Below are 57,671 nucleotides of genomic sequence, written 5' to 3' on the forward strand. Positions count from 1 at the left end.
TTGCACCTTCAATAGCGCCAGCAAGGGAAAGCGCCGCTATCCCGCACGCCCCTGCCCCTCAATCACGTAAACAACCGCCGCCTCCAAACTCTTCTGGCAATTCAAATACCGACCGCTTCCACGCTCGGTCCACCATTTCTTTCTCTTCGGGCCAAGCTCGTTCAGCCTCCGCGCAGTCCACGCCTTGAGTTGCTGCAGAACCACCTTGGGCGGCGTGGTTGCGGAAACGACGACATGCAAATTGATTGCTTCGGCAATTTACTGCATGCAACTCCCAGCCTCGATGGCTACAGTGTGCCCGAATCGTCTCCTCGACAAGTTTTCGTTGGCGATTATCAAGCAGAGTCGTCGCTTCAGACATGTTCGCACCGGCGTACCGCTCTCGAACTTCGTCGGGCAATTGATCCCCCTGATTGCGCCGAACCCAACCTCGCTTGTCGCCTGGCAGCCATGTGCCGAAGACGGTCCAAGTTAGCAAATAGCCCACAGGATCTGGCTGCGGGGGCTGGTTTGAATCATCGAACGCCATGATCGAAGCGTTGATTGAATGAGAGTTTGCGACCTCCTTGTCGGCAGATGCCGCATTGCCTCGCTGGCGCTTTTTTGAGGTTGCACAATTTCGAACCAACAGAACACTAGCCCGCAGCGCCAGCGAGGGAATGCGGTTCGCCACTTCAATCCGTGTTCGGATCGCCAACCGCTTTCCCTTGCTGGCGCAACGGGCTAGTGTTCCATCCTCCAATGATGTTCGAACGCCAAGCGATTCCCGCTTAGCGCGGCGGTCGGCGAAGCGACCATGCCGCGCAAAGGTTGATTTCTCGACTTCAGTCACGCATCGAGCGAATGACCGATTCTTCTGAGAAGCTGCGCTCGGCCGTCCGTCCCAAATCGTCCAGCGAACGACGCTGACCGACATTGTTCCAGGCGTTCACGTCAGAAAGCTCCGGCATAATGTCGTTGAGCTGATTGACGAGCGTTTCGGCCATGATGCGAATGCTGGGCTCTTTGGCGCGTTCGAGGATCGCTTTTGCGCTCTTCATGACGCGAACCAATTGAGCTCGCTCGCGAATCGGAGCCGATAGATCGCACTCCGGCTCATCCAGCAAGTCTTGCACAGGAACGTCCAGCGCCTGACTCCAACGATAAAGTTGGCTCAGAAGCAAATCAGACGTTTCCTCTTCTTCGTCGCGGACTTGCGATGAAGTAATTCCAAGTCGCCGAGCCGCCGTGCGGAGCGATACGCCCTGTTCCTTTCGCACCTCTCGGATTCGATGCAGCGGCCGGGAAGGCTGTGCGCGAATGCGTGGAGATACAAAGGCTAACGAACCGCGAGTCAGTTCGAAGGGAACCGTTGCCATAATCTGTCCTCCCTAAGTTCCGGTAGACGCCGAAATGGGAGCGAAAGCAAAGAAGCAAGTTCCTCACCGCGCAGCAACGCCATACCGAACAAGCCGGTATGCAAAAAAATTGCCCATGAGATTGGAAATCGAACTCTGTTCCGCTAACCCGCCGCGCACGCAAATCAACTGTCCTGAGTTGACTGTGATCGCGTATCTCGACGCCTAAATTTCTCTGGGATCGCTCAGGTTTGATGAGACTTGAAGAGCGGCCCCAGAAAGTGATGGGATCGCCTGAGAAACCTTCCAGGCACGAAATAAATCCGAAAGTGCCTCTTTTAGAAAGATATGGACCTGGATGTCCCTCTTGGCGACTTTGAATTCTAGCGGAATCGGATCACGATTTCAAGGATTATTAATGAGCTATTTCCAAATAGATGCCACAAGTTGACACCTAGCGCTGCGGATCTTGCTGTTAGTTTTTTTGCTGGAATTATTCGCCAAGCGCGAAGTTGCTCACTTTACGCAGAAAATTCGGCCGCGGCATCAGGTCGGGCGAATGCGCCGGACGCTCCTTCTTGACGTCCGAGCCCCATTTCATCAGTCGTTCCAGCAAATCCTGATCCAGCCCAAGTCCAGACTTCGCAGGCATTTGCGGCGCCGGCGCGACAGGCCGCGCGGCGTTCTCTTGATGCATTCGCCACATTGCCAGCAGGTCGGATTCGACCACTGGCTTGCGGGCGTCATGGATCAACACAACTTCGCCTTCGGCATGGCGACTGCCGGTATCGACCGCCGCAGCGATTCCGGTGCAGCGAGCGTGCCGATGCAATTTCACTTGCGGAAAGCGGCATGAAAGCTCTTGAGCCGCTTCTTCGGTGTGGTCAGTCGACCCATCATCGATGATGACGACTTCAAATCGATCGGTCATTTCAGGGAGGACGTCGAGCAGACGTTCAACGTCGCGCGCCAGCCACTGCTGGGCGTTATGAACCGGCATGATTAGGCTCAGCGACTTATCCAACGTCTCACCTCTTTCAATCGTGTCGTCATTGCCCCGGGAATCTTTCCCAGGACGGTCAGCTTTCGGGGGCACTGTTAGGCAATAGCGGAGTGATAGCACCCGCATTGGAAAAGATCGGCGGAAGGCTGAACCTTTTTCAATCTCCCCGTTTCAAGTGTGCTTAAGCCGTTCGTACGGTAAAGTTGGGTCGTGACAATTGCGTATGGCAATTGCCCCTGCGGCCTCGTGCCGCCGACTTGACCAACACCGTCGCTGACCAGCAAACTGGGTTGGTCCCTTCACTTTTTCTGAAAGACGCAGCGGCCATGCCGATCGACTTGCCCCGAGAACCCGATTTCGCCAAAGCAGGCGGTTTGGTCCCTGCCATCGCCCAAGACGCAGACAACGGCGATGTACTGATGATGGCCTGGATGAATGCAGAAGCATTCGCCGAGACGCTCGCAACCAATCGAGCGGTTTACTTCAGCCGCAGTCGCGGCAAACTATGGCGCAAAGGAGAAGAAAGCGGTCACGTGCAGACCGTCGTGGGCATCTTTGTCGACTGCGACGCCGACACCGTGCTGCTGAAAGTGCGACAAGCAGGCGCCGCATGTCACGAAGGATACCGAAGCTGCTTCTTCCGCCAGATCACGACCACCGACACGCAGGTGGTGGGAGAGCGCCTGGTCGATCCCGCCGAGGCCTACCGGAAAAAACCGTAAATTGATCCCTGTTTCCCCAACTCCACACGACCCGAATTTGTATCGTCCAAATCAACAATTTTGCCGAGCAATCCTCATTTTTTCGCTAGGCCGAAGAATCTCCCCCCTATATATTGGGCGGCAGTTGCAGGGGTATTACATCTTTTGAATTTGGGGGGAGACGCTCAATGCTCGCGATAATCATGATGTTCGTGTTGGGGGTGTGCGGGATTATTAGCATCGGTTGTTTCATCATGGTGATCATCAAGATGTTCCAGAACGATGAAGCGACGCTGGGGATCATCTGTCTCGTGACCATCTTTTGTGCGATCGGCGGATTAATCACATTTGTCATGGGCTGGGTAAAAGCAGACAAGCTGCAGGCCCGTCAGATCATGGGAATTTGGACAGGTGCGATCGTTGTCGGCATGATCGCCAGTTTTCTGGCGCAATAGCGACTCCCCAACAACTTTCCGATTCACGAAAAGGACCGCACGAACTTGCGGTCCTTTTTTCTTTCTATCCACGGCGAGACTGGGCCCAACCAAGGGCTCGCAGAAGAGAAACCAATATCATTTCTAAGGCCCGGCGATCGGCAGCCAACGACCATTGTTCAGATGCCAAGACTGGCCGTCGTCTTCATCAAACAGAATCGCGGCGCAGCGACCTTGGTTGGTCTGCGTCATCTTAACCCGGTAGGCGCCGGTGCGATCTTCCAGATTGTTGGAGGGTTCGATCTTTACCCAGGCGCCTTCCTGCATTTGGGTGCTTTCGCCGGTGACCAGGTTGTAGCGAATCGCGTCCCATCGACCGTTGCCGAGTGAGCACATTTCGATGTCAAAGGTCCCTTGGGGCTGCTTGGGCTTTTCTTTGCCGTTCTTGGCGACGGCAATCGCGGTTGCGCTAATACAACAAAACAAAACGAGCGGGAGAATCATTTTTTGCATGAGGAGTCCTCGTGACGGAGAGATTTGAACCATAAACCGGGGCACAACGCATGATCAGGGAGACGATAGATCCGTGCAAGTTGTTTTTTGCCGCGACAAGAGCCAGATCGAAACGGGGTAACGTCGCTTTTTGCCGCTCCGTCACCGGGGTCTCGTCACTTCTGTCAGATTGGCAGACCAGCGGTAAAATTCGGTCGGCGTCCAAGTGCCCAGCTGCGAAATCATCGGTGATATAAGGACTTACAACACGAGCCAGTCGGTTGGCACAGCGGTTGCTATTAAGGGGTTCCATCTTGAAATTCCGCAAGATTGGCAGCCGGTGCGCTCCTGGCCCCCGGCATCGGCATACCCCTATGTTCCTCAAACCAGGATCATTCTCGGAGGAAATCGACGAATGGCGACCGCGACCAAAAAGAAAACTGCTTCCAAGCCCCGTCTTCAACCCCTTGGCGACCGAGTGGTCGTGAAGCGTGACGAAAGCGAAGAAACGACCGCCGGCGGCATCGTTCTGCCGGGCGCTGCTCAAGACAAGCCTTCGCGCGGCGTTGTCGTCAGCGTCGGAAATGGCCGTTTGCTGGACGACGGCAATCGTTCGCCGCTGCAGGTCGCTCCTGGCGATCGCGTCATCTTCGGCCGCTACGCCGGCAGCGACACGTTTAAGCTCGGCGATGAAGAAGTCATCCTGATCCGCGAAGACGACATTCAAGCGGTATTGCTTGACTAACTTGTCGCTCGCACGGATCCCCAACCGAACAAGCTAAATCCTTACAGGAGAAAACTTTCATGGCGAAAATGATTGCGTTTGACCAGGAAGCTCGCGAAGCGATTCGCCGCGGCGTTTCCAAATTGGCCAAAGCGGTAAAGACGACTTTGGGACCGAAGGGTCGCAACGTCATTCTGCAAAAAAGCTTCGGCAGCCCGACCGTCACCAAGGACGGCGTCACCGTCGCCAAAGAGATCGAGCTGGAAGACGTCTATGAAAACATGGGCGCCGCGATGGTTCGCGAAGTCGCCAGCAAGACCAGCGACGTCGCCGGCGACGGCACCACCACGGCGACCCTGATGGCCGAAGCGATCTTCAACGAAGGTCTGCGTGCGGTCGTCTCGGGCGTCAACCCGATTCACATGAAGGCGGGCATCGAAAAGGCGGTCGCCGACATCACCGCCAAGTTGACCGGAATGTCGATTCCGATCAAGAAGAAAGAAGAGATGGCGAACGTCGGCTGCATCGCGGCCAACAACGATCGCGAAATCGGTCAGCTGCTTGCTGACGCGATGGAAAAGGTCGGCAAAGACGGCGTCATCACCGTCGACGAAGGCAAAAGCCTGGCGACCGAAGTCGAATGGGTCGAAGGCATGCAGTTCGATCGCGGGTATCTCTCGCCTTACTTCGTCAGCGAACCGGCGACGATGCAATGCGTGCTGGAAGACTGCTACGTGTTGGTCTTCGAAAAGAAGATCACCAACATCAAGGACCTGGTTCCGGTCCTCGAAGCGGTCGTTCAACAAAGCAAGCCGCTGTTGATCATCGCCGAAGACATCGAAGGCGAAGCCCTAGCGACGTTGGTCATCAACCGACTCCGCGGCACCTTCAAGTGCTGTGCGGTCAAAGCTCCGGGCTACGGCGATCGTCGCAAAGCGATGATGGAAGATATCGCCATTTTGACCGGCGGCACCGCGATCTTTGAAAGCTTGGGCATCAAGTTGGAAAGCCTTGGGCTGGCCGAACTGGGTCGCGCCAAGAAGGTCATCGTCGACAAAGACAACACGACGATCATCGAAGGCGCTGGATCGACCCAGCACATCAAGGATCGCATCACGCAGATTCGTCGCGAAATCGACAAGTCGACCAGCGATTACGATAAAGAAAAGCTGGAAGAACGCTTGGCCAAGCTGGCCGGCGGCGTGGCCAAGGTCAACGTCGGCGCCGCGACCGAAAGCGAAATGAAAGAGAAGAAGGCTCGCGTCGAAGACGCGCTGCACGCAACTCGCGCTGCGGCGGCCGAAGGCATCTTGCCGGGCGGCGGCGTCGCCCTGCTTCGCGCTTCTTCCGAAGTGAAGCCGAAAGACCTGAGCCACGACGAAGAGATCGGCTACAACATCGTGATCCGCGCTTGCCGCGCTCCGATCACGACGATCTCGAACAACGCCGGCAAAGACGGCAGCATCGTCTGCGAAAAGGTTCTCGAAGGCAAAGGTAACTTTGGTTACAACGCTTTGACCGACGTCTACGAAGACCTGGTCAAGTCGGGCGTCATCGATCCGGCTCGCGTCACCAAGACTGCCTTGGGCAACGCGGCCAGCGTCGCAACCTTGTTGCTGACCAGCGACGCGTTGATCGCCGAAAAGCCGAAGAAGGACGCCAAAGGCGGACACGGCGGCGATCACGACATGTATTAATCGTTTCGGCGAAGCCAAGACTTTTCACGAGTCAAGCTTTGCCGCAACTGCGAAACGAAAAAGGGCCGCACGAAAGTGCGGCCCTTTTTTTGTGGAAAAACAAGAGAAATACGCAGGCGCCGCTCTCTGCGGCGCCGCTGCTGATTTCTCGTGCAATCGGCCCGAAACATGGTAGTTTCTTTGCGCAGACAAGGGGTTAGTTCGCCGGCGAATTGGAAATTGCGACACGGCATGCGGCTTGCTATTGAGGGGCGTGATTGAACTCAACCCCTCACGCATCCCGAGACGCTTATGCCATCCTCTGCTCGCCGCAACGGTTTTACGCTGGTTGAACTGCTGGTCGTTATCGCGATCATCGGCGTTTTGATCGCCCTCTTGCTGCCGGCGGTGCAACAAGCGCGCGAAGCGGCCCGCCGTATGTCCTGCTCGAATAACATCAAGCAGGTCGGCTTGGGAATGCACAACTATCATGCGACCTACGGGACGCTGCCGTGCGGTTTCCTCACCGAGGCGTCGATCACCGTGCACAAACGACTCTGCTGGTTTCAAGTGATCTTGCCTTACATCGAACAGCAGCCGCTGTACGATCTGTACTTCGCCAATCAAACGGATCAGGTCCATTCCATTCCGGAATCGACCGGCATTCAGCAAGTCGTCGTTAAAGATTTGATCTGTCCGTCCGAAGCGAATGCGGACGCGCGCGGTGGAAACGCGAAGAACTTTAGCTTCCAGGGAAACTACATCGGCTGCACCGGCGATGATCAGATGCATCGCTCCAATCCATTGGACGGCGTCTTCTATCCCAATTCTGGCACGGGATTTCGGGACCTGATCGACGGCTCATCCAACACGATGCTGATGAGCGAAGGGGTCAAGCGTCCCGGCAATGCGATCGCGTGGGGAGAGATCGGCGGCTATTGGGGAGGCGCACTCTGGGGCGCCTATGGCTATACGACGCTCGAATCCCCCAACACGACGGTTTCGGATCGCAACTATTCATGCAAGACGACCGACTTCGCCAAAGCGCCCTGCATCGCGACCAGCACGTCCAATGCGTTGCAAAACTTCGCGCGCAGCTACCATCCCGGCGGCGTCATGGTGGGTATGAGCGACGGATCGACACGCTTCGTTCCCGATACGATCAATCTGCAAACGTGGAAGAACCTCAGCACGCGCGCCGGCGGCGAAGTGATTGGCGAATATTGAGCGAAATTGGACATTGTCATTTACGATATCACGAGTTATCTTGAAGAATCGAAGAATACGAAACAATGCGTTCCACAATACGATACGCCATTATTAGCCTGTTGATCGCCTCCTTGGTCACGATGGGCTGCGGCCCAACCGGCCCGCCAAAGTACTTGGTAAAAGGGGGAGTGACGTTTAATGGCGAGCCGATTGAATCGGGCTATATCTGGTTCCGTGACAAATCTGGCGAAGTAGGCAGCGTGGAAGCGCGTATTAAAGATGGCGCCTACCAACTTGAATCGTTGCCGGGCGAAAAATTGGTCGAGATTTCGATGTTCAAAGAAGTGCCGCTTCCCGGCGGTAAGCCGAATGCGGAAGGCGACACCACCATGTTGGTGGAAGCGCTCCCCGAACGATACAACGTCCAGTCAATCTTAGAAGTCAACGTGGAATCCAACTTAGAAGCGCAAGACTTTGCGCTAACGACGAAGCCGTAATCGAGACGCTCCCATCTCTCAGTCAACCTCCACTCTGCTGGGAATGTTCGCCCCTCACGAGAACGACACGAAATCGATCACCTGCCCCGCCGGATTGCTGCATCACCAAGCGGCTAATTTCCCATTCGGGGGAACTTTACGACACAGACCGCAGTAATTCACGCTCGAAAGAGAGCAAATATCGCAATCTCAGTCAGCAGGATCCCCACGGCATATCGATTGCGATTGCCTGCATTACGAACTTGTCTTCCCCCCTTTTTTCTTGCCGGAGAACTTTCTTGAACCTGACGAAATCTCGATATGCATTCACACTTGTCGAACTTCTTGTCGTGATCGCCATCATCGGCGTATTGATCGCGCTGTTATTGCCTGCAGTTCAGCAAGCCCGTGAAGCGGCGCGGCGCATGTCCTGCTCTAACAATATGAAGCAGCTCGGCTTGGCGATGCACAACTATCACGATACCTTTGGATCGTTTCCGTTCGGCTTCATCGGCGACCCTCCCGAAATGGCGACGCATCGTCGCATTTGCTGGATGCAGACGATCCTGCCGTTCATTGAACAAAATGCTTTGTCCGATGCGTTTAAAGCGGATACCGAAGTCTACACCCAGAACGTGCCGGATTCGATTCAGGAAGTTGTGATCGAAGGCTTGCTTTGTCCTTCAGAAGCCAATCGTGACGCTACCGGCGGCAATTCGGTGGCCGGCTTCCAAGGGAACTACGTCGTCAATACCGGCGACGACCAAATGCATCGCTACGACCCGCTGGACGGTTTGTTCTTTAGCAAATCAAGTCTCGGATTTCGTGATACGGTCGACGGAACTTCCAACACGTTGCTCTACGGCGAAACGATCAAGCGACCCGGGACCGGCGCTTGGGGCGCAAGCGGCGGTTATTGGGGTGGCGGCGCGTGGGGATCGCATGGCTTTACGACGCTCGAATCGCCCAACACCACCGTCGCGGACCGTAACTACTCTTGCAAAACGACGACCTTCAAGAAAGCGCCATGCACGGCGACCGGCGTTTCGCATGAATTGCAAAACTTCTCGCGCAGTTATCACCCCGGCGGAGTCATGGTCACCCTGGCCGACGGTTCGACCCGCTTTATCGCGGAAACGGTCAATCTTTCGACTTGGCAGGCGCTCAGCACTCGCGCTGGCGGCGAAGTGCTAGGAGAGTACTAGTCTCGACCGCGAAGGCCTTCGACTCTCGCTCGGCGTTAGGCTCTTTAATTTGCAGAAAGGAACCGTGCTGCTCATGCTACGTTTATCCCTACTCGTCGCAATTTTCGCGACGCCGATCCTAACCGGTTGCGGCGCCAGCGGACCGACCTACCATACCGTCGCCGGAAGGGTGACTCTCGATGGCCAGCCGATCGCAGCGGGAAGAATCTTGCTGCGTGATCCGACGCGCCAAGTCGGCAGCGTCGAAGCTGCTATCGTCGACGGACGCTTCGAGGTGAAAGCGTTGCCTGGCCCTAAGCGTGTCGAAATCTCCGCCCAAAAGGAAGTTCCACTGCCCGGTGGAAAAACCAATATTGAAGGGGATTCCACGAGATTCGTAGAAGCTGTTCCAACCCGCTACAACAAAAGCTCAACGCTTGAGTTGATCGTCGCGGAGGATCTTGAAAACCAGGACTTCGAGTTGAAGTCCCAGCCGTAACTTTGCCGCCAGTGCGAGACGTTAGCTACAAAGCCGCCTTCTTGATAAAAGTTGGCGGCTTTTTCTTTGCGCGCGGGGTTCGTATTCGTCGTGTTGCGACGCCTCCGAATTCGCAGCTGCCGCTCTTCTAACGTCGATCACGCCGCATGGCTCCCCCTCCAGCGAACGACAACCGATGAGGCGACGTGCAACAGTAGCTGCCCATTTGCGATGCAGTGGAACTTCGGCTTTCCGCACTTGCTAAAAAAAAATGGAGTTGGATTGCGGAATCTGGTCACTTCTTCGCGAACATGAATTTCCACTCTTTCGGCACACTTGTTGCGTTCATTGTCAAATCACCACGTCCCATTTTATTCCAATTGTTTTCAGGGAACCGCGATGTCTCAAGTATCTCGCAGAAATGGCTTTACTCTGGTGGAACTGTTGGTGGTGATCGCCATCATCGGCGTTTTGATCGCACTGTTGCTGCCGGCTGTACAACAAGCCCGCGAAGCGGCGCGGCGGATGAGCTGCTCGAACAATCTGAAACAGATCGGCCTGGGTCTACACAACTATCACGACACGCATGGCTCGCTGCCGCCGATGATCATCCAGCCAGAGACCGACAATGCGCCGGCTTGGGGTTGGAGCGCCCTGATGTTGCCGATGCTGGAACTTGGCAATGAACATGATGCGTTGCAAGTCGGCCCATTGACGCTCACGCAGTCAGCCGCCACGACCGCTGGAGCGGAGGTTCTCGGCAAACCGTTGAATGCGTTTCTCTGCGCTTCCGATGCGGCGACAACCGATGTGACGGACAAGAAAATCAGCAATGTGTTCTTGGGCCGCTCCAGTTATCCCGGCGTCAACGGTCGCGGACCGCGCGCTTACTATGAGGATCTCTTTGTACAAGTTCTTTGCCAGGGAGTCTTCAACTCGCGAAAAAAGGGATATCGCTTTGGTGAAATCGTCGATGGACTCTCCAATACGACGGTCGTCGGTGAGCGAAGTTATTCTGTCCGAGGAACCCCGGATGTGACCATTACGAATTGGGCCGGAACGAGCGCCTCGGCGACGGATGACGCTGGTTACAAAGGCGCGATGGAAGTCTCAGCGACGGCCGGCTATCCCATCAATGAGCCTGGTCCAAACTGGCAGTTCAAGCATTGGTTCCGCAGCATGCATCCAGGCGGCGGTCAATTCACCTTCGCGGATGGGAGCGTTCACTTCCTGAGCGATACGATCGATATGGCGACGTATGGATATCTGGCTGATCGACAAGATGGGCAAGTTTTGAGTCAATACTAGACTCGATTGCTTCTCCCCATCCAACTAGCTACTTGATGGAGTAACAACGAAATGGCCTATCGTGCAGTTGCACTAATCTGCGCCGTCACTCTGCTCGGTTGCTTTAGTAACAAGCCAGATCTTGAGTTTGGCGAAGTGCGGGGAACGGTCACCTTAAACGGCAAGGCGCTTCCCTACGCTACCGTTCGCTTTCAACCCGAAATCGGGCGACCTTCCTATGGCCGAACCGACGAAGCAGGCTCCTACACGTTGCTGTTCAGAGGGGAACCTTGGGGCGCCCTGGTCGGAAACAATACCGTCGCCATTACGACAGAGGATCAGATCGAAGATCCAACGACCGGCAAATTCAAATTCATTCGCGAATATCTGCCAAAGAAGTACCACGCCCAGACAACTCTCAACGCTCAAGTAGAGCCGGGACAAAACAGGTTTGATTTCGCCTTGGTCGATCCCAAAAAACGAAAGTAAACAGAATTGGAAACTTGCAGGCGTCGCCCGTTGGGTCGACGCTTTTTTTTATGCGCCGAACAACTTTGCCGATCATCGATTTCGCGAGGGACAGAAGCTTTTCTTTTCGGCTTCTATGGCTTGACTCGCCGAACCGCGCGCAAAGCAACCGTCTGCTGCCTTACGAATAGGCAAGCGGCGGCCAAAAGCGGCTCAACGTGGGGCCGAGTTGTACGTCTCCGACTCGAACTAGGCTTTTCGTCGCGCGCGGCGATTTCGGCGCAATGCTTGCACTTAGAGCATGTCAACTTCGGTGATTTGAACGCTTCGCCAGATGCGGAAATCATCACCAGAGGTTCCGCGCAAATCAACGGCTCTTCGCGACTCCCTCCTCCGTACCGCACACCTGATTACAACTTATCTATTCGCGTGGCCGTCGTAGTCTCCCTACGGCGGCCATGTTTTGTTCCAGGCCGACTCTTGGCCCTCGAATCGTCATAACCGCTACGACGCTCGTTGTGGGTTTCGCCTTTCCGCATCCCTGCTGCGCTTCACCGCTGCTTGCGAAGCGACTTCTAAGTTACGTCCTACCTTCTGAATAGCGACGTCACCGCAGGTCTGACGGTCGCTCCCTTAGAGACGGTGCAGTTTATTGGCACTATTTACGTATCGAATAACATGCCTCACGCCGGAGGCTGTTTGTTCGGGAGCAGATCTTCACTCGATAATGACAGATGCATATGGATTCCTCAATTTCTGGGTTCACCTGCGCATCGGTAGGCTTACCGCCATCGATGCAGCGAGAGAGCGAGGCCGCAACCAAAAATGACGTTGCGCCTAATCCGTCAGGCGAATTGCAATTCGGTGATCGTGATCTGCGTCAAAAACGCATTATTTCGGTCGATGACGAACCGATCAATTTGGCCCTCGCCGAGGCTTACCTGCGCAACGAAGGATTTGAACGACTCGAGTTTTACTCGGATCCGCAAACGGCGTTAGAAGTCGTATGCGCCGATCCGCCAGATCTGATCCTGCTTGATCTGATGATGCCGGAGTTGGATGGTCTGCAATTCCTGCAAAAAATCAGCGATTCCCAAAAACAATTGTTGGCCCCCGTGATTTTGCTAACGGCCTCGCCCGACGCATCCCATCGCCGCGACGCTTTGGAGCTGGGCGCCACGGATTTTCTGCAAAAGCCGATCCTAATCGAGGAATTGATTCCTCGGATTCGCAACGTCCTTAGCGCCGAACATTTGAAGCGTTGGTTACGCGATCAAAACCAACAACTCGAGCATCTTGTCCAATTGCGGACGCGCGAACTGGAACGGACGCAAGGCTTGATCATCGCTTGTCTGGCTCGCGCAGCCGAGTTCCGCGACGAATTGACCGGCAATCATAATCTGCGTGTCGCCCGCTACGCCGGCTTGATCGCTCGCAATGTCGGCCTGCCGTCCGAAATGGTCCGGATGATTCAGGCTGCGGCGCCGTTGCACGACATCGGTAAAGTCGCCGTCCCCGATTCGATCTTGCACAAACCTGGAAAGTTGACCGCCGAGGAACGACAACTGATGCAGCGTCATACCGAATGGGGACGCTCGATTGTCGAACCCGAAAAAAAGTGGGGTTTCGTCATCGCCGATCTCACCACGGGTGAAGCCGGCCAAGCGAACGCCGACCTATTGCGAGTTGCGTCTCGGATCGCGCTGAGTCATCACGAGCGCTGGGATGGCGCCGGCTATCCCGACGGCAAGGCCGGAGCCGACATTCCGGTCGAAGCGCGAGTCGTCGCCGTCGCCGACGTGTTTGACGCCTTGTCCAGCAAACGACCTTACAAAGAGCCGATACCCCCGCTCGAATGCGTCGCAATGATCCGCGAACAAAGGGGGAAACAGTTCGATCCCGAAATGGTCGATGCGTTTGTGGAAGCGCTTCCCGAAGTACTGTGGATCGCCGATCTTTTGCGAGACAGCGTCAAGTGAGCGAGCCGCCCGAGGTAAAATCGTCTCCTTGGAAATGGACTGTCTCGGCGATCGTCGTCGGATGGGGAGTCGCGCTTTGCGCGGTCTGGTGGAGCATGACCGCCTATTCTTACCAGATCGACGGCACGGCTCTGCCGATCGTAGCCTGGCCGAGCGACGCGAATTTGTCCATCGCCGCTGACCGGCCGACGGTACTCCTATTTTTACATCCCCGCTGCCCTTGCTCGGCGGCGTCGCTGACAGAGTTGGAGCAAGCGATTTTGGAGACGCCTGCCGCGCGAAAGCCGCGCGTGTTGGTCATCGCCGCCGTTCCGACGCAGTACGACGCTCAGTGGACAGAGACCCGCAATGTCGTACGTGGAGAGCAACTCCCTCACGCCAGCGTGGTGATCGACGCCGGCGGACTCGAATCGCACAAGTTCGGCGTCGTTTCGAGCGGACACGTGATGGCCTTCGCGCCGTCCGGCGAGCTTCTCTTCTCCGGCGGCGTGACTCAGTCACGTGGCCATGCCGGAAACAATACGGGGCGAGCCTCCCTCATACGTGCGTTAACCGGTGTTGCGTTCTCAACAGCGGAGATCCCCGTATTCGGCTGCCGGCTTTGCTTGCCGGATCCTAGTTCGCTGGACGGATCCGGCGCAACGGCGCCGCTCGATCGCAACCAAGTCACCTTTCCCTAGGTAGTTCAATGCCACTGGAAGTCCTTCGCAACACGGAGACCTCGACTGCATTCGAAGCGGCGGTCCGTCGACGCTTCGAGCTTCAGATGACCAAGATTTATTGCAACACGGACCATCTGTTCGCTTACTTGATGCCGTTTCAATGGATTGTCGGCATCTTGTTTACGATCTTCGTCTCTCCCTTGGCTTGGTCCGGAGAATCGAGCTACATCCATCCGCACGTCTGGTTCGCGATCCTAGGGGGAGGCGTTTGCTGCCTGATTCCGTTCGCGTTGGCCGTGTATCGTCCCGGCAAGCTCAGCACGCGAATGGTGATCGCGTGCAGCCAAATGTTCTTCGTTTCGCTGCTAATCCATCTCTCTGGCGGCCGCATTGAGACGCATTTTTACATCTTTGGATCGCTTGCGTTTTTAGCCGCCTATCGCGACATCCGCGTCTTGATTCCCGCGACCTTAATCGTCGCAGCCGATCATCTGATTCGTGGTCTACTCTGGCCAGAAAGTATCTTCGGCATCGCCGCCGCCGACAACTGGCGTTGGCTTGAGCATTCGGCATGGGTGTTATTTGAAGACGTTTTCCTGATTCTCACCATCCGGCAAAGTCTGGCCGAAGTGCACGCTTTGGCGATGAAGACGACCGAAGGCGAGTTGGCTGTAGAACGACTCGCGATCGCCAAACGTCTCGCGGAGCATAACGAAGCCCAGTTTCGCGCGACCTTTGAATACGCCGCGGTTGGAGTCGCTCATATTGGCTTCGACGGCTATTGGCTGCGCACCAACAAAAAAATCTGTGAGATGTTGGACTACAGCGAACAAGAGTTGCAACGTCTGACCTTTGCCGATGTGACCTGCCCAGAAGACAAAGAGATCGACGATCGTCATCTACAAGACTTTCTCAACGGCGAAATCGAGGAAGCTTGCTTTGAGAAACGTTACGTCAACCGGAACGGAGAGATCATCTGGGCTCGTTTGACGATCTCCGTCATTCGCGATGACGCCTACTTTATCGTCGTGATCGAAGATATTCGCGAAGAGCGACAGGCGCGCGAAGACCTGGAGAAGTCCAACCGCGAAATTCACAAACTCTCGCTCGTCGCGGCCAAAGCTCGACAATCCGTCATCATCGCCGATAAGTTCGGTCGCATCGAATGGGTCAATGACGCATTCACGCAGTTGACCGGGTACGCGCTGCCCGAAATCATCGGTCAAAAACCGGGAACGCTGCTCCAAGGTCCCGAGACCGATCCGAGCACTGCGGCCTATATCGGTGAACGCTTGCGATCGCGTGAACGGGTTAGCGTCGAAATCGTCAACTATTCAAAGAGTAGTGAGAAATACTGGATCGCGCTCGAAATTGAACCGGTGTTCGACGAACAACATCGTTTGATTCAGTTCATCGCGACGCAAACCAACGTGACCCACCGCAAGAAACATGAAGCGGAACTGCGTCGCGCCAAAGAGACGGCGGAAGCGGCCAACGCCGCGAAAAGTGAATTTTTGGCAAACATGAGCCACGAAATCCGCACTCCGCTCAACGGGCTGCTCGGCTTTACCGATCTGTTACTGCGCGGTGCGGCGAATGATCCGCAAAAGCGAGACGAATACCTGCAGATCATTCGCACCAGCGGCCGCAACTTGCTGGATGTGATCAACGATTTGCTCGATTTGTCCAAGATCGAGGCCGGCAAGCTCGAAACCGAATCGCTCCCCTGCGATCCCCAAGCGGTTGTCGCCGAAGTCGTTTCGATTTTGCGCGTCAAAGCGGACGAGAAAGCATTACGACTCACCTGTGATTGGTCCGGCGAAGTTCCGCCGCAAATCGTCACCGATTCGGTTCGCCTCCGGCAACTGTTGACCAATCTGATCGGCAATGCGATCAAGTTTACGCAGTTTGGTTCCGTGTCGATCGACGCCGGTTGGCACGCTCCCCTGCAGCAACTGACGTTCGTCATTCGCGACACCGGCATCGGCATTCCCGAAGAGAAGCTCGACCTTATTTTCGACCCGTTTACTCAAGCGGACGCCACGACGACGCGCCGATTTGGCGGAACCGGACTTGGCTTGGCGATCTGCCGCCGCATCGCGCGCCTGCTTGGGGGCGACGTTTCTGTGGAAAGCGAAATAGGCGCCGGGTCCACGTTTACGGTGACGATCGCCGCTCCGCTGTATGACGCGCCTCCCACGCTCGATGGTAAGCAGGCTGGCGAAATCACCGCCAGAAAAAAGGCGCCGCCGAATGGTTCGCTGCAGTTTGCTGGAGTTCGCGTTCTGGTCGCGGAAGATGGACCGATCAACCGCTTGTTGGTCGAAAACATGCTTGCGCCGCTCGGCTTCGAGCTGACCTTTGTTGAGGATGGGCAGATGGCGCTCCAGCGCTTCGAGGAAAGCCGATTTGACGTCATTCTCATGGACATGCAGATGCCGGTGCTCGACGGATACGCCGCCAGCGAACGTTTACGCGCCACCGGTTGCGAAGTTCCGATCATTGCAATGACCGCGCATGCGATGGCTTCGGATCGTCGCAAATGTCTGGATTCCGGTTGCAATGACTATATCAGCAAGCCGGTAATGCTGGAGCAGATGTTGGCGATCATCGAAAGCAATTTGCCCGCCGCTGCGGCGCTGGACCAACCGCTGCTTTCACCGACCATCGAGCCGCCGTCGGAAAACGCCGCTCCCTCGCCGACTAGCGATCTGCCGCTCGTCTCCGACGTGCTGCCTTCCCTGGCGACGCTCGCGCCGGTCGTGGATCGATTTGTGATGACGCTGCCGGACTCCCTCTCCGAAATTTTAGAAGCGGCCGAAAACGCCGACTGGGCGAAGGTCGAAATTCTGGCGCATCGCCTGCGAGGCGCCAGCGGAGGCTGCGGCTTCCATTCGCTCTACGAAATCGCGAGTACGATGGAAGAATCGGCGCGCTCTCAAAAACAGACGCCGAGCCCTGATCGCGGCCAAGCAATTTTGACCGATCATGGGCGCCTTTTCAAAATGTTGCCGCGTCTGGAAGATTCGACCGGCAATCGGCCGCACGCGGCGAACCCCAGCATCTAAAGCGGCGTCCGAAAAATTAAGGCCGTATTTGGGCCTGCTAGCGGTGAAAACGGCCCGGCGAGCAGCGTGCGCCGCCGACTCGCTCTAGGAGGCGTCGCGTCCGACCTTTATACTGCCACTCTGCGGCGCCATCGGCTTTCAGACGTCCTTTGTTTCGACGCCGGCCGGTAACGCCAGACGCGTGTTCTTCTAGAATGACAGGTCCATGCTCGAGGTTCATCTTCCTGACGGCAACGTAAAGTCTTACGACATCGCAATCACTCCCATGGACGTCGCCGCCGACATTGGCGCTGGCCTCGCGAAGGCCACGCTGGCGGCCCAAATCGACGGACAGACCGTCGGCTTTGACGCTCCGCTGCCGACCGAGGGCTCGGTCAATCTGCGGCTGCTGACCAACAAAGACAAAGAAGCGCTCGGCGTGATGCGGCATAGCTGCGCTCATATCATGGCCCGCGCGGTCATGCGTCTGTTTGACGGCGTGCAGCTCGCCTTCGGCCCGACGATTGAAGGGGGTTTCTACTACGACTTTGATCTCGAGCACAAGCTGACCGCAGAGGACTTCCCTGCGATTGAAGCCGAGATGAAGAAGATCATCAAAGAGAACGAGCCGTTCGAGCGCATCGAAGAGTCGCGTGAAGGCGCGTTAGCGGTCGTCAAAGATATCGACCAGCATTACAAGATCGAACATATCGAAACCGGCTTGTCCGGCCACGAGACCCTGTCGTTTTATCGCCAGGGAGAGTTTATCGATCTCTGTCGCGGACCGCACGTTCCCCGTCCCAAGTCGATCGGCGCTTACAAGCTCCTCTCGGTCGCCGGCGCCTACTGGAAGGGAAGCTCCGACAACAAGCAACTCCAGCGCGTCTATGCGACTGCGTTCTTCAACAAAGACGACCTGGCCGCTCATCTCGAGAAACTGGAAGAAGCGAAGCGCCGCGATCATCGCACTTTGGGCAAACAGCTCGAGCTGTTCGCGATCAATCCGCTGGTCGGACAAGGGCTGATCTTGTGGCTCCCCAAGGGCGCCGTCGTGCGACAACAATTGACCGACTTCGTCTCGGAACAATTGAAGAAGCACGAATACGAATCGGTGTTTACCCCCAACATCGGCAAGGTCGATCTCTACAAGACCTCAGGGCACTATCCATATTACAAAGATAGCCAGTTCCCGCCGATTCACGTGTCGGATGACGAAGAATATCTTCTCAAGCCGATGAACTGTCCGCACCACATCATGATCTACAAGAACCGGCCCCGCAGTTATCGCGAGTTGCCGGTCCGCTTGTCAGAATTCGGCACCGTCTATCGCTACGAGCAATCGGGCGAACTGAACGGCATGACGCGCGTCCGCGGGTTCTGCCAGGACGACGCCCATATCTTTTGTATGGAGGAGCAGGTCGAAGAAGAGTTCCGCAAGTGCATCGAGATGACCCAGTATGTGCTGAACAGCCTGGGGCTGACCGATTATCGCGTGCGACTTGGTTTCCGCGACCCCGATAACGGCAAGTATGTCGGCAATTCCAAAGTTTGGGATCGGGCCGAACAGTCGCTGGTCTCAGTTTGCAAAAACATGGGCATCGACGCCGTCGCCGAAGCCGGCGAAGCCGCCTTCTATGGTCCCAAGGCCGACTTTGTCGTCAACGATTGTCTTGGTCGCGAATGGCAACTCGGCACCGTGCAGTTGGACTACAACTTGCCCAGCACCGAACGATTTGCGCTAGAGTATGTCGGCGCCGACAATCAGATGCATCGCCCGGTGATGATTCACCGAGCTCCCTTCGGCTCGCTCGAACGCTTTATGGGCGTGCTGATCGAGCATTTTGCGGGCGCATTTCCGCTGTGGCTTGCGCCTGAGCAAGTTCGCGTGCTGGTCGTCAGTCAGAAGTTTGAAGAGTACGCTCGCAAAGTCGAAGCCGAACTCAAGCAGGCGGGCTTCCGCGTCAAAGGGGACTATCGACCTGAAAAAATCGGCTCCAAAATTCGCGACGCCCAACTTGAATTGATTCCGTACATGTTCGTCATCGGCGGTCGCGAAATGGAGACCGAATCGGTCGCCGTCCGTGATCGCATCGACGGCGACCTAGGATCGATGAAAGTCGCCGAAGCGATCGATAAGCTGAAGCAGGAAGTCGCCGAGCGCAAAGTTCGCCAGGTTTTCACCGGCTCGGCCGGACTCGGAACCGCCGCGACCGGTACGAAGGACGAGTACTAACCGCTCGCTCCGCGCCAGTCATTTAGCACGAAAACGCCGACCATTAGGTCGGCGTTTTTTTGTTCGCTGGAAAGTCTCCTCTCCTCGTGCGTCGGTCGCGACCATCGCCGATTAACCCATAGCAACAACCGGTGCGCGAAGCACGCTCTACAACATTCGCGACCACTCCAATAGCGACCGAACTTGCCGCCAAATCGCCGTTTGGGCGACGATTTTTTGCGACATCGCCGCCAAGCGACCTAGGGTTGCCGAGGCGGAATAACCGTCACCGGCGCACTGTCCCCATTGCAGTTCGCTCCCACGAATAGTAACTAAGCGTTGAGGCCGTACGACGGTCCAAGAAAGAGGATTTGCAAACCATGCTGAATCGAATCAACTTCCGCCGTTTGACCGTCGCCGTATTGGCCGTCGCGTCGCTCGGCGTCATTGCGCATCAAGTCGCCGCCTGCACTCGAGCGGTCTACTTTGGCAAAGACGGCATGGTCGTCACCGGCCGAACGATGGATTGGAAAGAAGATCTCAAAAGCAACATGTGGATCTTCCCGAGCGGCATGGATCGAGATGGGGGGCTAGGCCCGGCGTCATTCCAGTGGAAGTCGAAATATGGCAGCGTCGTCTTATCGGCCTACGAAGCGGCGACTTGCGACGGCATGAACGAGCATGGCCTGGTCGTCAATGCGCTCTACTTGGCCGAAAGCGACTATGAAACGCCGGGGGATACGCGTCCCAGCATGTCGATCGGCGCCTGGTCGCAGTACGTGTTGGATAGTTTTTCCAACGTCGATGAAGCGGTCATGGAATTGCAGAAGGATGCATTTCGCGTCGTCGCGCCGACGTTGCCCAATGGCGCCGCCGCCACGATTCATTTTTCGATTTCTGACCCCTCCGGCGATTCTGCGATTTGCGAATATCTGGGAGGAAAGCTGGTGATTCACCATGCTCGCGAATTCCAAGTCATGACCAATTCGCCCACCTTCGATCACCAGATCGCCCTGAATGAATATTGGCGACAAATCGGCGGCAGCATCATGTTGCCGGGCACCAATCGGGCCGCGGATCGATTTGTGCGGGCCTCGTACTATATCGATGCTTGCGATCAAACGGCCGACGCGCGTGAAGCGGACGCCGCCGTTTCGAGCGTCATGTGCAACGTGAGCGTTCCGCGCGGCATTAGCACGCCGGATCAGCCCAACATCGCTTCGACGATTTGGCGTAGCGTTGCGAACCAAAAGGATCGGGTCTACTACTTTGAGCATACGTTCAGCCCCGGCGCCGTCTGGGTCGAACTCAGCCAAATCGACTTCTCGCCGCGTTCTGGCGTTCGCAAACTGACCCTGGTCGGCGAATATAACTTGGGTGGAAACCAAACGGCCAACTTTAAGAAAGCCGAACCTTTCAAGTTCCTAGCGCCCGAAATCAAATAACCTCTCGAGCGTCTATCCATCAAAGCGTCGCCGTTACTTGATAAACGGTGACGCTTGACAGGCAAGCTTGAAACGGCGCCCTAGGACGCCGCGCTGGCGTTCGATTTAACGGTAGCAGAAAGTTCTTCAACGCAATGATCGCCGGTTCTTCACCGGATTTGCTGAGATAAAATCCGCCACGGTCGACGAGCACGAATCGCCCATCCAAGAGCGCGACATTCAAACCCACTGGATACGAGAGCGGTTTCCGAGAAGAGCATGGCGCCGAAAATTGGCGCGTGACGCAGCACTAGCGTTACGGTGTTCGACTTGATGCCGACCCGCATTTCTCGCGTTTGCGCTGCGGGCTACAAAGAGCAGTGGACGCCGGCGACTTCCCCTCGCGCAACTTCAAAAGGCGCGAGCGCACCCATGTCTGTGGCGCTAGTCAAAATCGCCGCGATCGACGAGACCTCGCGACGCTTCGGCAGGCGCCGCCGCTGGGGTTTTCTCGCTCGGTTCGTCGATGTCGGTGCATGTGACGCTCGAAAAGCTGCTTCCAGCGAATTCGGCGGTATCCAGACCCATCTCTTGCGCATACTTCATCTCTTGCGTGGGATCCTCTTTGATCACACCCAAGAGCGTGGCAAAGTCGAGAAATGAAGAACTAATAAATCGCCCCGGCGCCAACATAATCGACCAGGATCGCAACGAGCGATTGTAGTTGTCCGAATAGCGTATTGGATTATTCACGAAGCCACCGAGATATCCGACGTCATTTAAATTGGGCCGCGGGACAATAAAGAACGCGAATCCCACGTAGATCAGTTCGACCCCGGCGATGATCGCCAGTCGCGGTACGAGCGAAGCGGGAAGGTGCGGCTGGTAAAAGAGCCAGTACCCGGCGCCTACCATCATGGCCAGTGAGACGATCATTTTGAACGTCACCACAACGCGTGAGCGCTGCGGCACGTGCTCGGTATTGACCTCAATAGCACCGTAGTCGCTGTACGAACAACTCGAAGCCGAACTGGAAAAGGTGTCAAACATCCACATGAGCTGCGGGCCTCGATCGAACAATCCTGCGGAAGGAGAAGAGTCATTTCAAACCTAGCATTAGCCGTTAGCGGATCGCGGCGCCCTGCGTAATCCTGGGAGACGCGACGCGAAATCAACGACGTTTTATACGGGTTATGGCGATTTTCAGGAGAACCGGGCCGTAATTTTTTTATAGCCAAACGGGTGGTGAATTTTCTATAATAGAAGTAGAGACGTCTCAATCGATCTTCAATTGGGAGCCAAATCATGTATGCCAGAACGCGGATTCAACGAACTCGAGAAGCGGTAAAGTGGGCCTTTCTCCTCGCGGCCGCCGGCATGATGATGGCGATCGCGTGGCAAGTGGTCGGCGGCGGCTGGTGACTTTGCGCCCCGTCATTGCGTCTACCAGGTCGGGTCAAGCCTGAGCGCAGCTTCCATCGCGGGCTAGCGCCGGTTTTGCCGTAGTCTCCGCGATTTGCAACTGGCGCCGACGACAAAATCTGGACGTGCGGGGTCTCCACATTTTTGGTGGAAGCGTTAGAGTTGCGGTAGGAACTTCGTCCGCAACTAAAGAATTTGGCATGACGCGTCCCATCGCATTTCATACCGGCAAATGGATCCCGCTCTCCGAACTCTCCGTCCCGATCGACGACCTTGGGTTTGTCATGGGGACGACAATCGTCGAACAGCTGCGCACCTTTGCCGGCAAGGTATTTCGGCTCGAGCAACATTTGGCGCGACTTCGCGACAGTCTGACGATTTTGGGACTTGAGATCCCTTATTCTGACGCCGACTTGTCCCAAGTGGTCCAAGAGATCGTCGCCCACAATCATCCGCTGCTGGCTGCCGGCGATGATCTGGGAGTGGCGATGTTCATCACTCCGGGAAGTATGGATCACCCGCGAGAATCCCCCATGGTTTGCGTGCACACGCGCCCGGTCGCCTTTGGCGGGTTCGCCAGCAAATTTGCCGCCGGTCAGGCGTTGGTGGTCCCGCCAACTCGGCAGACGCCGGTCGAATGTTGGCCGCGACAACTAAAAGTCCGCTCGCGGGTTCACTATTACCTGGCCGATCTCGAAGCGCAGAAAATCGAAGCGAAGTCGCGTGCCGTCTTGCTTGATTTAGAAGGCTACGTCATGGAGGCGACGACCGCCAATCTGGTCGTTCACTTCGCCGGAGAAGGACTCGTTGCGCCCCCGCGTGAGCTGGTCTTGTCCGGGATTAGTATCGCCGCCTTAGAAGACTACGCGCGGCGACTGGGGATCGACTATAGCCAGCGGCGGATGACGCCGGATGACGTGGCGCAAGCGGACGAGATCTTGCTGACGAGCACGTCTCCGTGCGTGCTTCCCTGTCATCGCTGGAACGGGCGGCAGGTCGGCGGCGGCAAGCCGGGTCCGGTCTTTGAGCGTCTGATTTCGGCCTGGAGCGAATCGGTCGGACTCGACATTCGGGGGCAAGCTGCCCGATTTGCACAAAGAGACTGACATTGCCGATAATTCCACGTCGCAAATGGTCCTCGTCGTCCGTCGCGTCGGCGAGTACAATGCGGTGTTCTGATATCCCTCTTTTGTCCTCTTGGGCGAACCGAAACGATGGACCGCGATACGATCGACCGTGCCGAAACGATACGTCAACGTTTGACGCAGCTTCAGGACAGTCTTTGACTACGCCGCCAAAAAAAAGACGCTTGCGGCCACCGAAGCGAAAATGGTCGCGCCCGACTTTTGGGATAATCAAGAGATCGCACAAACCGTCGTCGGCCAGTTGAAATCGCTGAAGTCGATCCTGGAACCGCTCGAAGCCTGCGCCGCCGCCGTTGGCGATCTTGACGCGATGCTAGAGATGGCGGAAGAGGATGACTCGTTCGACGCCGAAGCGAAAGCTGAAGTCGCGCGACTCGAAGCGGAGTTGGATCAGCTCGAACTCAAGGCGCTGCTCAACGGACAGCATGACGCCTGCGGCGCGCTGGTGTCGATTCATGCGCGTGATGGCGGAACTGACGCCAACGACTGGGCCGAAATGTTGTTACGGATGTATTCGCACTGGGCCGCCGAGCACGACTATACCGTCGAATTAATCGACCGCGCCGACAACGAAGAAGCCGGCATCAACAGCGCCACCTTCGCCGTTCGCGGCGTCATGGCCTACGGCTACCTAAAAGGGGAGAGCGGCATGCATCGCTTGGTGCGGATCAGCCCGTTCAACTCGGAAGGGAAACGCCAAACTAGCTTTGCGGCGGTCGACGTGTCGCCCGAGATTCCCGACAGTGAAGAAGTCGAGATCGACGAAGAAGATGTCCGCATCGACACCTACCGGGCCAGCGGCGCCGGCGGACAACATGTCAACAAGACGGATAGCGCGATTCGCCTAACGCATCTTCCGACCGGTGTCGTCGTCCAGTGCCAGAACGAACGAAGCCAGCACAAAAACCGCGCCCAGGCCTGGAAGATGTTGCGTTCGCGGATTGCACGGATTGAAGAAGAGCGACGCGAAGCGGAAGAAGCGGCTCGTTACAAAACGCAGGCCAAGGTCGGCTTCGGTTCGCAAATCCGCAATTACTTTCTGCATCCCGATCAACGGGTGAAGGACGCGCGGACCGGGCACTATGTCGGTAGTTTCCACGCGGTGATGGATGGAGATATTCAAGGCTTTCTCGACGCTTACCTGCGTTGGCGCGTCGGCCAAGGGGATCAAGAAGGGAAATAGTTTCGATCATGTCCAGTGAGAGTGACATCCAATTTGTTGACGCGATCGATTCAAACGGTCGCGGCCTCTTCGTCAGTTTTCCGCGGCGCGGCGACCGGTTTGGTCATGTCGTCTCGGTCGTTTCGGGCGACGACATCCTCCCTTGCCTGGTTTCGTTGGAAGGGGACGACGCGGAAGAATGGCCTGACAGTCCGCCGATTCAGCAATTGAGCGTCGAACAACGTCCGGCCGGCGCAGTCGCGCTTGGCGTTGGACAGGCCGGCAAAAGCCACTGGTCGGTCACGGTCGAGACGTTCGCCGCTGATCGCCGTATCGAGTTTCATGTCGCTTGTCGCATGAAGGCGCATCCAGCGCAAATCAGCAGTCGTTACGCCAGCCTGCTTGACGCCGCCGTCGAACCCAATCACGTCGACGCCTACACGTGGAGTTGGTCCGCCGGCGACATGCGACTTCTGGTGCGCCAATCGCTGTTTGATCACTATCCGGCGCCGGAATTTCCGGCAACATCATCCGGGTTTGAGATCAACGCCGCTGTCGATCAAATGCCGTTTCCAAAGACGATCGAGTGGCGCTACTCATTTCAACTTGCGTAAAGCGAGTAGTATCCCCGTGAGACGGTCAGATGACCGGAAATCTCAAGATCCCGCAATTGCTGTTCGAGGTATTGAACGCGCTGCGCTTCGGCCGTGCGAGCCAACAGCTCTTCTTTTTTGACCGGCTTCGAGAGAAAATCGTTCGCGCCGGCGTGCAGGGCGAGCTCCACCGCGACAGAACTTTGATGCGCCGACACCATCATAATGAACGGCCGTCGATCTTGTTGAACGTAGCGGATATGCCGAACAAAATCGACTCCCGCCGCATCTGGTAATTCCCAATCGCAGAAGACGAGATCAGGTTCAAACTCGTCAAACAACATCAACGCTTCCTTGCAGTTCGACGCGGTGCGCGTTTCGAATCCGGCATCGTTGAGAATTTCGGTCAGCAAAAATCGCATGAGACGATCGTCATCGACAACCATGATGCGTACGGACAGTTTTGTTGTATCCAAGAAAATTACTCTCACTTGAGCGACACGTCAAAGTGGACGACTACGACGGTTCAGAGATGCTGCCTCATCGCCGCGAACCTTTAGGTTTATAGGCCGATTTTCGGCAGCCAGCCTCTACTCTTGGGGGGAATGAAGGTCGCATTGTTAAAGAATTTCCCTTGCTTCCCATTACTTGTAACGGTCGTAGCGAAGATAAGGAATTACGCGAAGTTTTCGTTCCAGCGACTCCACATTTCCAGCTGACCTGCGCTTTATAGCGAGTATTCGGCCTATGCCTGCGGCGCCTAGTCGGGACGTTCTGATCCGATCGATTTGAGTGAATGCACGTCGCGAAACAAGTCGATGCTTACGACCACTGGGTCAATGCGTCGGCGGAGTCCGACGCGCTACGGGCACTCCCCCGAACGGAATCAAGATGGATCGCAGACACCCAATATGGATGGGACCAACGGCATTTGCCGCCGCAACGCTCGCCGCGTTTGCGGGGTGCTCTGACGCGCCGGTCGCCTCGACGGCTGCTCGCCTTTCGCAAGAGAATACGATCGAAACGCCGCGCCGATTTCAGCTTCCGGCCGACGTACGCCCCGTGGCGCTCGAAATCTCGTCGACCGAAGAGGAAACGATCGAGAATCCCTATCTGTTGACGCAGTTGCCAACTCCATTCGCATCGTCCGTGATTGGACTTCCTCCATTGCCCGAAGCGGCTGACGTCGAGGAAGTCGCCGAGCCGGCGCCTGTTCCTGCGGCGCCCCGATATATGCCGCTGATCGAAGCGCAGCCACAAACCGCCCCCCAGCCGGTTGCAATTCCAGCGCCCCGTTTAGAGGAGCCAGAATCCTCATTTTCGCTACAAGGACCGCAAAACTCAGGATCCTCCCCCGCACCGCGACAGACAACTCCCCGCATGGAGCCGTCCCAGATCGAAGACTCGCGCTGGAGCCAAAATCCAGAGCCGACGCCGGCGACGCGAACGCCGGAAGTCGCTCAGGACGAGCTCGATCTTTTCCCGCTGCAGCCGGGCGCTCCCAGTCAGCCGCAGCCGCCCCACGAGATGCGCTCGCTCCCCGAAATGTCGCCGCCGCCGGAACTTTCGTCGCAACCGCCGGTCTTCATGCCGCGTCTTGAAGCGAAGGTGGAAGCACAACCGCAGCATTTGCCCCCTCCGCAAGCGGCGCCGCTCGTTCAATCTGCGCCGGTCCTTTCAGAGCCGGCCCCGTCGCCGCGGATTGCGATTCCGTCGCGAGCGTTTAACGGAGTTCCGCAGACGCAACGCAATACCATGCTGGATCAACATGCGATGACCGCGGTTCGCGGTCGAGCGCAGTCGTTGGTCGAACATGGGTTTTCGCTCGCTCAACGCGGCGCCTTTTTCTCGGCCCGCGCCGAACTCATACAAGCGCTCCGTCTGCTGACGCAAACACTCGATACCGAACGGCATACGCATCAACACAGCGATGCGTTGGCGGAAGGCTTGCTCGCGCTCGACGAAGCGAGCGACTTTGTGCCCGAGGGATCGCAGTTGGAAGCGAACCTCAACTTGAAGCTCTTAATTCAATCGCATCGCACGCCGATTTTGAAGAATGTTGACGCCAGCCAACTCACGCCGTTGGTCGCCGCGCAGCAATACTTCTCGCATGCTCAGGATCGCCTGGCGATGGCCTGCGGCGGAGTTCCTGAAGCGTCCGCCGCGTTGTACGGACTCGCCAAATTGCAGCCCTTTTTGAAAACAGGCGGCGGTGACAAAGCGCTGATCGGCCCTCGCTCAATCGCATTGCACCAATCGGCGTTCCTTGCCGATCCGCAAAACATCATGGCCGCCAACGAATTAGGCGTGATGCTGGCCCGCTATGGTCAGTTGACCGACGCCAAACAAGTGTTCGTCAGCGGGTTGCGTCAAAATTCGCTGGCGGAAACCTGGAACAATCTCGCCAAAGTGCATGAGATGCTGGGCGAAGATGATTTGGCCAAGTTAGCTCGTCAAGAAGCGCAATTTGCCATCGCCAACGGCGTCGTCGCCCCCAAAAGCAATTTTGTCCGCTGGATTTCTCCCGAAGCGTTCGCTGCCCAGCATCGCGTCGACGCGACTGCGATCGGTCCGCAGCGTCCTGACGTCAGTCGTCAACCGCAACCTTCTCAGCAACGTTAAGTCGTACGGCATGAACCAGAATTTCGCTCAACAACCGTCACGTGCCGGCCGCTCGCTTGCCGCGATCGCCGGATTGCTGCTCCTTTCCGGCGGACTGGGCCTTGCGTTGACGCCTGGCGATGACAGCGCCTCGGCCGCGCCGCAAGCGATCGTCAAGCAAGTGCAGGCCCAATCGCCAACAGCGGACGCCGCCAACAGCGCCGCTGCGATCGTGAGCTGGGATCCATCGCTCGAACAAGATCAGGTGATGTTGTGCGCAGGACCTCCCAACTGCGCTCCCTGCCCTTCGCCGGCGCAACTGCAGAATAGTCCGATCAAGGTCGGCGTCGACTCGGCCGATCCGATTTGCGAGGGAGAACTGCATTGGAACGCGCGCCGCCCGATTCCTTGGCAAATCTTCGCCCAAGGCGAATACGTCGGCCCCGCTCGTCTGCAACATGTCCCCGAATATCGCCTGCGGGTCGATGATGAACTGGAATTCGTCTATCGATTAACGCGCAACGAGATGACCACTCCCTATCGCTTGAATGTCGGCGATCAGGTTCGCGTCGAATCGTTGACTGATCCCAACTTGAATCGCGATCTGGTGATTCAGCCCGATGGTTCGATCACCGTGCTGCTGTTGGGTCAGGTGCACGCCGCCCGCAAGACGGTCACCGAGTTGACGGACCTGCTTGATCAGGATTACAAGCGTTACTACAAAGTACCCGCGATTACCGTCACGCCGCTCCAGGTGAACACCAAGCTGGAGGACTTGCGAGCAACCGTCGATAGCCGTGCAGGCCGCGGCGGTCAGTCGCAGAGCGTCCGCGTGACTCCCGAAGGAACCATTCAACTGCCGGCGATCGAGTCGGTGCCGGCCCAAGGTTTGACCTTGGACGAGTTGAAACGGGAAGTCGACGAACGATACGCCCAAGTCGTTGACGGGATCGGCGTGACGCCGATTTTGACCGCTCGGGCTCCTCGCTATCTGTATGTGTTGGGCGAAGTGAAGACGCCGGGCCGGTTTGAGTTGGTCGGCCCGACCACCGTCATGCAATCGATTGCCTTGGCCGGCGGTTGGAATGTGGGGGGTAACCTGCGAGAAGTGGTGATCTTCCGCCGAGCCGAGGATTGGCGCCTGGTCGCGACCAAGGTAGATATCCAAGGCGCCTTATATGGCAAACGGCCCATTCCCTCGGACGAACTATGGCTACGGGACTCCGATATTGTGGTGGTCCCCAAACAGCCGATCCTGTGGGCCGACGAGTTCATCGACCTCGTATTTACACGCGGAATCTACGGAGTCGCTCCGTTCAACGGCATCAGCATTACCTTCTCTGACATCACGACGCTATAGGTAATCTCATCTGGGGGGAAGAAAGTTCCTCCCCAGACGAAACCAATTGACGCGAAGCAGGGTTTTAATGTACGACGGGCGAAGGCAACTTCGCTGCCCTGACTGTACATCCACTCCCCCTTCGCGGGCTCAAATCGATGAATCGTTGGACGCATCTCTCGCTGACATTGCTTGCCGCTCTGCTGACTTCTCCTCTGCTGGCGCGAGATTCCATTGCCGAAAGAACGCCGATCGGCGCCGTCGTGGCCGATATGCAGCTGAAAGACTTTCGGGGCAAAGATTACGCTCTGGCGGCATTCAGTGAGAAACAGGTGGTCGTCCTGGCCTTTCTGGGGACGGAATGCCCACTGGCCAAGCTGTATGGCCGCCGTCTGCAAGAGTTGTCCGATGAGTTCGCCCCCAAGAACGTGGCGATCCTCGGCGTGATGTCGAACCAGCATGACGCCATCACCGAGATCGCCGCGTTTGCGCGTTTGCATAAAATCTCGTATCCGCTGCTAAAAGATGTCGGCAACCGACTGGCTGACGCCGCCGGCGCACAGCGAACTCCAGAAGTCGTGGTCCTCAACGCCGATCGTAAGATTGTCTACCGCGGCCGGATCGACAACCAGTATCAGATCGGCGTCGTCCGCGATCGGGCGGACGAGCATGAGCTGCGCGATGCGATCGAAGACGTTCTGGCCGGCAGACCGGTGAAGACGCCGACGACCGAAACGTTCGGTTGTCATATCGGCCGCGTTCATCAGCCCGATCCCAACAGCGAAGTCACTTACCACAATCAGGTTTCGCGGATTCTGCAAAAACGCTGCGTCAGCTGTCATCGTGAAGGAGAGATCGCTCCCTTCGCTCTTACCGAGTATGACGAAGTCGCCGGCTGGGCCGAGATGATCGCCGAGGTGGTCGAAGATAAACGGATGCCGCCCTGGCACGCCGCGCCCGAACATGGCGAATTCACCAACGCGCGACCGATGCCGACGCAGGAAAAAGAGCTGCTGTTGCAGTGGGTCGCCGCCGGTGCGCCGGAAGGGGACAAGTCGCAAGCTCCCCCAGCGATCGACTATTCGAGCAACGGCTGGACCTTGCCGGTCGCGCCCGATCAGGTCATCCAGATCACCGAAAAGCCGGTCAAAGTCCAAGCCAGCGGTGAAGTGAAGTACCAATACTTTATTCACGACCCAGGTTTCACCGAAGACAAATGGCTGCAAGCGGCCGAATTGCGACCCGGCAATCGTATGGTCGTGCATCACATTTTGGCCTTCGCCGTCAATCCCGGCGAACGCGACCTGCGTGACGGGGGGATTCGCGGATTTTTGGTGGGCTACGTTCCCGGAATGCGGGCCGAGCCGTTTCCGCCCGGTATGGCGAAACGCATCCCGGCCGGATCGCGACTCGTGTTTCAGGTTCACTACACGCCGATCGGCAGCGAACAGTTCGATCAAAGCGAATTGGGCCTAGTCTTCGCCGACCCAGAGCAGATCAAGTACGAAGTCAAAACGACGAGCGCCGTCAATCGCTCGTTTCGCATTCCGGCCGGTGACGGCAACTACAAAGTGGAGGCCGACTCGCCGCGGATTACGTCGGCAGGAGCTCAATTATTGGGGATGATGCCGCATATGCATCTGCGCGGCAAAGCGTTCCGCTACGAACTGAAGGGGAAAGAGAAAAACGAGATTTTGCTCGACGTTCCCGCGTATGACTTCAACTGGCAAACTTCGTATCGGCTGAAAGATCCTCTGCCGCTCGACGCCGGCAGCGTCCTCCACTGCGTCGCTCATTTCGACAACTCGAAGTGGAATCTGGCCAACCCCGATCCGACCGATACGGTGAAGTGGGGGGACCAGACCTGGGAAGAAATGATGATCGGCTACTTTGATGTCGCCCATCCTTACTCGCCGCAGGACGACGTGAAAGCAGAACCGAAGGACCTGACGCTGGTCGCGGCCAGACGCTTGATGGAGAAGTATGACGCCAACGGCGATGGCATCGTGCTACGCGATGAAGTCCCCGAGAAAGGGCATCGCTACTTCGACTTCTTCGACAAAGATGGAGATAAGAAGGTCGTGGAAAAGGATATCGTGGCGCTGCTGCAGAAAATGCCGGCGCTGATGAATCTGCTGAAATAGCGTTGTCTTGTTCGACATCGCCGAGCATGTTATCCGTCGCGGCGCAGATCGACCGTCAGCGGCATTTGGCGACTAGAATTCCACAACTTCCATTGCGCTTCGTCGTAACCAAAATTGGCGGTCAGACCTTCCTGTTGCAGCGTTTCGACCAGCGCTCGCAGCACCGCTTCGTTTCGCATCTCTTGCGTAACGATCTTTGGTTTGGCGCCGCCGAAAGAAAACCCGCCGGAACTGGCGCTGCCAAACGACGCAGACGTTTCGCCGGGATTGCCTTGCGTTACCTTAAACTGATGCGTCGTCACCAGCGCGTCGATCAATGAATCGATTGCGGCTGGATGCTTAAGCCGCGCCAAGACTGACGCCGCCCGATTCACCACGCGATTGTCTTTGCTGTGCAACAGTGAGATCAGCTGAGCCGCGGCGATTTCGTTCGGGCGACGCTCCAGCACAATCATCGCTCGATCACGAATCGAAGCCGAGGGATCATCGCAGGCAACCTTGGTTAACGCGAGCGTTGACGCGCCGTTGTCGAGATTCCCCAACGCATCGATCAACAGTTCACGAATTGCCTGGTACTTGTCGTCTTTCAACATTTCGATCAGCGGTTGGGTCGCCATGGGATCTTTGATTGCGGCGATTTCGGCTTGCGCCTTGGCCGCTCTCTCCCCGCCGCGTCGCATCTGCAGCAGATACGAGCGAAATTTGACGCGCCAATCGTTGGCGCCATCTTCGTACTTCTCGGCGCGCTCACTCAACATCACGTCTTGCGGGTACATCCATTTCCCGTTGCGACGAATCATGCCTTGATTTTTGTTCCACTGATTGGGAATGATCCACTCGCCGCGACGGAGAATGTAGCCGAGCGCATGACGCGCCTCGGCGTGATTAGGATCCATCGCCAAAATCTGCTGCAGGTGATGCTCACGCTGCACCGGCAAATCATTGCTGGCGCACCACTGAACCATCTTCCAGTTGCCTTCGACATCCGGCGGCATCTGCGGCAAGATCGCCTCGTAGTTGCGCATTTGCGGCGACTTCTCAATCACCTCAGCGACAAAGTCGGCCGGCAAGATCATGTCGCCGCTGCTGGTGCGAACATGCAACTCTTGCGGCGTTTCAGCCGCAGGCGTCAGCAGCTCTCCCTCGATGCGCCCGCCGGACTGAAGCACAAATACGTCCGCAACCGCCGGCGCCGCAAACCAAGTTGCGGCCAAAAAGAGCGCGGCGGTAGGACGACAGATCAACTTCACGTCAGGTCGTTTGTCAGAGGGTAACGGGGGCTACCGGTTCAGTTTAGGACGCCGGACAACTTCGTGCGTCATAAATACCAACACCGGAACAAGCTCAAAGATACGGTTTCAGTATAGGCGAGCGAGTCAGAGAGAGCCATTTCGAAGCCAGAAATGACCCGCAAGAGGGGGTTCGATTCGCCAGATCGCAACGCTTATACCGAGGCTTCGCCGCGCGGCGCGAGTTGAAACGCGGCCAAAATCTCGTCTGGAATACGACGCGGCGTCCGTTTGATCATGTCGATCAACACCCACTTGGTTTCCGCTTTCGCCAGTTTCTTTCCATCGTCGACGCGACAGATTTCGTACTGCCGTAAGACCGACGCGGTGAAATAGTCGGACAGCCAGGTCCGGACGACCAACTCTTCTCCGGCGAATGCCGGCGAGAGGTACTCGATCGCATGCGCACGAACCACCCAACCGCAGCCGAGTTCGTCGTAGCGACGTTTGCCCCAGTTCTCGGCGACCGAGTGGGCGACCGCGGCGTCTTGCATCCACCGCAGATAAACGAGGTTGTTGACATGCCCTTGCATGTCGATATCGGCCTGGGCGACCGAGATCTCGTGTTCGTAAATTGCCGCCACGGGAGACCTCACGAAATCGTAATTCGTCGCGGCGTGAAAAAGTTGCGCACGTCGACCACTTCCATCCCGGCCCGACGTCCCGCTTCGACTCCGAGGTCGGCGTCTTCGTAAACGCGACAATGTTCCGGCTCGACCTTTAACTGCCGAGCCGCTTCGAGAAAGACGTCAGGGTGCGGCTTGTGACGCTCGGTGTCTTCCGAAGTGACGCAAGCGTCAAAACAGTCGGCCAGTCCGACATGCGCCAAAATCAGATCGGCGACATAACGCATCGCGCCGGTCGCAACGGCCATCGGAATTCGTCCGCGATATTCGTAGACCAGTTCGACAACCGGTTCGATCGGGGCTACTTCGGCGATTTCCAAGAGAAAAGCTTCTTCCTTTTCAATCGCGACAGTGTGGGAGTCGAGCACCATCCCCTGCTCTTCCGCCAACAATTCGACGATCTTTTGACTAGGACACCCCCCCAGCGAATAGAAGCGATCCTCGTCAAACGAGATGCCGTACTTCGCCATGGTGGCGCGCCACGCGATGTAGTGCGCCGGCATCGTATCGGCCAGCGTTCCGTCGAGATCAAAAATCAGTGCGTCAAAAGACATTGGCGGTAGATTCCTTACGGCTGAAGTAGTTCGCCCATTCTAGTGGGAAAACGTCGGCTTTCGTAGGCCGCGAGCTGCCGGCGAAATTCGTTGACCCGAGCCCAGGAAGACGCATAATGGATCTTCCCCCCTTAATCCACACTCGACGGAGTCGATTCATGTCCCGCCTGTTCTCCCTCCTTTTGCTTTTCCTGTTGTTTTCCGCGGCGAGTGCGGGGGACAATTGGCCGGAATTTCGCGGCCCGCAGGGAGATGGAGTCGCGGAGAGCGACAATCTGCCGGTCGATTTCAGCGATCCTAAGGTCCTGAAATGGAAGACGGCGATCCACGATCGGGGCTGGTCTTCGCCGGTCGTCTGGGGAGATCGCATCTGGGTCACGACCGCGACCGAAGATGGCAAACAGCAGTCGGTGCTCGCGCTCAACCGCCAAACCGGCGAAATCTTGCTCGATCGCGTCGTCTTCACGACCGAGAGCCCGCAAGAAAAAGAAGTGAGCAACAGCTACGCATCCTGCACGCCGGCGATCGAAGCGGGACGTATCTACGTCCATTACGGCAGCTTCGGCACGGCCTGTCTTGATAGTAAAACCGGCGCGACGATCTGGGAGCGGCGTGATCTTCCCTGCGATCATTGGCGCGGTCCTGGTTCGTCTCCGATCATCGATGAGAATAATCTGTACGTCGCCTTCGACGGTTACGATTTTCAATACGTGGTGGCGCTCGACAAACGGACCGGCAAGACCATTTGGAAGCAGGACCGCAACATTGACTACGGAACCGACAACGGCGACCGCAAAAAAGCGTACAGCACGGCTTGTCTGTTTGAACATGAAGGTCAACGCCAACTGGTGATGCCCAGCGCGTCCGCTACGATTTGCTACGACCCAGAAACGGGCGCTGAACTATGGCGCGTGCGCCACGGCGGCATGAACGCCGCTCCTCGCCCCCTCTACAAGCATGGCTTGGTTTATATCACCGGCGGCGACCGCGATCGCAAGTTGTTCGCGATGGATCCTTCTGCACGCGGCCTGGTTCCGGATGACGCGATCGCGTGGGGAATGTCCAAAGGGGCCCCCTATCGTCCGTCGCAGATCATTTTGGGAGATCGCATGTTCATCATCGACGACAAAGGAATCGCAACCTGCGTCGACGCGTTGACCGGCGAAAAAGTATGGCAGCAGCGAATCGGCGGCAACTATCGCGCTTCGCTCTTCGCCGCCGGCGACAATCTCTACTGCTTTGATGAAAGCGGAAAAATCACCGTCTTCAAAGCGAGTGATGAGTTTGAAATCGTCGCCGAAAGCTCGCTGCCGGAAGGTTTTCAAGCTTCGCCGGCCGCGGTCGGCGACTCGCTTTATCTGCGTACCGTGAAAGACTTGTACTGCTTCGAGAAGTAAGACTTTAGCAAGTCTCCGGCATAAACGTCGGCATCACGATTCCTTCGATGATCGGAGTCTCGGCGAACGCCTGGGCCAGGTGCAGCTCACAGTTTCGCCCTCCCAGCGCGTACATCATCGCAACCAACTTTGGATTGTTGCTGGGGATCAGCGCGACCGGCGTTCGCCCGGGGTATTGATTCAACTCCGCGGCGATCAGCGCCGCGATCTCGGTCGAGCTTGTGCCGACGCCGGGCCCGATCATGTTGCTCGCCGGATGCCCGATCGACGCCATGGCGCCGGTGATTTTTCCGTTCCGTTCGATCACCGAGCAATGCCAATAGCCGCGGGCATTCTCGATCATATAGCGCCAATCTCTTTGGCGCGACGTCCGCCAAATCTCCTGCTCTAACCGATCGATCTCCCCCACATCGGCGATCGTGGCCGGCCGCACGCGCTCGGTTGGCAAATCGATCAAGGCTAGTCCCCCTTCCGCCGGAACGCGAAAGAACATGTCCTGATAGACGGCGTAGGGATGAAAAAAACGACGACTGTAAAGCGAGAACGAATCGAGATTCATCGCGCTCGAAACCAGTCGCACCGGCAGCTCACGGTCTTCGGCAATCCCGATAATATCCTCCAACAACGCACTGGCGATGCCGGCGCCGGCGAACTGGCTCGACGCGTTCATAATCCCGAGTGAGATATGCGTCTCGCGGGGATGATAGAAGCAAGAGCCGATCAAGCGGCCATCCGCTTCGCTTTGGGCGACCAGGCAACAGCCGGGATCAAGATCTTCGTACACTTCGGGAAACAGCCGACAATCCTCGGCCGGCCCCCGAAAGATCTTTTCATGGCCGTGTGACTCGTACCACATGTTGGTCGAGGAGTGGATCAGCAAAGCAAGCTCGGCCGCATCCTCCGGCTTGGCGGTATGAATCTTGAACATGGCGACTCCGACGGCGTACGAGTTTCATTCTCTCTAGTTTCCTTTGCGGTAGGGGGTAAAGTCAACGCAGCCGCGGCAAAAGTGACTGTCGCATTGATTTCCGAATTTCCGCAACTTTTAGCATCACGCATGCATTTGCACAAATACTGCATCTGCATTGCTTGTCGACAAATCTCGAATTACATTGCATGAGTTCTCCGCTTCATTTCTGCCGGAATACAAAATCATGCGATCCAGAAAAATCAATCTGCGACGACGTTTATCACGCGGATTTACGCTGGTTGAATTGCTGGTCGTCATCGCGATTATTGGCGCTCTCGTTGCGCTGCTGATCCCGGCCGTTCAACAAGCTCGCGAGGCTTCGCGACGAGCGCATTGCCAAAACAATCTACGGCAGATCGGCCTCGCCGCGCATCTCTTTCACGATGTGGAGAAGCGTCTGCCTCCCGGTTGGATCGGCGTGACCACCACCGGCGAAGATGAAGTATTTGGACTGACCGGCTGGAGTTGGAGCGCCCACTTGCTTTCTCAACTAGAGCAGGGAGCGATCGCCGATCGCGTGGCGCTCGATTGGCCGATGTTGCACGAAATTAATGACGCGAGCCGACAACAGCGCGTGACCACGTTTTCCTGCCCCAGCGACCCTTCGCAGGAAGATCTAAGTTTCGAGTCTGCTGTCAACGCTCCGCTTACGCTCCCGGCGTCTCACTATGTCGCCAATTTTGGGCCAACGCCGTTGTCGGCTTCACAGAATTACTCAGGCACGAAACGCCGCTTTTCCGGTCAACCGTTTCGCGGCCCCTTTCATCACAACAGCGAAACGAAGATGCGCGACTTTCTACGCGGGACCAGCAACACTATCCTGGCCGGCGAGCGCCGCTCGAATCGAACGACTGGCTCCGCTCGCGCCACATGGACCGGAGTCGCTTTTGGTCATGCGGAGTATCTTTCGCACGCCGTCGGCAGTTCTCACCTGCCGATTAACGACGCGGATAACTCCGCTTTTTCTAGTAGTCACCTCCTTGGCTCGTTTTTCCTTTACGCGGATGGACATGTCGCGTTTTGGTCACAGCAGAGCGAGCATCTGCTGCTTGCCAAGATGAGCATGTTGGATCAAAGTGATGATCGGCTCCCCATCATGCTGGCCGGCGGTGGATTTGAATTTGGAGAGACGCCTGAGGATTCTGAAGACGACGCAGACGCAGAAGATGACGACGGGAATTTCCTGATCGGCGGCGGAGGAGGCGCCGGCATTTGTCCGATCTGCCTTCGTCCTAGCGAGCGGCCATGGCCTCATATTCCTGGAGAAGATGACCACGTCCCCGTCAATCGGCCGATTCCTATCCGTTAGCGACGACCGCCGGCCGATATTCTCGCGGCGATTTCGTTAGAATGGATCGACGCAATCCGCGTAACGGCGCAGCCCATCCGTGCATCCAAGGCAAGTATCGGCTCGCTCGAAGATTCTCGCGAAAGGAAGTCATGCGTCGCACAAAATACGTCCTCTTCTTGTTGTTGATCGTTCCCTCTTTCGCTACAGGACAAGACTCGGGGATTGAGCCGGCGGCGCTCGATGGACGCGACGGGCGCAATCTGGCGCTCGATCAGTTTTTTCCCGTACCCAAGCTAAAAGTCGCGGAAACCAAACTAGAGCACGCGAAGTTTCCGGTGATCGATGCGCATACGCACTTTCGCTATCGCTTGCGAAGTTCGCCCGAGCAACTCGATGATTTTGTCGCCGTCATGGACAAGCAACAGATCGCGATCTGCGTCAGTCTGGATGGACGACTAGGGGACGAATTTCGCGAACATGCCGCCTACCTGTGGACCAAGTACCCCAACCGCTTTTTGATCTACGCCAACATCGACTGGCAAGGAGACGGCGATCCTGACAAGCCGGAGACCTGGGACTGCCAGCGACCCGACTTTGGGCGACGCATGTCGCTAGCCCTGGCCGACGTGAAGAAGCAAGGCGCCAGCGGCTTGAAGATATTCAAGCAGTTTGGCCTCGGCTACAAAGACGCCGACGGTTCGTTGCTGAAAATTGATGATCCGCGCTGGGATCCAATTTGGCGAGCCTGCGGCGAACTCGGTTTGCCGGTCATCATGCACACGGCCGATCCAGTCGCTTTCTTTGACCCGATCGACGAAACCAATGAACGCTGGGAAGAACTGCATCGGCATCCCGATTGGCATTTTCCGGCCGACAAGTTCCCGAGCCGCGAAGCGTTGCTGGCCGCTCGTAACCGCGTGATCGCGCGGCATCCGCAGACCACCTTTATCGGCGCTCATTTCGCCAACAACTCCGAAGATCTGACAACGGTCGCCAAGTGGTTGGAAGAATACCCCAATCTCTACATCGAACCGGCGTCCCGCATCAGCGAACTAGGACGTCAACCTTACACGTCGCGCGCCTTCTTTGTGAAGCACGCCGATCGCATCCTGTTTGGGACCGATGGTCCTTGGCCCGAATTGCGACTGACTTATTACTGGCGCTTTCTCGAAACCTACGACGAGTACATTCCCTATTCCGAAAAACCATTCCCGCCGCAAGGCTTTTGGCGAATCTACGGAATCGGTTTGCCCGACGACGTGTTGAAAAAGGTCTATTACGAAAACGCGTGCAAGCTTATCCCGCACGCCCAAGAGAAGCTCGACAACTGGCGCAAAGCCGTAGCCGAATAAACATTACTCGCCGCGCGCGATGGGTGGCATGGCCACGGCCTTGCGTGGCCATGAATGCGGCGTCCAACCGGTTACGGTCGATTCTCGGCGTTCAAGTAGGCGGAAATGGGGTGAACAGTGCAACGTTCTACGTTCGTTCCACGCACATTCATGGCCACGCAAGGCCATGGCCATGGCGCCCACCAACTCTAGTGCTGAACAGTACTGGAAGCGCCTATCCTTCCTGGCGTCAGAGCAAGTGCCGCGCTTTGATTTCTAGGTACTGATTGACCAGGTTGGCGGTCAGATCCTCTGGAAAAACGTCCATCGCCATCACGCCGCGATGGGCCAGGTCGGTTAATACTTGATGTCGCCAGGTGAGAATCTCGGCCGCGGCAGCCGCTTCAAACAGACTACGCCCATACAGCTTCTCGGTATCGGCCGCGTCAAAGATTCGGTGATCGCGGAGCAAAATTCCGAGCGGCAAATGCCGGCCGACAATGGTTCCTAGATATTGCTCGACCTGATGCGCGTTCACCTCGTCGATGACGTTGGAAATCATCACCACCAGCGAACGCTTCTGACAATGGGCGCGCAGATACATGAAGGCCGAGTCGTAACGTGATTCGACCAATTGCGGGAAGCGATCGTACGACGCGTGCAGCAGATGGTTCATCTGGTTTGATCCGCTGCGCGGCGGGACGTACGAAAGCACCTCGTTCGAAAAGCAAATCGCGCCTACCGAATCGCCTTGCCGCAGCGCCACATAGCTCATCATCAACATCGCGTTCAGCGAATGATCGAGCAGGCTGATGCCGTCCACCTCGTTGGTCATCATGCGCCCGCAATCGATCAAAAAGATGATCCGCTGCGACTGGCTGCTCTGAAACTCTCGAACCGTCAGCCGGCGTCGCCGCGCGGTTGAACGCCAATCAATGTGCTTATAGTTGTCATCCAACGTGTAATCGCGCAGGCGCTCGAAATCGTGATCTTGCCCCACTTTGCGCGTGCGGCGAACGCCCATCAGGCTCAGCCGATTGGTGCGGGCCAAAATCGCGTATTCCGACAATTGTTTCATGTCGGGATAAACCTTCACGACGGTTTCGACCGGAATCCGCACAAACTTGCGCCAGAGCACAAACGAACTCTCGACCTGAAGATAGACGTAGTTCAACGTGAATGCGCCGCGGCGATTCGGCTCAAATTCGTAGTGCACCGTCGCGCGACTGCGTGCTCCTAAATCGACTTGAAACTCTTCCGGCGTCGCCGAAAACTCTTGCGGCAAATCATCTCGAATCGCGATCTTCAGACGACGCGAGCCCATGTTGACGATCAACAACGTCACGCGATGCTTTTTTTGCAGCGAGGCGATGCGCAACGTTTCGCGTTCCGCCGCCAGATTTTTCGCCGCGGGAAGCGTCCGAAAATCGATCGCCAACAACAGCAGGATCGCAGCGTCGATCACCAGCACATAAGTCAGAACTTCGCTACTGATCAAGACGCCGATCGAGATCAATAGCGGCAGCACAAATAGACAAGCGGCCCAGCGCGTTGGATAGACGCTCCAAACGTAGGCGTAGATCAAAAATGGAACCGCGATCAAGACAAACATCAACAGCGGCAACGCCGTCAGATCTTCGGCGCCTAGCCCCAAGCTCGTGAAGATCCGCTGCATCACATTTTGATCGCCGGACGTTTGCGCAAGCATCGTCAACGCTAGTTCGGACTGGATCAGCTGGGTCACATAATTCACAGACGCGGAACCTCCACGGTGCGAATCAGTTCGGTCAACAAGTCGTCGACGTCGTGCCCTTCGACTTCCGCTTCGGCCGACAAAATCACACGATGCCGCAGCGTCGGGATCGCGATCTGCACCACATCATCCGGGACCGCGTAGTTGCGACCGCTGAACGCCGCCAACGTCCGCGCCCCTTGCATCAACGTGATCCCCGCACGCGTCGAAGCGCCCATATGAAACTGCGGCCATTCCCGCGTCAGGCGGACAATCTTGTTGATGTAGTCGATCAACTTATCGTCGACGATCACGTTGCTATTGAGCTGCGTGATTTCCAAAATCTCTTGCGGCGAAGTGACGACCTCCAGCTCTTCTTCCAAGCGGCGGTTGATGTCGACTTGCCGACTATGCATCCGCAAGATCTCGGCTTCTTCCTCAATCGCCGGATAATTCAGGTTCAGCTTGAACATAAATCGGTCCAGCTGCGCCTCAGGCAGGTTGTACGTTCCTTCCGATTCGATCGGGTTTTGCGTCGCCAGCACCAAGAATGGTCGCTCAATCTTGTGGCTAGTTCCATCGATCGTCACGCGAAACTCTTGCATGATTTCTAAGAGGGCCGCGTGCGTTTTGGCCGGAGAACGATTGATCTCATCCGCCAGCAGCAGCTGCGTAAAGATCGGTCCAGGGCGGAACCGAAACTCGTTCGTCTTCATGTCAAAGATCGGCGCGCCGGTAATGTCGGACGGCATCAAGTCGGCGGTAAACTGTACGCGGCCAAACTGGCAACCCAGTACGCGGCCCAGCGTGCGGACAAACAACGTCTTGCCCAAGCCGGGCGCACTTTCGATCAACACATGCCCGCTCGAAAAGAGCGCGGTCAACGTTCCCAAGACAAGTTCGTCTTGGCCCACGTAGATCTTGCTGATTTCCTGGGTGATTTTTTTGAACAGCTGTCGCGTCCGCGTGTCGCTGCCTTCTTCGGCATGATGACCGTCGATGGTCGAACGAAACGCGCCGACCTCGGTCGGCGGCGTTGCAGGCGTCGAAACGTGCGAAGCCTCGGGCGCCGGAAACTTCGGCTCGTCGGCGGCGCCGTTGGCGGAGTCGTCAGGGATCACTTGCACCGAGCCGCAGTCAGGGCACTTCGCTTTTTTCCCGGCAGCCGAACGCGGGACGCGCAGCGACTTCTGGCAAGCGGAACAAGCGAACTCGATCGTATCGGAGGTTGGCGAACTCATCGTTGCGAATCAGGCTCCCAGCAGGGGACAAACGGCTTGGCTATGGTTTCACACGCGCCCGACCGACACGTCGATAGACGGTCTCGCCGCGCGCGATCTGTTGATACTGGCGCACCCGCAATTGGGCGTAATCGTAGTCGTCGGTCGCTTCGAGCAATTCGCCCAACGCGCCGATATGTTTTTGAAAATCAGAGCAGCGTACTTCTGGCAAATGCTTCGGCCGACCAAAAATCGGAAACGAAGCGAAACAGAAGACGATCAGCAAAATGCCGATATGCAAACCGAGGATACTGATGGGCCAAACGGTCAACCACTCCCATCCTGATCGCCCCTCGACGCCGTCGCTAGTCGCGACAATTTCGACGCCTGATTCGCCAGTTTCCAAAAAGGTGACCGTCTCACCATATCCGCACTCTTCAATCAACTTGGCGGCCAGTTTGCGATGCTCATGATTGACGAGCGGTTGGTTGAGCAGAAACGAACCGTTGCTAATCAAGATGATCTGCGTCCCTTGCGTGTCGAACTCCGCATAGCGAATCACGATTGGGTCGTCGGCATCGGCTGTCGACAATAAGACCTCGTCATTCGGAAATTTTTCCGACAGATTCGGCAGGTCATCACTTTCCCAGTCGGTCGGTAGAGAGATCCGAGAGCGGAGCACGATCTCGGTTTTGTCGGCGTCAATCGCTTCAGCCCAAGGGCCGGCAAGCTGTTTTGGTCGGCGCAGCGGAACGTCACGCTGGACCGAGTACCAAGCGCTGTCAAACTTGTCGCTTGTTTCGGCGGAGATGCGGTCGAAATCATGCATCGCGCGACCCTTCTCGCGTCGGGCGGCCAATTGGTCTTCGGGCGAAGCTTGCGTCTCCATCGAATTCCAATACTCAATCGCCGCGTCAAAGTCACGGTCGACGTAAATCAGCGTTCGCCCCTGCTGCGCTTGTAGCCAATCCTCAAGGTAACTCCGCACCTCTTTGGTCGGAGCCTGGAAAGAATCGGGCGCCCAGACGATGACGTCGCTCTCTTGAATACGGGGAGAAAGCTTGGTCGCGGAACGTACCGTGTAACCCGCCTGACGAAACAGTTCTCCCAAAACGTGCGTACCGTTGACGCTGCCCGTTTTTTGGTAGCCGTTACGCGCGCCATAGGCCGTCGGGATTTTCACTTCATTCGAAAAACAGCCCCCAGCGAAGATCGATAGACCAATCAACAGCCACAGCCAAATGTACGAAACCATCGACATCATCGAACCACTCCGCTCAGATGTTGTCGAAATGGCTCCAATTGCTCCCAACAGCGTTCAAAACCAGATTGCGTTAGTTTTCGTTGTCCGAAGAACACGTCTTCAAACGCTCGCATCGTCACTTCCAAAATGTCTTGCAACGCGAAATTTTTGCGGATTTCTCGCAAATACTGACCGTTCGTTTTCCCTTTGCCCAAGCGAATGATTTGGCGTTTGTCGAGTTCCACTAACTCGTAGCTGAACAAGTAGACAATCGCTTCGTTGTAATCCCCTTTGTCGTAGCAACGACGCGCTTCGGCCAACAAATCTGAGTCGGGACGTTTCACTTGAAACGGCAAGCTCTCTAAGCGATCGACCTGCGTCGTCGTATCGACCGCTTCGGGGCGGTCCTTCTTCGTTAATCCGGTGTCGATCAAATCCGCGTTTTCCAGGTAACGGAAAATCAAATAGCCGATGACTCCCAAGCCGACCAACACCATCGTGTAAATCATGATCGCGCCCAACGACCAAATGCCGCTGCTGAACAAACTAGAAAGCCACGAAAAATCGGGCCACCAACTCCAGTTGGTCGCCGCCGAAGCCGGCGTCGGCGGCGCCGGACGATAGTCGTTGCTGGCAGGGGGCGTCACTGGGACGCGAGCCAAAGCGTCTTTCTCGGCGTCGTACCACGGGGCCGACGGCAACTGCGCCAACTCTTTTTGCGTGGTCGCGACCGGTTCTTCGAGTTGGCCGCTGGGGCCCGTTCCGTCCCACCAGTCTTCGGCGGCGGCGACAGCGACAAGCGCGCCAAGCAACAACAGCGGAGCGATTCGCGAACTGGTTCGTAACGCGTTCATGCGACGATTCCTTTCCAGCGATTCGCTTCGGCCCGGACGACCAACTCGACTTCCCAGCCTTCACGGCGAATCCGCAGATCGAGATAACTCAAAAAGCGTGCGACCGCCATGTAGGCGGCGACTAGCCAGAGCGAGATCGGCAGCAGCACGTCCAGCATCATCGCGTCCCAGCCCCACTGGCCAAACAGATAGCCGCGTAAAGCCCAGATGTTCAAACAAATCGCAGCCGCCAACGGGAGCGACAGCGTCGAGGCCATCGCGCGAATCACCATGTCGCCAAAGTTGGGATTGTGCAAAGCGGCGCTGCGCCGTCCGATCGTCATCGTGTTGGCGTCTTTCGCCCACAGCGGATTTCGATCGAGCAAGATAATCTCACCGAGAAACGGCCGCACGCCGCGCAAGATCGTCGCGTAAGCGATCAACAAAAACAGGAAGAAGCCCCAGGCCTCGCCATCTTCGAGCGTACAGAGAAAGACCAGCGCCATCCCCGGCACGACTCCTCGCAAGATCGCGACCAACCAAAACATCCGGGGGATCAGCGCAAACGGCGCCGATAACATCCGTTTCCAATCCGGCTTGTCATGGAACATCGCGTCGCCCAGCATCAGCGTCACCAGCGCGGTGGCCAAGGGCGCTTCGAGATAGATCAAGATGACCATCAAAAAACCGTACTGCGCGGTCGTCACGTCACTGGGCAAATCGGGACGCAGATTCCACAACAGGGCGACGTTGAGCGCCATGAACGGAATCGCGACGGCCGCCGTCGCCACCAGAATTCTCGCGGCATACCGTTTGCCGACCAACAGCCCCAGGTCAAACAGCTCGAGCAATCCCCGTTCGCGGATCGCAATTTGAGTCTTATCGAATTGCATTCTGCCCTCCGCGCGGAAATCCCAGGACGACAAAATAGATCATCAGCAGAAAGCTGCTAAAAATCGCGACAAAGACCTTCACCTCCAGCGGCAACGCCGAGGGTGAGACCCAGGCTTCGATCATCGCCGCCAGGCAAAACAAAGTCGCGGACGCTCCCATGATCGGCAAACTACGAGACGCCGCGATCGTGAGCGAGTCAAAACGTCGAAACGCAATCAGCTTTGCTTTCGCGAGCAGATCGTCGTCGGGCTCCGGATCTTCGCTCGGCTCCAGCTCACTCTTCCAATAACGGGGAGAGATGATCGCCATTCCCAACCGCAAACCGGCGCCGGCCGCCAACGCGATCGCGGTCAGCTCGAACGGGCCATGCGCCAACACAAATTCAAAGAAGTTGTCACGCACGTCGTCCGGCACGGACGGGCTCGACATATATCCAAACACGGCCCCCAAGTAGGTCGCGTTAAACATCAAAGTTCCAATCCCGCCGACGACGGTAATCCCCGTCGCAAAGCACTGCAGTCCGATCGAGGTGTTGTGCTGGACATACATCGTCGCGCCCGCAGGAGAAATCCCGCTGTTGCCGACCGAATTACGATGCATATCCGACATCTGCTCCAAACTTTGATTCCCCACGATCGCATCGGCGAAGCCTGGGTAAATAACCGGGTTAGCGCCGATGAACCAAGAGAGAACAAAGAAGCCGAAAAAGAGGACGAAGCAAAGTTGAACGCAAGGATCGACAAAAATGTGACGCGGCGTAGTGACCAACAGCTTGTAAACCAGACCGGTCCAATCGATCGAGCGACTGCGGTAAAGCTGGTTGTGAGCACGACCGACCAGCTGATGCAAATACTCGACGATGTTCGGCGGCAGTTGATAAGAGTCGGCCAAAGCCAAATCGGCACAAGCGGCGCGATAGAGCGCCGCAAATCGTGAAATCGCCCGCGCGCCCAGCTTCTTCTTACGGCGCATCTCCATCGACGTGCATAGCACCTCCAACTCTTGCCAGTTGCGGCGACGCTTTTCGATGAGTTCGGCGACCTTCACGCGGGCAGCCCTTTATTGGTTAAGCGACGGGGACTTGGCGACCGTCTGTAAATTGGTCGCCGTGCTCGCAGGTCCGCCTGCGTAAACCGGCGAATCAGACGACGTGCCGTCGGCCGATCGATCCGACAGGAAGGTGCGAAAGTACAACGCGCACAACATCAGATCGTAGCTCGTGTCGGCAGGCAAGTTGAATTGTTTGAGCATCGGCTCGGCCAGGTGTCCGGCGATCTCGCGCCGGCGGGCCGTCGTAAAAAATCGGCGACGTTCTACATAAGTCGCGACCGCTTTGCAAAGACTGGGCCCAGCGACAAAGTTGGGAGGAATATAATCGGCCAACTGTCGCGCCCGATCGTCTTCAATTTTTGCGATCTTCATTAGCCAACTGCGATCTTCGATCACCACCATCGTCGCAACCAACAAATCTCCCAATCGTTGAAAGCGAGAATTGAGCGTGGGAACGATCAGCCCGATCAGAAAAGTCGGTAAGTAGGGCCCCGGATAATTGAGCGCTTCGCGCATCCATTCGAAGGGGAGCGGCGCCAGCGGCATCATGTCGGCGTAGCGAAAGAGATTGCGACCGAACGCCTGCAACGCATTGATCGGCTCACCATCGACGGTCACCGCGCGTATCGACAAAGCCCGCTTCCCCGGCGTTTGCCCGTTCCAGTAAGTCTCAAACAACGCTCCGTAAAACCAATCAAGCAGGAAAAACGCGAGAAAGCGAATTGCATAGCCAAGTTCGGCCAACGGCCCCACACGGTCCATCAGGCCGCTGCAGACGACGATCACAAAGATCGCGACGTACACCGCAACGCGAATTGCGAAATCGAGCAGAAAAGCGGTGAGACGACGAAACGGACCGGCCGCTTGATAGTAGAAAGCGATATTCTCTGGGGTCACGATCTTCAATCGCGAATCGATCGGATCGATGGTGCTCACCATGCGGGAATCGGTATCGGAATGAAGAGATGGAGAATCGCCTTGGAGTTCGCATCCACGGCCCTTCTCTAGTGTAGTACGCCGGGACGCTCTCTCTCCAGAGGTAAGTCGCAGGGAATCGCCGGAAGGTTCTCAAAATCACTCCATTTGGCTATATTTTGAGCGCGTTGGCCTAGAAATTTCTTATCACTTTCGCCCCGGACGATCGGATGCGTCAAACCTACCCTCTCCTTTTTGCGAGCAGACCGCACGAACCGAATCTTGACCTGGAAGTTTGTGACAAGTTTTCCGGGGAAGTCGCCGCGCGTGTTCCGCTGGCGTCGCCGCAGCTTATTGAGCAAGCAATCGCCGCCGCAGCCGCTGCGACGCGTCCTATGGCGCAGCTGAAAGCCTACGAGCGACAAGACATCCTTCAACACTGCGTCACGCGCTTTCAAGAACGCCAGGACGAACTTGCTGAAACCCTGTGCGTGGAAGCCGGCAAGCCGATCGGCGATAGCCAAGGGGAAGTGACCCGGCTGATCGACACGTTTAAGATCGCCGCCGAAGAAGCGACTCGCATCACCGGCGAAGTGATGCCGCTTGATATTTCGGCTCGCGCGGCCAACTATCGCGGCATGTGGCGACGCGTGCCGATCGGCGCCTGTTCGTTTATTTCTCCCTTCAACTTTCCGCTGAATCTGGCCGCCCACAAGATTGCCCCGGCGATCGCAGCCGGTTGTCCCTTTGTTTTGAAACCGGCTAGCTTGACGCCGATCGGTGCGCTGATCATCGGCGAAGTTTTGGCCGAAACGAACATGCCGGAAGGAGCGTTCTCGATCTTACCCTGTCGTCGCGATGGGGCCGAGTTGTTCACCACCGACCCCCGTTTGAAGTTGCTCAGCTTTACCGGATCGCCGGAAGTTGGCTGGAAACTAAAGTCCCAAGCCGGCGCCAAAAAGGTCGTGTTAGAACTCGGCGGCAACGCGGCCTGTATTGTCGACGCTGACGCGAATCTAGACGACGCGGTGAAGCGGCTGATTGTCGGCGCGTTCTATCAGTCAGGGCAAAGTTGCATTAGCGTGCAGCGGATCTTGGCGCATCGCGATATCTATGAAGAGCTGAAATCTCGTCTCGTCGCAGCAGCGTCGCAATTGAAGTCGGGCGATCCCAAAGCCAAAGAGACGTTCATCGGCCCGATGATTTCGTCCGGCGAAGCGGAGCGAGTGGAAACCTGGATCAACGACGCCGTCCAAGCCGGCGCCAAGTTGCTGACCGGCGGTCAGCGCGACGGAGCGATGGTCGAAGCGACTCTGCTAGAGAACGTTCCGACCGACCAGCCGCTCTCGTGCGACGAGGTCTTCGGGCCGGTCGCAATTCTCGCGCCGTTCGATCACTTTGACGAAGCGCTGCGGATCGCCAACGACAGCCAATATGGGCTGCAGGTGGGGATCTTCACGCGCGACGTTTACAAGATCCTATCGGCCTGGGATCAGATGGAAGTGGGCGGCGTGATCATCGGCGACGTCCCTTCGTGGCGCGTCGATCATATGCCGTATGGCGGCGTAAAAAACAGCGGCCTGGGACGCGAAGGAATTCGCTTCGCGATCGAAGACATGACCGAGATCCGTAACCTGGTCATTCGTGAAATCGACGGTTAACGCTTCCACATAAAAACGGATCGTCGAAATAATGCGACGATCCGTTTTCTATTTTCAAATGGCGAGCGGCGATCTAGCCGTGGATTCGGCGATGGATCACTTCGGGATCGATCGGAATCACTTTGGTCGTCGCCGAGTAGTCGGCGGTCAACACGCTGCGATTCTTCTTTTGCTTCTTCAGTTCGTACTGAATAACATAGGCGCCGATCTGCACGCCGCCGGTGGTGTAAACCGGGGGCCACAGTTCTTCTGGTCGGCTCGATAGCGTCTTGGCCAGCAACCGCGTGCCGCGTCCCGAATAGCCGCCGAGCGACATTTCGAGTCGCCCTTGCGATTCGTGATAGGCGTACAACACGTAAGCCGGTTCCCAGGTCGTTTCGTCCCACTTGGCGCACTTCCACGATCCGTCGGCCGTTTCGTAGTAGAAGCCCGGCGTCTCCGGCGTTTCGGTCTTCGACAATCGCTTGCCGCCGCTGCACGACTCGGGATGCTCGACGTTCTTCTCACGATGTCGCAGATAGATCGGCACGGCGCGATCGCTCGGCTTTTCGACTTCGTCTTGGCTGATATAAGGTTCGCAGTTGAAAATGCTGGCCATCGAGATCTCGACGACCGGGTTGCTGCGGATGCTGCCGAGACAAATCAACGCTTTGTCACCCTGGGCGGCGTGGAAGTTTTGATAAACTTCGTTGGCGCGAGCATGCACTTCTTCATCATCGGCTTGCCCCGGCGCCCAGACGAGCGTTTGGAACAAGTCTTCCGGCTGCGGAATCGGCGCGTCGAAAATCTGCTCGCCCATTTCGTTGAGCATCACCGGCTCGGGAATCGACGGTTCGTTGCGGTGATACTTGGCGGTCCCCCCCAGCGTCGAAATGCCGGTCAGCAGCTCACCCTGCAAAATTGTGTCAGACGCAACAACCCAAGCGCCTTCGGGCCAGTTTTCGTCCGCACGCACGCCCAAGCACATTTCGATGCGGCGGCGACGAGCCAACAATTCCCAAAAGTTCTCAGGCTCCACCGAGAAGAGCGAGCCCGGCAGTTGCCCGGCGTCCGCATATCCATGCTTGATCAAAAAGTCGCACAACTGCGACAGAGCCGAGAGCGGTATATACTTCGCTTCGTTCTTCAACAGCGACGAAACCTGATGGCGATCGAGTCCCGTATAGTCGCAAATCGCTTTGATCGTTCCTGGCCGCTTTTTCGGGTCGGGAGAGTGATTCAGAATTTCCGCGAGACGAAAGGAGAATTTCATCGACAAGCTCCTGCAGATTGAAGGCGAACCATCGATTCGCCGTGGGTGAGCGATAGCCCCAGCTGGAAAAAAGGCTCACATACATAATGTGCATTACTCCGCCATTGAAATCAACGGTAGAAACACCGCCTTTGAGTTAAAGTGCAAAAAATTCACGCCAGGGCTCCGTACAATCGATTCACCCACATTAACCATTATGCCGTTATCTCATTACAACAAAGCAACTTACGCAATTTCATGACGATTTACCGCAGGACTGCGGATAGTCGCTAATGTGCAACTGCTTCAACGAGGTAATTCACGCAAGCTGCGCAATGCCGTCATCTACTCCATCGGACCGAGACCATGTCGCAAGCCGGAAAACCACGCGTCGACCGCTGTTTTCGCCGTGACGCAACGAGGACTGGACGGAACAAGGTTGGACCGGACCGCAACCATTTTTTCTGCAGCCCAGCCACCCAGTCCAATCGTAGCCCGAGTGCGCAAGCCGAGAGAATGCGCCTCCACTCCACAAATCCAAGACCCGATCGCCTCAGATCGGGCAAAGGTTGGACTGGACCGGACCGCTTTTTTTCTGCAGCCCAGCCACCCAGTCCAATCGTAGCCCGAGTGCGCAAGTCGAGCGAATGCGCCCCCACTCCACAAAACCAAGACCCGATCGCCCCGGATCAGACCAAGGTTGGACCGGACCGATCGCATTTTTTTTGAGGGCGTTCTCCATCGCGGTCGCCTGTCCCCGTTTGAACGGCGCATGCGAAAGCACCCTGCCCTGATTCCCATCCGGCCGGGTACTCTCCGAAAATCACCCGCGGCGAGCGTCGATTTCCGCATCGCCAAAAAGCTCGCGATTCTCTCACTACATTAGAACAAAAGACTGACACTTTTTCCATCCTAAAATTCCCACCGCTCCACCTCCCACCTTCGCCGAGGCGCACAAAAAAACTGCCGCCCCCCACGGGACGGCAGTCGCTTTTGCTGGAATGAAACACGCAGTACGTCGCTAGTCGATCCGACGTTTCAACAGCACGGCGTCTTCCACGTTGTAATCTTCGCCCGGCTCGTAGCCGACCGGAATCGAACGATCAATCAAGTAGAACGAACGATTCCGCGTGATCTCGCCGGTATCGCTCCCTAGCTCTTGCCCCAACTGCCAACCATCCGGGTGCACCGAGCTAATCGTCGTCGGCTCCACCTCGAAATACCCGAGCGTGATCCAAACGGCGTAAACGTTGGACTGGGTCGTGGTGAGATTGCCTAACCGATGATACGGCATGTAAGTGAACATCGGGTTCTTACTCGTGGCCAGAGCCGCATTCGCTACGGTGAGGTCGAATAGAGGACTTTCCGTCAAGCTTGCCGCGGGAGAAATCACGCCATCGGATCGTAATGCCGTTCCTTCGACGGGACGAGATTTCATCGAATCAAGCGGAGCCAACTCTGCCGAGCTTGCCGAGCGGAACGGATTAGCGAAACGCGTCGGCAAACCGTTCGATGAAGTTGCGCCGCGGCGACTTTCTCGAATCTTGTCGAAATCAGGGAAGTTGTTGTCGAGACCGTTCTTCCATAGATCCTCATCAAACATCGCATCGTAAACGAGCTTGGACGGAACCGTGTTTAAATTTATTCGCCCAGGTTCGCGATAGCGTAGTCGACGGTTGAACGGCGGGCGATAACCGTCCGCCCATCCCGCTGCGGCAAAGGTAGAAGGGTTATACCACGACTTTGTATCAACAAACGGAGAAGGAACATCGACGAAGTCGAAAATCCTTGCAAACTGCGCTGACTGTTCAGTCGCAGCTGCAGTTCCAGCGAGAACGCTCTCGGTCTTTTTGCTATGGAAGAAGTTAAACAAATAGGGATACGGCGCCATCAACGCATCGGCGCTGTCACCGTTGGCGCCGTACGGCTCCGTAGCGGTCGAGCCATCGGATTGCGTGTTGCGAGCTAAGTCGTATTCAAACAATAACCGTTGCGGGGCCGAAGTAGGAACAAGCATCAGCTCGTACTTACTAATCAGCGGACGATTCGCCCATTGCAGCCATGAAAACGTTCGACTCGTATCCGTTGGATTAGACGAGTCATAGGGACTGCCGACAAAACGAGCCAAACCGCCCGCCGGACGCGGGTCTCCAAATTGCGCGTTCACATAGCCTAGCGTATTGGTTGAGGGATAATCGAAATACGCATCCGTCGCAGGCGCGGCAAGAGCGGAAGTTGCAGCCATTACGTTATTGGATGCAAAGGCCGATCCTTCACGATTACCACTGCGCCAAAGGTCGCCAGCATCGCCAACTCCAGTACCGGCTCCCCGCTCGCGGGCAAAGAATCGAATATCGGCCATTGAAGGGTCCGATGGCGCCGATGGATCAAACTCAGCCGGAGCTTTCATCGAGCCGGTTGGATCATCTTCGCCATTGTAAATCGTCAGATCGATCGTCTTCCAATCGATCGTAATATAGGGATTCGTCGTTTTGTCGTGAGGCAACGTCGGATCCGCCAAACGCTGCACCAAGGCCGTCCGAAAATCGGTGATCGTTTGATCGCTCAAATCGGCGGCGCCTGTCACTTCTTCCACGGCGTCACCTAGATAGGTGTCGATATCCAAGTCCTTTGGCAAAGCGAACGTACCACCGGCCGGCGAATTGCCCATATCGGTGTAGCCATCGACTGCCGTAAAGTTATCGAGCGTGATCGTCGGTTTGGGATAATATCCGTCAACGGTCGGATCGGTTGGCCGTGGAAACGGTTCCGAGACGCTCATACCGATTAATTGCGCGGTTCCATTCCACTCGACTCCTCCTGTTCCCGTCAGGGTCGCAAGCGCAGGTTTAATATCGCCCGTCCTAGGCTCCAAAGCTTGGCAAATGATGCCCATGTTTTGCTGAATATCACTCGCCGGATACGGTTCATTCGCGGCCATCGCGGTAGAAAAAACCGAGGGAGCGCCGGCAGCCGGCGCAGTAAAGGAAAAGATCTGATCACCAGGCAAGTTGCCCGTGTGATCCGTACCATCCAATTTCGCAGGGTCCGGCTTAGAACTCACAATGGTCGAAAGTCGTGGCCCGACAACGGCATAACGCCCTGGCGTCAGTTTCGTATTCGCAGCGTGCGTATTCGTGTAAATAGCGCCTTGCGTTAGTTCGTAATCTGGAAAACCGGTCGGATCGGCGATATTGGCCAACCAAACAATTCGTTCAATTTGCAGGTCGTCGGGAGGCAAAGCCGAAGTGCCGCCGATTGGGCCATAGAAACCTGGATCTTCATCCGTGTTCAACGGACGAAATCCGCCCGAACCATCCGGCACCATTTCCTTGGGTTGGAAATGGACCCCCTCAATATTGCGCGTCGCGGCAGGAGCACTGTAGCGAGGATCAGCCACATTCGCTAATTGGCGCGGCGTCATATCCCCGTCCACTTTATCTGCGTCCGTCGGTTTGGCGACAACAATTCGCCAGACGGGATGATTCAAGCCGGATCCATCGGCGGGAGAAGTACGATTGAGATCCAACTGATAGTAGTCGTCCGTCAAGTCGCCGGTGGTGCCATTGTCGTTGACCGAATAGAGCTCTAACGGAAACGACTTGTTGTTGACATTCGCATTTCGCGGACAGAAAAGCTCTAGAAACAGCGAGCCTTGCGGCATTCGATGCTGATCTAGCGTCATGTCTTCCGTTGATGGATCGTCGCGTTTATGCATGCCTGCATCATACGCCGTATCCATAGCGCGACGATCGTGAAACGCTTTTGACTCTGTCATCACCAGGTCAGGAGATTCACATCCCCAAACCACGCGTCGATCAGGATTCACCGCGGTAAACGGCGGCACAATGGTCGTAAGCTCATTGGTGCCAATATCGCCGTCGACGCGCCAGCCGTTAAACGGCGTTGCGTCATATTCAAACGGCGTCATGATGCCGTCTTTGTCACGGAAATCAACGACATTGATCGCCCACTGGGCGATCCGGCGCACGGTCAGTTCGCGCTGTTGTTCGTCGGTCAACGCCAGCCCCGTATGATTGGGCGTAAAGTTCGGCAGTTTGTATCGCATCCGGATATTGGTCGTGACGGCTGAATCATGCTCAAACGTCAGCAGCATCATCAGGCAGAACAAGTGACGCGCGTAAAGCTGACGCGAAGCGCGATGTTGTTCACTTGACCCAATCGCGGCGCTCAAAATCGGATCGCCGTTCAGGTAATTCCCCACCGAGTCACTGCTAGCGCCTGGTCGAATCGCATCATAGGGCGCTGCATTGAAAGGCGCCGCCGTTCCCAGCACAAGACTCCGGCGCGATGCATTGACCGGCGTCAGATTTCCGCCCGGCGTGGTAAAATCGTTCGGCGTTTCCAGCAATCGATTCAAATCGAATGGTTCGCCGTGACGAATCTCAAATGGCAGAATCAACTCTAAAATATCATCGACCTCCTGCTTCGCCGTCTCTTGGGCAACGCCGTTGTCGACCATCTCCTTAATACAGCGAACCCGGGCGAGATCCAGAATCGTTGTGAAACTATTCAATTCGGTTCGCAAATCATCCGGCACCGGAGCCCGCGGCAATGCCGGCACATGCGTACTTTCGGTCGTCACCGAACGACGATGTTGAACGGAATCGAAAGTTGTGCTTGCACTTCTCAATCGATTGGACGTGTCGCTGGCCAAATAGTTTGCATCCACGTCTCCTTCGCGAAGCAATTGCTCTAATTCCGAAGGCTCGAATTTTGAATCATTCGCATTGGATCGGATCAAGTTGTATTCGTAGGGATCGTCAACGACTTGATTGTCGTTCATCGTCGAAAAATCTTGACTGCCGTCGATGTCGACTGTCACCCACCGCGGTTGTCCGTTCTGGTCGATATACATGCGTGAGCGACCCTGGTAGTCCGCCGGTTCTCCGTAGGCGCCTGTCGCACGATTGGTGAAAATATTTCCTGGTCGACCAATCGACCCCAAACGACTCAAGGGATCGTTGACATTCATCTGACCAGGCATGACGTCGCTTGCCGTATTCGAGCCGTAACGGGCCGTTAGAATCGACAGGTATTCGTTCGTGTTGGCAAAGAAATCACGCAGATTCACATCTGCCGGACCATATCCCTGACCGATCGGCAATTGAATCGTGCCGCCGCTGGCGTTATAGGCATTGTGATCGCTAAGCAAATCAGCAACGTTTGCCACCGGCGGTGACGTCGATTGATCGAAGTGGGCGTATCCGCCATGCGCATTCATATTCAGCAAACCATCCATGTCGCGGACATAGATCGCCGCCAACGCTTTGTAACGACGCCCATGGGGTCCCGTCTTCACCGGCAAGCCTGGATCGATCCAAATGCTTTCGGCGACACCATCGCGATCATTGTCGACATCGTAGAAAGGCCCCGTGGTCTCGCTAGCCTCACGAAAGTCGCGAAATACCGGCGACTCATTGGCGAATTCTGGCCGGAAGATAATCCGGCGTCGAATCGCGGCGATCATACGAAGCTCGTCAAGCTTCGCTTCATCACCAGCAAAACCTGCCGGATCATCCGTAGTCCCTAGCTGCCAATCTGGACCATAAGGTTGACGGAATACTTTGATGCGATCTTCCGCCATGACGATCGAGGTATCGGTAAACGTAGGAAAGTCCGCAGTATTATTGACGATCTGATCGAACCAGTACTTCGCCAGACTTGGCCGATGGAACGAGGGAATGATGTCGTTCGGATTGACTGGAATCGTACCGGTGGGAATATACGACAGGGCCATATTTTGCAGGTCAGGCGCATCGTAGGATTCGTCAGCGCCACCTTGCGTTACTAGATAGCTGCCCACCATACCGCTCGGTGCATATCGGTTAAAACGGGGCGCGAGCGCCACCGGCATGTCGATGCTAATACTGCCAATCGTTATCGTCTCGGTCAAATCTAGCTGCGACGCCGCTGGTCCTGTGACCGGCCGATATCCAAACCCCGTTCCGTCGAACGGCTTGTCATTAATGACAAATTCGTCACCTACCGCTGGCGCCGAAAGCTTTTCAACACCATCGGTAATTGCGTCGAACACCAGCGCACGTTGCGTCGAATCGCTGATCGTGCCTGAACCGCCTGCGACCAGCCCCGGATCGTACGATAAGATCCGCGTACTTTTGCCTTTGTTCGCTCCGCTAATAAACGTAAGCACGTTGCCAGAGTAATAGTCCTTGTTGAAATAGCTATACCCGGCTGTCGCCGTATCGTTGACAGTCGTCGTCGAATCGGTCGGATTGTTCAACGAAGCAAGGCGGAAATTGGTGACAATCAGTTGTTGGCCTGAATTCGCAGCATAGCCGTTCATTCCAACTTTGGTATTCGAAGCGATTATCTCGCCGCGGATCGAGCGACCATACATGTCGGTCAGAAGGGCATGCGCTTTCAGGTCGCTATTGCTGCCGATTCGTACATCGCGGACCAGGTCCAACATCACCGAGTCGGCGTCTTGTTGCGGCATGTCTGCGACAACGGGATTGTTACGTCCGGCCGTGGCCGCTCGGTTGAATTGTCCGGCCGTCACGACAAACGTGACGCCAACCAATGCGAACAGTACGAGCACGCTAAGGACGACGAGCAAGATAGCCCCGCGCCGGGGCGTATGCTTCCGATTCATGGGTATTGCCTTTTTGCTTTCGCATGACGACGCCAGCCCCCGCAAAGCGTCGCCGTTATTTCGTCAAACCGCCGTAAGTCGGCCGCTTGAATTGCTGGTAAGAGTAGTCTTCAGGAAAAGTAAATCGTGAGTGTTTAAGGGGTCCAAGGAGAGCCCGTCTCCAAGCGGACCTTTCGTTCGTAAACGCCGATTACGTCTTCGACGTAGATGGCCTGGGTGGGAGGGTCCGTCGCGTTCCAATCAGGCCCGCTGATTGTTAAACGTCGAAAGGGAGTCCCCGAAGCATCGATTTCATCCATTGCAATGATCCGATACCATTTGAAAACATCGCCCCAGTAATACGAGTCGCCGGAAACAGTTCTCGTAATACGTGTGGACAGGCAAATCCAGTCGCCCGTTCTCATGTCGAGCTCCGCCTCTGTACCACTTACTTCGACTTCGCCCGACGCGCCTCCGCCGCTGATAAACGAAGCGCCGTCAACTCCTAGTACGCGTTCGTTCAGTGACGTAGCGATATCGGCACTGCCGGGAATATCGCCTTGGCGATTCTGGAAGATAATTGTCGACATCGTGTATTGATCGGTCGGTAACTGAGATGCGTCAGTCGCCGCACTGAACGGAGGAGTCAAGCCGCCGCTCGTCGTATTGACCGGCACGCTGGCAAACTCCGGAACCAGCATGATCGCCCAACTATAGGTCCCTTGCGACTGACGGCGAATGGCCGTCCCGCCGCGTGTGAAGAACTTCTGCAATAGCGGGTCTTCGCGATCCTTGGGACGCTCATAACCGCCGGCGGTTCCTACCCCGTAGTCATCGTCAGAAACGAACGCGCGTTCGCCGCGACGGCCGATGATATTCAAACGCTGCTGGGCGTCGGTAATCACCGAGACATCCGGATAACTTCCCAGAGACAAGCGACGCATTTTCGGCGTCGCCGTCGCGGCATAGGGAAAACCTTGACGCTCGGTAGCGCCGTCAATAAAAAACATCGGGTCAATCAAGTACGCCTGACGCACAGGCAAGGCCGAGGGAGAGATTCGAATGGTCGATTTATCATTGGGCGTTGGGTCCAGCGGATCGAGCCAAGCGTCCGGGTTCATCATGCCGTAGACCTTCGCTTCGCGCTGGACGCGGCGGCCGATGCTGGCGACGCGATCGCTGCGGGTTCCCCGTTCGGCCAGATGGCTGCCGAGCGGAATCAGCGAGATCAGGCCGAGGATCCCCAGCATCACGACCATCGTCGACATCAACACTTCGACCAGCGTGATGCCGCGCGGGCGATTTCGAGTTGGTTGCATGGTTATCATCATTACGTCACGTTTGATTTCGGTTATCGGCCCGAGATGTTCTGAGCCTGCTTGGCGAAGCGGCGCGCCGACGCAATCGCGTCTGGCGCCGATCCGACCGAGGTGCTGACTGCCCCGTTGTTGGTGGTCGCGATGTTGCCCGTCAGTCGATTGATCGATACCCACATCGCCTCTGGATCGGCGATATTGCTGCCGTCAGCGGTGGGCGCCGTGAACAACGATAGAACGTTCGCCGGATTCGTCAAAGGAAGCCCAAGATCCGTCACTGCGATCACCTTTTCATAACGCCCA

At 56.6% G+C, this 57,671-nt stretch carries 46 protein-coding genes (1 of these 46 only partly in view); 25 read left to right on the forward strand and 21 right to left on the reverse strand.

Annotation, left to right across the window (positions count from 1 at the left end):
* Window positions 1–58: 58 nt before the first annotated feature.
* The 3 genes from DSM3645_RS31450 to DSM3645_RS21080 all read right to left on the reverse strand — a co-directional run bounded on the left by DSM3645_RS31450 (window position 59) and on the right by DSM3645_RS21080 (window position 2,361).
* Window positions 59–832, reverse strand: coding sequence for a hypothetical protein (locus tag DSM3645_RS31450; protein WP_002654594.1), 774 nt, complete (start codon window positions 830–832; stop codon window positions 59–61).
* Entirely contained in the window at window positions 825–1,259 is a 435-nt protein-coding gene (locus tag DSM3645_RS21075) for a helix-turn-helix domain-containing protein (RefSeq protein ID WP_040352905.1), read from the reverse strand. Before DSM3645_RS21075 ends, DSM3645_RS31450 begins: the two co-directional genes overlap by 8 nt.
* A 571-nt stretch (window positions 1,260–1,830) precedes the next feature.
* Window positions 1,831–2,361, reverse strand: coding sequence for a glycosyltransferase family 2 protein (locus DSM3645_RS21080; protein ID WP_002654596.1), 531 nt, complete (start codon window positions 2,359–2,361; stop codon window positions 1,831–1,833).
* Between the two features lie 305 nt (window positions 2,362–2,666).
* Here DSM3645_RS21080 and hisI point away from each other — a divergent pair, with 305 nt between their 5' ends.
* Entirely contained in the window at window positions 2,667–3,062 is a 396-nt protein-coding gene (gene hisI / locus DSM3645_RS21085) for a phosphoribosyl-AMP cyclohydrolase (protein ID WP_040353155.1), read from the forward strand.
* Window positions 3,063–3,229: 167 nt separating this feature from the next.
* Complete coding sequence (locus tag DSM3645_RS21090) at window positions 3,230–3,496, forward strand: hypothetical protein (protein WP_002654598.1); 267 nt, start codon at window positions 3,230–3,232, stop codon at window positions 3,494–3,496.
* A 123-nt stretch (window positions 3,497–3,619) separates the two neighbouring features.
* Here DSM3645_RS21090 and DSM3645_RS21095 read toward each other — a convergent pair whose 3' ends face one another.
* Window positions 3,620–3,988: a hypothetical protein gene (locus DSM3645_RS21095; protein WP_002654599.1), complete on the reverse strand. Its 369-nt coding sequence runs from the start codon at window positions 3,986–3,988 to the stop codon at window positions 3,620–3,622.
* A 394-nt stretch (window positions 3,989–4,382) separates the two neighbouring features.
* On the opposite strand from DSM3645_RS21095, the gene DSM3645_RS21100 reads away from it, so the two are divergent.
* From DSM3645_RS21100 to DSM3645_RS21160, 13 genes are all read left to right on the forward strand, one after another.
* The gene (locus DSM3645_RS21100) at window positions 4,383–4,712 is read left to right on the forward strand and encodes a co-chaperone GroES (protein WP_002654600.1); all 330 of its coding nucleotides are present in this window, start codon (window positions 4,383–4,385) and stop codon (window positions 4,710–4,712) included.
* Window positions 4,713–4,771: 59 nt separating this feature from the next.
* Window positions 4,772–6,388, forward strand: a complete 1,617-nt coding sequence (groL, locus tag DSM3645_RS21105; RefSeq protein WP_002654601.1) for a chaperonin GroEL — start codon at window positions 4,772–4,774, stop codon at window positions 6,386–6,388.
* 291 nt (window positions 6,389–6,679) lie between these two features.
* Window positions 6,680–7,594, forward strand: a complete 915-nt coding sequence (locus DSM3645_RS21110) for a DUF1559 domain-containing protein (RefSeq protein ID WP_002654603.1) — start codon at window positions 6,680–6,682, stop codon at window positions 7,592–7,594.
* 65 nt (window positions 7,595–7,659) lie between these two features.
* A complete protein-coding gene (locus DSM3645_RS21115; protein WP_040352906.1) occupies window positions 7,660–8,073 on the forward strand; it encodes a hypothetical protein in 414 nt (137 codons plus the stop codon).
* Window positions 8,074–8,351: 278 nt separating this feature from the next.
* The gene (locus DSM3645_RS21120) at window positions 8,352–9,257 is read left to right on the forward strand and encodes a DUF1559 domain-containing protein (RefSeq protein WP_002654605.1); all 906 of its coding nucleotides are present in this window, start codon (window positions 8,352–8,354) and stop codon (window positions 9,255–9,257) included.
* 73 nt (window positions 9,258–9,330) lie between these two features.
* Window positions 9,331–9,735, forward strand: a complete 405-nt coding sequence (locus tag DSM3645_RS21125) for a hypothetical protein (protein WP_002654606.1) — start codon at window positions 9,331–9,333, stop codon at window positions 9,733–9,735.
* A gap of 378 nt (window positions 9,736–10,113) precedes the next feature.
* A complete protein-coding gene (locus DSM3645_RS21130; protein ID WP_040352908.1) occupies window positions 10,114–11,022 on the forward strand; it encodes a DUF1559 domain-containing protein in 909 nt (302 codons plus the stop codon).
* Between the two features lie 51 nt (window positions 11,023–11,073).
* Window positions 11,074–11,490, forward strand: coding sequence for a hypothetical protein (locus tag DSM3645_RS21135; protein WP_002654609.1), 417 nt, complete (start codon window positions 11,074–11,076; stop codon window positions 11,488–11,490).
* Window positions 11,491–12,263: 773 nt separating this feature from the next.
* On the forward strand, window positions 12,264–13,448 hold the full coding sequence (locus tag DSM3645_RS21140; RefSeq protein WP_002654610.1) for an HD domain-containing phosphohydrolase: 1,185 nt from the start codon (window positions 12,264–12,266) through the stop codon (window positions 13,446–13,448).
* Window positions 13,445–14,128 carry a hypothetical protein gene (locus DSM3645_RS28740; protein WP_002654611.1) on the forward strand — a complete coding sequence of 228 codons (684 nt, stop codon included), beginning with the start codon at window positions 13,445–13,447 and terminating at the stop codon, window positions 14,126–14,128. Before DSM3645_RS21140 ends, DSM3645_RS28740 begins: the two co-directional genes overlap by 4 nt.
* 8 nt (window positions 14,129–14,136) lie before the next feature.
* The gene (locus DSM3645_RS28745) at window positions 14,137–17,178 is read left to right on the forward strand and encodes a PAS domain-containing hybrid sensor histidine kinase/response regulator (RefSeq protein ID WP_002654612.1); all 3,042 of its coding nucleotides are present in this window, start codon (window positions 14,137–14,139) and stop codon (window positions 17,176–17,178) included.
* Between the two features lie 205 nt (window positions 17,179–17,383).
* Complete coding sequence (thrS, locus tag DSM3645_RS21155; RefSeq protein WP_002654613.1) at window positions 17,384–19,390, forward strand: threonine--tRNA ligase; 2,007 nt, start codon at window positions 17,384–17,386, stop codon at window positions 19,388–19,390.
* 359 nt (window positions 19,391–19,749) lie between these two features.
* Window positions 19,750–20,814 carry a linear amide C-N hydrolase gene (locus DSM3645_RS21160; protein ID WP_002654615.1) on the forward strand — a complete coding sequence of 355 codons (1,065 nt, stop codon included), beginning with the start codon at window positions 19,750–19,752 and terminating at the stop codon, window positions 20,812–20,814.
* Window positions 20,815–21,237: 423 nt separating this feature from the next.
* Here DSM3645_RS21160 and DSM3645_RS21170 read toward each other — a convergent pair whose 3' ends face one another.
* A complete protein-coding gene (locus DSM3645_RS21170) occupies window positions 21,238–21,849 on the reverse strand; it encodes a hypothetical protein (protein ID WP_002654617.1) in 612 nt (203 codons plus the stop codon).
* A 566-nt stretch (window positions 21,850–22,415) separates the two neighbouring features.
* On the opposite strand from DSM3645_RS21170, the gene DSM3645_RS21175 reads away from it, so the two are divergent.
* The 3 genes from DSM3645_RS21175 to DSM3645_RS28750 all read left to right on the forward strand — a co-directional run bounded on the left by DSM3645_RS21175 (window position 22,416) and on the right by DSM3645_RS28750 (window position 25,136).
* Window positions 22,416–23,321 carry an aminotransferase class IV gene (locus DSM3645_RS21175; RefSeq protein WP_002654619.1) on the forward strand — a complete coding sequence of 302 codons (906 nt, stop codon included), beginning with the start codon at window positions 22,416–22,418 and terminating at the stop codon, window positions 23,319–23,321.
* A gap of 108 nt (window positions 23,322–23,429) precedes the next feature.
* Window positions 23,430–24,543 (forward strand): peptide chain release factor 2 gene (gene prfB / locus DSM3645_RS21180; RefSeq protein ID WP_390072671.1). Its coding sequence is split into 2 segments (ribosomal slippage): window positions 23,430–23,498 and window positions 23,500–24,543, totalling 1,113 coding nucleotides; the frame shifts between segments, so codons are not numbered across the junction.
* An 8-nt stretch (window positions 24,544–24,551) separates the two neighbouring features.
* A complete protein-coding gene (locus tag DSM3645_RS28750) occupies window positions 24,552–25,136 on the forward strand; it encodes a hypothetical protein (protein WP_002654621.1) in 585 nt (194 codons plus the stop codon).
* On the opposite strand, the gene DSM3645_RS21190 is transcribed toward DSM3645_RS28750, so the two are convergent.
* Window positions 25,124–25,591, reverse strand: a complete 468-nt coding sequence (locus tag DSM3645_RS21190; RefSeq protein ID WP_131282766.1) for a response regulator — start codon at window positions 25,589–25,591, stop codon at window positions 25,124–25,126. The genes DSM3645_RS28750 and DSM3645_RS21190 overlap by 13 nt on opposite strands.
* Window positions 25,592–26,006: 415 nt before the next feature.
* Here DSM3645_RS21190 and DSM3645_RS21195 point away from each other — a divergent pair, with 415 nt between their 5' ends.
* The 3 genes from DSM3645_RS21195 to DSM3645_RS21205 all read left to right on the forward strand — a co-directional run bounded on the left by DSM3645_RS21195 (window position 26,007) and on the right by DSM3645_RS21205 (window position 31,199).
* Window positions 26,007–27,737 carry a tetratricopeptide repeat protein gene (locus DSM3645_RS21195; protein WP_131282768.1) on the forward strand — a complete coding sequence of 577 codons (1,731 nt, stop codon included), beginning with the start codon at window positions 26,007–26,009 and terminating at the stop codon, window positions 27,735–27,737.
* A 10-nt stretch (window positions 27,738–27,747) separates the two neighbouring features.
* A complete protein-coding gene (locus tag DSM3645_RS21200) occupies window positions 27,748–29,076 on the forward strand; it encodes a polysaccharide biosynthesis/export family protein (RefSeq protein WP_002654624.1) in 1,329 nt (442 codons plus the stop codon).
* 137 nt (window positions 29,077–29,213) lie between these two features.
* Window positions 29,214–31,199, forward strand: a complete 1,986-nt coding sequence (locus tag DSM3645_RS21205) for a redoxin domain-containing protein (RefSeq protein WP_002654625.1) — start codon at window positions 29,214–29,216, stop codon at window positions 31,197–31,199.
* A gap of 29 nt (window positions 31,200–31,228) precedes the next feature.
* Here the strand turns inward: DSM3645_RS21205 and DSM3645_RS21210 are convergent, their stop codons facing one another.
* The 3 genes from DSM3645_RS21210 to DSM3645_RS21220 all read right to left on the reverse strand — a co-directional run bounded on the left by DSM3645_RS21210 (window position 31,229) and on the right by DSM3645_RS21220 (window position 33,668).
* Window positions 31,229–32,449 carry a HEAT repeat domain-containing protein gene (locus tag DSM3645_RS21210; protein ID WP_002654626.1) on the reverse strand — a complete coding sequence of 407 codons (1,221 nt, stop codon included), beginning with the start codon at window positions 32,447–32,449 and terminating at the stop codon, window positions 31,229–31,231.
* Window positions 32,450–32,643: 194 nt separating this feature from the next.
* Entirely contained in the window at window positions 32,644–33,072 is a 429-nt protein-coding gene (locus DSM3645_RS21215) for an acyl-CoA thioesterase (protein WP_002654627.1), read from the reverse strand.
* 8 nt (window positions 33,073–33,080) lie between these two features.
* Entirely contained in the window at window positions 33,081–33,668 is a 588-nt protein-coding gene (locus DSM3645_RS21220) for an HAD family hydrolase (protein ID WP_002654628.1), read from the reverse strand.
* Window positions 33,669–33,826: 158 nt separating this feature from the next.
* On the opposite strand from DSM3645_RS21220, the gene DSM3645_RS21225 reads away from it, so the two are divergent.
* Window positions 33,827–35,065 (forward strand): outer membrane protein assembly factor BamB family protein, encoded by a 1,239-nt coding sequence (locus DSM3645_RS21225; protein ID WP_040352910.1) that lies wholly within the window; start codon window positions 33,827–33,829, stop codon window positions 35,063–35,065.
* Between the two features lie 4 nt (window positions 35,066–35,069).
* Here the strand turns inward: DSM3645_RS21225 and DSM3645_RS21230 are convergent, their stop codons facing one another.
* On the reverse strand, window positions 35,070–35,993 hold the full coding sequence (locus tag DSM3645_RS21230; protein ID WP_002654630.1) for a GNAT family N-acetyltransferase: 924 nt from the start codon (window positions 35,991–35,993) through the stop codon (window positions 35,070–35,072).
* Window positions 35,994–36,219: 226 nt separating this feature from the next.
* On the opposite strand from DSM3645_RS21230, the gene DSM3645_RS28755 reads away from it, so the two are divergent.
* Complete coding sequence (locus DSM3645_RS28755; RefSeq protein WP_131282871.1) at window positions 36,220–37,344, forward strand: DUF1559 domain-containing protein; 1,125 nt, start codon at window positions 36,220–36,222, stop codon at window positions 37,342–37,344.
* Window positions 37,345–37,385: 41 nt separating this feature from the next.
* A complete protein-coding gene (locus DSM3645_RS21240; RefSeq protein ID WP_002654632.1) occupies window positions 37,386–38,678 on the forward strand; it encodes an amidohydrolase family protein in 1,293 nt (430 codons plus the stop codon).
* A 229-nt stretch (window positions 38,679–38,907) separates the two neighbouring features.
* Here DSM3645_RS21240 and DSM3645_RS21245 read toward each other — a convergent pair whose 3' ends face one another.
* Genes DSM3645_RS21245 through DSM3645_RS21275 form a run of 7 tightly spaced genes read right to left on the reverse strand, consistent with a single transcriptional unit; the run spans window position 38,908 to window position 46,568 of the window.
* Window positions 38,908–40,410, reverse strand: a complete 1,503-nt coding sequence (locus DSM3645_RS21245; protein ID WP_002654633.1) for a DUF58 domain-containing protein — start codon at window positions 40,408–40,410, stop codon at window positions 38,908–38,910.
* Window positions 40,407–41,630: an AAA family ATPase gene (locus tag DSM3645_RS21250; RefSeq protein ID WP_002654634.1), complete on the reverse strand. Its 1,224-nt coding sequence runs from the start codon at window positions 41,628–41,630 to the stop codon at window positions 40,407–40,409. Before DSM3645_RS21250 ends, DSM3645_RS21245 begins: the two co-directional genes overlap by 4 nt.
* 40 nt (window positions 41,631–41,670) lie before the next feature.
* The gene (locus DSM3645_RS21255; protein WP_237564906.1) at window positions 41,671–42,870 is read right to left on the reverse strand and encodes a DUF4350 domain-containing protein; all 1,200 of its coding nucleotides are present in this window, start codon (window positions 42,868–42,870) and stop codon (window positions 41,671–41,673) included.
* On the reverse strand, window positions 42,870–43,706 hold the full coding sequence (locus tag DSM3645_RS21260; protein ID WP_002654636.1) for a DUF4129 domain-containing protein: 837 nt from the start codon (window positions 43,704–43,706) through the stop codon (window positions 42,870–42,872). The genes DSM3645_RS21255 and DSM3645_RS21260 overlap by 1 nt, the downstream gene beginning before the upstream one ends.
* Window positions 43,703–44,578, reverse strand: coding sequence for a hypothetical protein (locus tag DSM3645_RS21265; protein ID WP_002654637.1), 876 nt, complete (start codon window positions 44,576–44,578; stop codon window positions 43,703–43,705). The genes DSM3645_RS21260 and DSM3645_RS21265 overlap by 4 nt, the downstream gene beginning before the upstream one ends.
* Window positions 44,565–45,626 (reverse strand): stage II sporulation protein M, encoded by a 1,062-nt coding sequence (locus DSM3645_RS21270; protein ID WP_002654638.1) that lies wholly within the window; start codon window positions 45,624–45,626, stop codon window positions 44,565–44,567. Before DSM3645_RS21270 ends, DSM3645_RS21265 begins: the two co-directional genes overlap by 14 nt.
* Before the next feature lie 12 nt (window positions 45,627–45,638).
* Window positions 45,639–46,568, reverse strand: coding sequence for an RDD family protein (locus DSM3645_RS21275; protein WP_002654639.1), 930 nt, complete (start codon window positions 46,566–46,568; stop codon window positions 45,639–45,641).
* Window positions 46,569–46,774: 206 nt separating this feature from the next.
* On the opposite strand from DSM3645_RS21275, the gene DSM3645_RS21280 reads away from it, so the two are divergent.
* The gene (locus tag DSM3645_RS21280; RefSeq protein WP_002654640.1) at window positions 46,775–48,205 is read left to right on the forward strand and encodes an aldehyde dehydrogenase family protein; all 1,431 of its coding nucleotides are present in this window, start codon (window positions 46,775–46,777) and stop codon (window positions 48,203–48,205) included.
* A 73-nt stretch (window positions 48,206–48,278) separates the two neighbouring features.
* Here the strand turns inward: DSM3645_RS21280 and DSM3645_RS21285 are convergent, their stop codons facing one another.
* The 4 genes from DSM3645_RS21285 to DSM3645_RS21305 all read right to left on the reverse strand — a co-directional run.
* On the reverse strand, window positions 48,279–49,457 hold the full coding sequence (locus DSM3645_RS21285; protein ID WP_002654641.1) for a helix-turn-helix domain-containing protein: 1,179 nt from the start codon (window positions 49,455–49,457) through the stop codon (window positions 48,279–48,281).
* A 1,000-nt stretch (window positions 49,458–50,457) separates the two neighbouring features.
* A complete protein-coding gene (locus DSM3645_RS21295; protein ID WP_002654643.1) occupies window positions 50,458–56,073 on the reverse strand; it encodes a hypothetical protein in 5,616 nt (1,871 codons plus the stop codon).
* A 134-nt stretch (window positions 56,074–56,207) separates the two neighbouring features.
* Window positions 56,208–57,371 (reverse strand): type IV pilus modification PilV family protein, encoded by a 1,164-nt coding sequence (locus DSM3645_RS21300; RefSeq protein WP_002654644.1) that lies wholly within the window; start codon window positions 57,369–57,371, stop codon window positions 56,208–56,210.
* Window positions 57,372–57,403: 32 nt separating this feature from the next.
* Window positions 57,404–57,671, reverse strand: the end of a protein-coding gene (locus DSM3645_RS21305; protein WP_002654645.1) for a prepilin-type N-terminal cleavage/methylation domain-containing protein. 890 nt of this gene lie beyond the right edge of the window; 268 of the gene's 1,158 nt are visible here — the last part of the coding sequence; the start codon falls outside the window, past its right edge; the stop codon is at window positions 57,404–57,406.

The sequence above is a fragment of the Blastopirellula marina DSM 3645 genome (genome assembly GCF_000153105.1).
In the GTDB taxonomy this organism is placed as follows: domain Bacteria; phylum Planctomycetota; class Planctomycetia; order Pirellulales; family Pirellulaceae; genus Blastopirellula; species Blastopirellula marina.

Bases quoted from the DNA above. Each gene is read 5' to 3' on its own strand.
- hisI (WP_040353155.1), top strand. From the start codon at position 2,667: ATGCCGATCGACTTGCCCCGAGAACCCGATTTCGCCAAAGCAGGCGGT.
- DSM3645_RS21090 (WP_002654598.1), top strand. From the start codon at position 3,230: ATGCTCGCGATAATCATGATGTTCGTGTTGGGGGTGTGCGGGATTATT.
- DSM3645_RS21095 (WP_002654599.1), bottom strand. From the start codon at position 3,988: ATGCAAAAAATGATTCTCCCGCTCGTTTTGTTTTGTTGTATTAGCGCA.
- DSM3645_RS21100 (WP_002654600.1), top strand. From the start codon at position 4,383: ATGGCGACCGCGACCAAAAAGAAAACTGCTTCCAAGCCCCGTCTTCAA.
- groL (WP_002654601.1), top strand. From the start codon at position 4,772: ATGGCGAAAATGATTGCGTTTGACCAGGAAGCTCGCGAAGCGATTCGC.
- DSM3645_RS21110 (WP_002654603.1), top strand. From the start codon at position 6,680: ATGCCATCCTCTGCTCGCCGCAACGGTTTTACGCTGGTTGAACTGCTG.
- DSM3645_RS21115 (WP_040352906.1), top strand. From the start codon at position 7,660: ATGCGTTCCACAATACGATACGCCATTATTAGCCTGTTGATCGCCTCC.
- DSM3645_RS21125 (WP_002654606.1), top strand. From the start codon at position 9,331: ATGCTACGTTTATCCCTACTCGTCGCAATTTTCGCGACGCCGATCCTA.
- DSM3645_RS21130 (WP_040352908.1), top strand. From the start codon at position 10,114: ATGTCTCAAGTATCTCGCAGAAATGGCTTTACTCTGGTGGAACTGTTG.
- DSM3645_RS21135 (WP_002654609.1), top strand. From the start codon at position 11,074: ATGGCCTATCGTGCAGTTGCACTAATCTGCGCCGTCACTCTGCTCGGT.
- DSM3645_RS21140 (WP_002654610.1), top strand. From the start codon at position 12,264: ATGCAGCGAGAGAGCGAGGCCGCAACCAAAAATGACGTTGCGCCTAAT.
- DSM3645_RS28745 (WP_002654612.1), top strand. From the start codon at position 14,137: ATGCCACTGGAAGTCCTTCGCAACACGGAGACCTCGACTGCATTCGAA.
- thrS (WP_002654613.1), top strand. From the start codon at position 17,384: ATGCTCGAGGTTCATCTTCCTGACGGCAACGTAAAGTCTTACGACATC.
- DSM3645_RS21160 (WP_002654615.1), top strand. From the start codon at position 19,750: ATGCTGAATCGAATCAACTTCCGCCGTTTGACCGTCGCCGTATTGGCC.
- DSM3645_RS21170 (WP_002654617.1), bottom strand. From the start codon at position 21,849: ATGTGGATGTTTGACACCTTTTCCAGTTCGGCTTCGAGTTGTTCGTAC.
- DSM3645_RS21175 (WP_002654619.1), top strand. From the start codon at position 22,416: ATGACGCGTCCCATCGCATTTCATACCGGCAAATGGATCCCGCTCTCC.
- DSM3645_RS28750 (WP_002654621.1), top strand. From the start codon at position 24,552: ATGTCCAGTGAGAGTGACATCCAATTTGTTGACGCGATCGATTCAAAC.
- DSM3645_RS21195 (WP_131282768.1), top strand. From the start codon at position 26,007: ATGGATCGCAGACACCCAATATGGATGGGACCAACGGCATTTGCCGCC.
- DSM3645_RS21200 (WP_002654624.1), top strand. From the start codon at position 27,748: ATGAACCAGAATTTCGCTCAACAACCGTCACGTGCCGGCCGCTCGCTT.
- DSM3645_RS21205 (WP_002654625.1), top strand. From the start codon at position 29,214: ATGAATCGTTGGACGCATCTCTCGCTGACATTGCTTGCCGCTCTGCTG.
- DSM3645_RS21220 (WP_002654628.1), bottom strand. From the start codon at position 33,668: ATGTCTTTTGACGCACTGATTTTTGATCTCGACGGAACGCTGGCCGAT.
- DSM3645_RS21225 (WP_040352910.1), top strand. From the start codon at position 33,827: ATGTCCCGCCTGTTCTCCCTCCTTTTGCTTTTCCTGTTGTTTTCCGCG.
- DSM3645_RS21230 (WP_002654630.1), bottom strand. From the start codon at position 35,993: ATGTTCAAGATTCATACCGCCAAGCCGGAGGATGCGGCCGAGCTTGCT.
- DSM3645_RS28755 (WP_131282871.1), top strand. From the start codon at position 36,220: ATGCGATCCAGAAAAATCAATCTGCGACGACGTTTATCACGCGGATTT.
- DSM3645_RS21240 (WP_002654632.1), top strand. From the start codon at position 37,386: ATGGATCGACGCAATCCGCGTAACGGCGCAGCCCATCCGTGCATCCAA.
- DSM3645_RS21250 (WP_002654634.1), bottom strand. From the start codon at position 41,630: ATGAGTTCGCCAACCTCCGATACGATCGAGTTCGCTTGTTCCGCTTGC.
- DSM3645_RS21255 (WP_237564906.1), bottom strand. From the start codon at position 42,870: ATGTCGATGGTTTCGTACATTTGGCTGTGGCTGTTGATTGGTCTATCG.
- DSM3645_RS21260 (WP_002654636.1), bottom strand. From the start codon at position 43,706: ATGAACGCGTTACGAACCAGTTCGCGAATCGCTCCGCTGTTGTTGCTT.
- DSM3645_RS21265 (WP_002654637.1), bottom strand. From the start codon at position 44,578: ATGCAATTCGATAAGACTCAAATTGCGATCCGCGAACGGGGATTGCTC.
- DSM3645_RS21275 (WP_002654639.1), bottom strand. From the start codon at position 46,568: ATGGTGAGCACCATCGATCCGATCGATTCGCGATTGAAGATCGTGACC.
- DSM3645_RS21280 (WP_002654640.1), top strand. From the start codon at position 46,775: ATGCGTCAAACCTACCCTCTCCTTTTTGCGAGCAGACCGCACGAACCG.
- DSM3645_RS21285 (WP_002654641.1), bottom strand. From the start codon at position 49,457: ATGAAATTCTCCTTTCGTCTCGCGGAAATTCTGAATCACTCTCCCGAC.
- DSM3645_RS21295 (WP_002654643.1), bottom strand. From the start codon at position 56,073: ATGAATCGGAAGCATACGCCCCGGCGCGGGGCTATCTTGCTCGTCGTC.
- DSM3645_RS21300 (WP_002654644.1), bottom strand. From the start codon at position 57,371: ATGCAACCAACTCGAAATCGCCCGCGCGGCATCACGCTGGTCGAAGTG.